42 protein-coding genes and 1 pseudogene (2 of these 43 cut by a window edge) are annotated in these 57671 nt (G+C 51.8%); 19 read left to right on the forward strand and 24 right to left on the reverse strand.

The genetic code is table 11. The features are described from left to right. On the reverse strand, positions 1–58 hold the 5' portion of the coding sequence (locus ACQZ45_RS23210; RefSeq protein WP_010891490.1) for a conjugal transfer ATPase VirC1. 638 nt of this gene lie to the left of the window's left edge; only the first 58 of its 696 coding nucleotides appear in the window; it begins with the start codon at positions 56–58; the stop codon falls past the left edge of the window. A 270-nt stretch (positions 59–328) separates the two neighbouring features. Between ACQZ45_RS23210 and virD1 the strand changes: the two genes are divergently transcribed. The 9 genes from virD1 (at position 329) to ACQZ45_RS23255 (ending at position 14428) form a co-directional block, all read left to right on the forward strand. Beyond that, positions 329–772, forward strand: coding sequence for a T-DNA border endonuclease subunit VirD1 (virD1, locus tag ACQZ45_RS23215; protein ID WP_010891489.1), 444 nt, complete (start codon positions 329–331; stop codon positions 770–772). Between the two features lie 33 nt (positions 773–805). Continuing rightward, positions 806–2149, forward strand: coding sequence for a T-DNA border endonuclease VirD2 (locus ACQZ45_RS23220; RefSeq protein WP_045231709.1), 1344 nt, complete (start codon positions 806–808; stop codon positions 2147–2149). 302 nt (positions 2150–2451) lie between these two features. Further along, positions 2452–4185 carry a protein virD3 gene (locus ACQZ45_RS23225; RefSeq protein WP_234903668.1) on the forward strand — a complete coding sequence of 578 codons (1734 nt, stop codon included), beginning with the start codon at positions 2452–2454 and terminating at the stop codon, positions 4183–4185. A 73-nt stretch (positions 4186–4258) separates the two neighbouring features. Beyond that, complete coding sequence (virD4, locus tag ACQZ45_RS23230) at positions 4259–6265, forward strand: type IV secretion system ATPase VirD4 (protein ID WP_045231707.1); 2007 nt, start codon at positions 4259–4261, stop codon at positions 6263–6265. A 111-nt stretch (positions 6266–6376) separates the two neighbouring features. Further along, on the forward strand, positions 6377–8902 hold the full coding sequence (locus ACQZ45_RS23235; protein WP_045024003.1) for a virA/G regulated protein: 2526 nt from the start codon (positions 6377–6379) through the stop codon (positions 8900–8902). Between the two features lie 1162 nt (positions 8903–10064). Next, a complete protein-coding gene (gene virE3, locus ACQZ45_RS23240; protein ID WP_010974776.1) occupies positions 10065–10316 on the forward strand; it encodes a type IV secretion system virulence effector VirE3 in 252 nt (83 codons plus the stop codon). Between the two features lie 115 nt (positions 10317–10431). Further along, on the forward strand, positions 10432–10623 hold the full coding sequence (gene virE1, locus ACQZ45_RS23245) for a type IV secretion system effector chaperone VirE1 (RefSeq protein WP_010891482.1): 192 nt from the start codon (positions 10432–10434) through the stop codon (positions 10621–10623). Between the two features lie 13 nt (positions 10624–10636). Further along, positions 10637–12307 (forward strand): type IV secretion system single-stranded DNA binding effector VirE2, encoded by a 1671-nt coding sequence (locus tag ACQZ45_RS23250; RefSeq protein WP_045024005.1) that lies wholly within the window; start codon positions 10637–10639, stop codon positions 12305–12307. A gap of 66 nt (positions 12308–12373) precedes the next feature. Continuing rightward, entirely contained in the window at positions 12374–14428 is a 2055-nt protein-coding gene (locus ACQZ45_RS23255) for a virA/G regulated protein (RefSeq protein WP_045231705.1), read from the forward strand. A 510-nt stretch (positions 14429–14938) separates the two neighbouring features. On the opposite strand, the gene ACQZ45_RS23260 is transcribed toward ACQZ45_RS23255, so the two are convergent. The 6 genes and pseudogenes from ACQZ45_RS23260 to ACQZ45_RS23285 form a co-directional block, all read right to left on the reverse strand. Then, positions 14939–15622 carry an autoinducer binding domain-containing protein gene (locus ACQZ45_RS23260; RefSeq protein WP_421721600.1) on the reverse strand — a complete coding sequence of 228 codons (684 nt, stop codon included), beginning with the start codon at positions 15620–15622 and terminating at the stop codon, positions 14939–14941. Positions 15623–15693: 71 nt separating this feature from the next. Continuing rightward, positions 15694–16329: pseudogene (locus ACQZ45_RS23265) on the reverse strand (sugar phosphate isomerase/epimerase family protein); the annotation flags it as partial. A gap of 23 nt (positions 16330–16352) precedes the next feature. After that, complete coding sequence (locus ACQZ45_RS23270; RefSeq protein ID WP_045231704.1) at positions 16353–16880, reverse strand: NUDIX hydrolase; 528 nt, start codon at positions 16878–16880, stop codon at positions 16353–16355. Positions 16881–16916: 36 nt separating this feature from the next. Continuing rightward, a complete protein-coding gene (locus ACQZ45_RS23275) occupies positions 16917–17372 on the reverse strand; it encodes an inositol monophosphatase family protein (RefSeq protein WP_045231761.1) in 456 nt (151 codons plus the stop codon). Continuing rightward, complete coding sequence (locus tag ACQZ45_RS23280) at positions 17365–17649, reverse strand: agrocinopine phosphodiesterase (protein WP_010974926.1); 285 nt, start codon at positions 17647–17649, stop codon at positions 17365–17367. The genes ACQZ45_RS23275 and ACQZ45_RS23280 overlap by 8 nt, the downstream gene beginning before the upstream one ends. Positions 17650–18513: 864 nt before the next feature. Continuing rightward, positions 18514–19779, reverse strand: coding sequence for a glycerophosphodiester phosphodiesterase family protein (locus tag ACQZ45_RS23285; RefSeq protein ID WP_045231703.1), 1266 nt, complete (start codon positions 19777–19779; stop codon positions 18514–18516). A 771-nt stretch (positions 19780–20550) separates the two neighbouring features. Here ACQZ45_RS23285 and ACQZ45_RS23290 point away from each other — a divergent pair. Beyond that, the gene (locus ACQZ45_RS23290) at positions 20551–21216 is read left to right on the forward strand and encodes a RolB family protein (RefSeq protein WP_233283094.1); all 666 of its coding nucleotides are present in this window, start codon (positions 20551–20553) and stop codon (positions 21214–21216) included. 455 nt (positions 21217–21671) lie between these two features. On the opposite strand, the gene ACQZ45_RS23295 is transcribed toward ACQZ45_RS23290, so the two are convergent. Further along, positions 21672–23243, reverse strand: a complete 1572-nt coding sequence (locus ACQZ45_RS23295) for a hypothetical protein (protein ID WP_045231702.1) — start codon at positions 23241–23243, stop codon at positions 21672–21674. Between the two features lie 1054 nt (positions 23244–24297). On the opposite strand from ACQZ45_RS23295, the gene ACQZ45_RS23300 reads away from it, so the two are divergent. The 3 genes from ACQZ45_RS23300 to ACQZ45_RS23310 all read left to right on the forward strand — a co-directional run bounded on the left by ACQZ45_RS23300 (position 24298) and on the right by ACQZ45_RS23310 (position 27839). Beyond that, positions 24298–25014 (forward strand): RolB family protein, encoded by a 717-nt coding sequence (locus tag ACQZ45_RS23300; protein WP_045231701.1) that lies wholly within the window; start codon positions 24298–24300, stop codon positions 25012–25014. A 706-nt stretch (positions 25015–25720) separates the two neighbouring features. Continuing rightward, entirely contained in the window at positions 25721–26416 is a 696-nt protein-coding gene (locus ACQZ45_RS23305; protein WP_010974818.1) for a RolB family protein, read from the forward strand. 481 nt (positions 26417–26897) lie between these two features. Continuing rightward, entirely contained in the window at positions 26898–27839 is a 942-nt protein-coding gene (locus ACQZ45_RS23310) for a RolB family protein (protein WP_256377721.1), read from the forward strand. An 814-nt stretch (positions 27840–28653) separates the two neighbouring features. Here ACQZ45_RS23310 and ACQZ45_RS23315 read toward each other — a convergent pair. Both ACQZ45_RS23315 and ACQZ45_RS23320 read right to left on the reverse strand, forming a co-directional pair. Then, positions 28654–29583 (reverse strand): SDR family NAD(P)-dependent oxidoreductase, encoded by a 930-nt coding sequence (locus tag ACQZ45_RS23315; protein WP_233278963.1) that lies wholly within the window; start codon positions 29581–29583, stop codon positions 28654–28656. Between the two features lie 237 nt (positions 29584–29820). Next, positions 29821–30927: a glycerophosphodiester phosphodiesterase family protein gene (locus ACQZ45_RS23320; RefSeq protein WP_045231699.1), complete on the reverse strand. Its 1107-nt coding sequence runs from the start codon at positions 30925–30927 to the stop codon at positions 29821–29823. Positions 30928–31691: 764 nt separating this feature from the next. On the opposite strand from ACQZ45_RS23320, the gene ACQZ45_RS23325 reads away from it, so the two are divergent. Further along, the gene (locus tag ACQZ45_RS23325; protein ID WP_081880123.1) at positions 31692–32375 is read left to right on the forward strand and encodes a RolB family protein; all 684 of its coding nucleotides are present in this window, start codon (positions 31692–31694) and stop codon (positions 32373–32375) included. Between the two features lie 508 nt (positions 32376–32883). Here the strand turns inward: ACQZ45_RS23325 and iaaH are convergent. Next, positions 32884–34287 carry an indoleacetamide hydrolase gene (gene iaaH / locus ACQZ45_RS23330; protein WP_045231698.1) on the reverse strand — a complete coding sequence of 468 codons (1404 nt, stop codon included), beginning with the start codon at positions 34285–34287 and terminating at the stop codon, positions 32884–32886. Between the two features lie 339 nt (positions 34288–34626). On the opposite strand from iaaH, the gene ACQZ45_RS23335 reads away from it, so the two are divergent. Together ACQZ45_RS23335 and ipt are read left to right on the forward strand one after the other, a co-directional pair. Further along, positions 34627–36894 (forward strand): FAD-dependent oxidoreductase, encoded by a 2268-nt coding sequence (locus tag ACQZ45_RS23335; RefSeq protein ID WP_045231697.1) that lies wholly within the window; start codon positions 34627–34629, stop codon positions 36892–36894. Between the two features lie 702 nt (positions 36895–37596). After that, entirely contained in the window at positions 37597–38316 is a 720-nt protein-coding gene (ipt, locus tag ACQZ45_RS23340) for an adenylate dimethylallyltransferase Ipt (protein WP_032489582.1), read from the forward strand. 499 nt (positions 38317–38815) lie between these two features. Here the strand turns inward: ipt and ACQZ45_RS23345 are convergent, their stop codons facing one another. Next, a complete protein-coding gene (locus ACQZ45_RS23345) occupies positions 38816–39448 on the reverse strand; it encodes a RolB family protein (RefSeq protein WP_045231696.1) in 633 nt (210 codons plus the stop codon). 455 nt (positions 39449–39903) lie between these two features. On the opposite strand from ACQZ45_RS23345, the gene ACQZ45_RS23350 reads away from it, so the two are divergent. Then, positions 39904–40581, forward strand: a complete 678-nt coding sequence (locus tag ACQZ45_RS23350; protein ID WP_369809636.1) for a RolB family protein — start codon at positions 39904–39906, stop codon at positions 40579–40581. A 424-nt stretch (positions 40582–41005) separates the two neighbouring features. On the opposite strand, the gene nos is transcribed toward ACQZ45_RS23350, so the two are convergent. The 7 genes from nos to ACQZ45_RS23385 form a co-directional block, all read right to left on the reverse strand. Next, positions 41006–42244 carry a D-nopaline dehydrogenase gene (gene nos / locus ACQZ45_RS23355; RefSeq protein WP_045231695.1) on the reverse strand — a complete coding sequence of 413 codons (1239 nt, stop codon included), beginning with the start codon at positions 42242–42244 and terminating at the stop codon, positions 41006–41008. A gap of 505 nt (positions 42245–42749) precedes the next feature. Beyond that, a complete protein-coding gene (locus tag ACQZ45_RS23360; RefSeq protein WP_045231694.1) occupies positions 42750–43814 on the reverse strand; it encodes an ornithine cyclodeaminase in 1065 nt (354 codons plus the stop codon). A gap of 47 nt (positions 43815–43861) precedes the next feature. Further along, positions 43862–44944, reverse strand: coding sequence for an NAD/NADP octopine/nopaline dehydrogenase family protein (locus tag ACQZ45_RS23365; RefSeq protein ID WP_045231693.1), 1083 nt, complete (start codon positions 44942–44944; stop codon positions 43862–43864). Between the two features lie 75 nt (positions 44945–45019). Further along, complete coding sequence (gene rocF, locus ACQZ45_RS23370; RefSeq protein ID WP_080803215.1) at positions 45020–45976, reverse strand: arginase; 957 nt, start codon at positions 45974–45976, stop codon at positions 45020–45022. A gap of 47 nt (positions 45977–46023) precedes the next feature. Beyond that, positions 46024–47442: an FAD/NAD(P)-dependent oxidoreductase gene (locus ACQZ45_RS23375; protein ID WP_045231692.1), complete on the reverse strand. Its 1419-nt coding sequence runs from the start codon at positions 47440–47442 to the stop codon at positions 46024–46026. Continuing rightward, on the reverse strand, positions 47439–47732 hold the full coding sequence (locus ACQZ45_RS23380) for a (2Fe-2S)-binding protein (RefSeq protein WP_045231691.1): 294 nt from the start codon (positions 47730–47732) through the stop codon (positions 47439–47441). The genes ACQZ45_RS23375 and ACQZ45_RS23380 overlap by 4 nt, the downstream gene beginning before the upstream one ends. Then, positions 47729–48847 carry an NAD(P)/FAD-dependent oxidoreductase gene (locus ACQZ45_RS23385; protein ID WP_045231690.1) on the reverse strand — a complete coding sequence of 373 codons (1119 nt, stop codon included), beginning with the start codon at positions 48845–48847 and terminating at the stop codon, positions 47729–47731. Before ACQZ45_RS23385 ends, ACQZ45_RS23380 begins: the two co-directional genes overlap by 4 nt. Before the next feature lie 602 nt (positions 48848–49449). Between ACQZ45_RS23385 and ACQZ45_RS23390 the strand changes: the two genes are divergently transcribed. Beyond that, positions 49450–51486, forward strand: coding sequence for a hydantoinase/oxoprolinase family protein (locus tag ACQZ45_RS23390; RefSeq protein WP_045231689.1), 2037 nt, complete (start codon positions 49450–49452; stop codon positions 51484–51486). A gap of 3 nt (positions 51487–51489) precedes the next feature. Then, entirely contained in the window at positions 51490–53445 is a 1956-nt protein-coding gene (locus ACQZ45_RS23395) for a hydantoinase B/oxoprolinase family protein (RefSeq protein ID WP_012654954.1), read from the forward strand. Positions 53446–53563: 118 nt separating this feature from the next. Here ACQZ45_RS23395 and ACQZ45_RS23400 read toward each other — a convergent pair whose 3' ends face one another. The 5 genes from ACQZ45_RS23400 to nocP all read right to left on the reverse strand — a co-directional run. Then, entirely contained in the window at positions 53564–54484 is a 921-nt protein-coding gene (locus ACQZ45_RS23400) for a LysR family transcriptional regulator (RefSeq protein WP_012654955.1), read from the reverse strand. A 114-nt stretch (positions 54485–54598) separates the two neighbouring features. Further along, positions 54599–55324, reverse strand: a complete 726-nt coding sequence (nocM, locus tag ACQZ45_RS23405; protein WP_012654956.1) for a nopaline ABC transporter permease NocM — start codon at positions 55322–55324, stop codon at positions 54599–54601. 1 nt (position 55325) lies between these two features. Continuing rightward, on the reverse strand, positions 55326–56036 hold the full coding sequence (gene nocQ / locus ACQZ45_RS23410) for a nopaline ABC transporter permease NocQ (protein ID WP_012654957.1): 711 nt from the start codon (positions 56034–56036) through the stop codon (positions 55326–55328). 72 nt (positions 56037–56108) lie between these two features. Next, positions 56109–56960 (reverse strand): nopaline ABC transporter substrate-binding protein NocT, encoded by an 852-nt coding sequence (nocT, locus tag ACQZ45_RS23415; protein WP_012654958.1) that lies wholly within the window; start codon positions 56958–56960, stop codon positions 56109–56111. A 65-nt stretch (positions 56961–57025) separates the two neighbouring features. Next, positions 57026–57671, reverse strand: the 3' portion of a protein-coding gene (nocP, locus tag ACQZ45_RS23420) for a nopaline ABC transporter ATP-binding protein NocP (RefSeq protein WP_012654959.1). It continues 128 nt past the right edge of the window; 646 of the gene's 774 nt are visible here — the last part of the coding sequence; its start codon lies beyond the right edge, outside the window; the stop codon is at positions 57026–57028.

The raw sequence follows: 57671 nt of genomic DNA on the forward strand, positions 1-57671 counted from the left end.
TGAGTGCCGTGGTTTTGCCGGCTCCTCCCTTGAAGGAGCAAAATGTCAGAAGTTTCATGTCCTTATCCTGTCGATTTTGTGAAGCGGAAGTGCGTCTGTACTTTTATTTGTGTGTATGATTTTGCGATCATTCATGAGTAATGTAGTAATTACCTGATTTTATATTTCAATTTTATTGTAAAATAATTTCAATTGTAATAATATAAAAATAAATATCCCTTATGTGTTCTTGATTTCGTTTTGTATATGGCTAGATTCCCATCTGCCACGACGAGGAAATGCTACGGCGGGGCAAGTTCAGATCTTTCCGTCTTCTATGGAGGAAGCTATGTCGCAAGGCAGTAGGCCCACCTCAAGTGACATTGCCGTCAACCAGCGCGAATGCGTGAAGGTTGAAGGCTTCAAGGTCGTCAGTACCCGATTAAGATCGGCCGAATATGAGAGTTTTTCTCATCAGGCACGCTTGCTGGGCCTCTCCGACAGCATGGCCATACGGGTTGCGGTGCGCCGCATTGGTGGCTTTCTTGAAATCGACGCAGAGACTCGTCATAGGATGGAGGCCATACTACAATCCATAGGAACACTCTCAAGCAACATTGCCGCGCTGCTATCTGCCTATGCCGAAAATCCGACAATGGATTTGGAGGCTTTGCGAGCTGAACGTATCGCCTTCGGTAAATCTTTCGCTGACCTCGACGGCTTGCTCCGTTCCATTTTGTCCGTATCACGGCGGCGGATCGACGGTTGCTCGCTGCTGAAAGACGCCTTGTAGCACTGACGTAGCACTTGGCGGGGAACATATTCGATGCCCGATCGAGCTCAAGTTATCATTCGCATTGTGCCGGGAGGTGGCACCAAGACCCTTCAACAAATTATCAATCAGTTGGAGTATCTATCCCGGAAGGGCAGGCTGGAGCTGCAGCGTTCAGCCCGACATCTCGATATTCCCCTGCCACCGGATCAAATCCACGAACTTGCCCGAAGCTGGGTTCAAGAGACTGGAACTTATGACGAAAGTCAGCCAGACGAGGAAAGGCAACAGGAGTTGACCACCCATATTATTGTAAGCTTCCCCGCGGGTACAAGCCAGGTAGCGGCTTATGCGGCGAGCCGGGAGTGGGCAGCCGAGATGTTTGGGTCAGGCGCAGGGGGGGGCCGATACAACTATCTTACGGCCTTCCACATCGATCGCGACCACCCACATCTGCATGTCGTCGTCAATCGGCGCGAACTTTTAGGACACGGCTGGCTGAAGATATCTCGGCGCCATCCCCAACTGAATTACGACGCCCTGCGCATAAAGATGGCCGAGATTTCACTTCGTCATGGCATTGCCCTCGATGCGAGCCGACGAGCAGAACGTGGCATCACCGAGCGGCCGATCACTTATGCCCAATATCGGCGCCTTGAGCGGGAGCAGGCTCGCCAAATCCGTTTCGAAGACGCGGATTTGGAACAGTCGTCGCCGCAAGGAGATCATCCAGAATTCAGCCAACCTTTCGATACATCCCCATTTGAAGCATCCGCGGGCGGACCGGAGGACATGCCTCGGCCCAACAATCGGCAGAATGAGTCGCAAGTTCATCTCCAGGAGCCAGCTGGTGTCAGCAACGAAGCCGGTGTCCTTGTGCGGGTTGCATTGGAGACGGAGCGCCTTGCTCAACCATTCGTTTCCGAAACCATTCTCGCGGACGACATAGGGAGCGGCTCTTCGCGTGTTGCCGAGGGCCGTGTGGAGAGCGCAAACCGCACTCCCGATATTCCTCGCGCAGCAACTGGAGCTGCCACGCACACGACACACGACCGGCAGCGGCGTGCAAAGCGTCCTCATGATGACGACGGAGGGCCGAGTGGAGCAAAACGTGTGACATTGGAAGGCATCGCGGTTGGGCCCCAGGCGAACGCCGGCGAACAGGATGGCAGTAGTGGCCCCTTAGTACGGCAAGCTGGAACGTCTCGGCCATCTCCACCGACGGCCACGACGCGGGCCAGCACCGCAACCGATTCATTGTCTGCTACAGCCCACCTCCAGCAACGGAGAGGTGTCTCTTCAAAGCGTCCGCGTGAAGATGATGATGGAGAACCGAGTGAACGCAAACGCGAGAGAGATGAGCGCAGCAAGGACGGGCGTGGGGGAAATAGGAGATAGAGAAGGACCGAGTGATGGCAAATGAAGAGTTCACCAGACACTATGCGTGGCCCGCTCCTGTGGCTTCGAATGATGAAGGGCGTGGGACCGCGCGGATCCCCATCCAGGCACAATCAATCGTTGCTGGAGAAGACGGTCGGGACACTTCGGTCCCAACGGCTTTGTCGCGACCGCCAATTGAAGATATGCCGCACGGCGTCCAAGAAACATCGGCGAGTGGCGGACGACTGGGAGCGGCCCGTCTGCGGGATCCCGTAATCCCGCCAGGAATATCCGAAGCCCGCACGGACCTATCCGCAATTTTGCGGAAAAAAAGCGGTTCTTTCCGCACCGGTATGCAGTATCTGCGTGAGCTTGAACGGGAAAATCTTGATAAACAAGACAGGGAAGCCAGTGCGTTGCCAGATTTAAGTGCAAGGGGCATAAAGCGACCGCGCGAAATTGAGTATCCCGGCAATGCAAGCGGATTAACCATAAAGAGGCAAGTCGGCTTAGGCATAGAGATCAATACTATCTCGGCATCTTCTCCCGTGAACCGGGCCGCGCATTCGTCGAACTGGCAAGGCGCGCCGGAACAGGGCGTGTACAATGTTCAGCCATCGGCAGATAGAGCACAGAAATCTGCGCAGGAAAGTTCGACGTTTCCCGATGGCACTCCTGTTTCCGCTCTCTATTCAGGCCCACTCGCAGAATGGTTCGAGAGGGATACTGGCAGCGAGACGACCAGGAATTCAGGCAACACCATTTCGTCACCGCTCCGAGGGCTGGAGGAGTTCGGCGATTCCGCGGACAGCCGGTATCTTGGGCGCGAAGCTCAGAGTCTTTCAGTTACCGTAACAACGCCTAATTCGAATGCTGAGGCAAGTTCTCATAGCGCACACACTGAAACTCTCGACGATGTCAGCAGTGACCACTCGAGCGAACAGGGGAGGGGTCCCCTTGGCGCCGCAATCCTTGGATCCCATCATGACCTTTCACCGCGTGCACAGAAGTTATCACAAACAAACCGCGATTCCCCTGAACTGACCGACGCCGAACTGGCAAAAGTCGATGCGGTGTTCGAATCTCTCTCCAAGGGGCCCCCGGCCGGGGAGTGCGCCGCACCGGACTTTCGTGAGCGCGGACCAGGCGGCGCTTTCCAGAAAGAAGGCGTGTCCGACAGGGCGAACGGGGTGCCCACTAACTGGGAGGTACCTTTTGGTCGCGGTGGCGGGCATTCACCGCAAGCGCTGAGGTCCTCAGGAGTGGAGCTCGATGACTTCCCTGATTTCACCGAGGCCGAACTGGCAAAAATCGACGCACTAGTCGAATCTCACTCCAACAGATCTTTATCAGTGCGAAATATAGTACCAGATTTGCGCGGAGCGGGAGCAGACAACGTCTTCCGGAAAGAAGGCGTTGTCGAACGCGCGGAGAAGATGCCGATCGATAGTGTGAGTCTTACCAGACTGAATGGCGAGCGTTCACGTTCACTGAAGACATCGCAAGCAAGCCTTGAGGATTTCCCCGATCTAACCGATGCCGATCTGGCCCATATCGAAGAGTCGGAGCGGATCGCAAGAACTGCTGTTGAAAAGGGGAAGCAAAAAATCTCGACCGAAGCCGATACGCGGTTTGATTTGGGCAACTCTTCTGCACCCCGGGTTAGCCCTCGATCGGTTACCCCGTTGGTTCCCAATGCCAATCAGCCGATTACATCGTGGTTCTACGAGGCACAAAAGACTTGTGACAAATTGGTAGAGAACACTTACGTGAAGCCGGCCGTTGACAGTTCTAGGGCGCGAAATGACGTCGAAAACACCGCTGCCAGGCTTGGTGACCCTGCTCCTGCTTTGGGGCATGACAATCTTGGTAGAACTCACGCGTTTACGCCCGTTCGCGACGTGATGTCTAGACCCAGCGCGGACCGACAACTGGCTAGTCATGCGGCAGAACATTCGGCAATAGACGACATTTGGAAACGGGATGACCGTGATCGCAGGACACACCCTTATAGAGGATTGGATTCGCGTTCACGTGAAGGTTACGGGCGGTAAAGGCTGTGTTGTTCGCAGCAACACCCAAATCAAAAGCCCAATTTGCGATCGATCGAAGAATCTCGGTGAAGTGATGAATTCGAGCAAGACTACGCCCCAGCGTTTAGCTGTCAGCATCGTATGTTCGCTGGCAGCCGGTTTTTGCGCGGCAAGTCTCTATGTAACATTTCGCCATGGTTTCAATGGCGAAGCGATGATGACGTTTAGCGTCTTCGCCTTTTGGTACGAGACCCCGCTCTATATGGGTCATGCGACCCCCGTCTTCTATTGCGGTTTAGCCATTGTCGTCTCGACGTCTATTGTTGTGCTGTTAAGCCAACTTATCATATCGTTTCGCAATCACGAGCATCATGGCACGGCTCGTTGGGCGGGATTTGGCGAAATGCGGCACGCCGGTTACCTGCAGCGCTATAATCGTATCAAGGGGCCGATCTTTGGAAAGACGTGTGGCCCTCGTTGGTTCGGCAGTTATCTGACCAATGGCGAACAGCCTCACAGTCTTGTTGTCGCGCCAACGCGCGCCGGCAAAGGCGTTGGCGTCGTTATTCCGACGCTCCTAACCTTCAAGGGTTCGGTGATAGCCCTCGACGTCAAAGGCGAGCTTTTTGAGCTGACTTCCAGAGCACGCAAAGCGGGCGGCGACGCCGTTTTCAAGTTCTCACCTCTGGATCCAGAGCGACGGACTCATTGTTACAATCCCGTCCTCGATATTGCAGCTTTACCGCTCGAGCGGCAGTTTACCGAGACGCGCCGCCTCGCCGCAAACCTCATCACGGCCAAAGGCAAGGGAGCGGAAGGCTTTATCGACGGCGCGCGGGACCTTTTCGTTGCGGGCATCCTTACCTGTATTGAGCGCGGTACGCCAACAATTGGTGCGGTCTACGACTTATTTGCTCAACCTGGAGAGAAGTACAAACTTTTTGCGCACCTCGCGGAAGAAAGCCGAAATAAAGAGGCTCAGCGTATTTTCGACAATATGGCGGGTAACGACACGAAAATTTTGACTTCTTATACATCAGTGCTCGGCGACGGCGGACTTAACCTGTGGGCTGATCCATTGGTTAAAGCAGCGACAAGTCGATCAGATTTTTCCGTCTATGATCTGCGTCGGAAGAGGACCTGCGTCTATCTTTGCGTCAGTCCCAACGACCTCGAGGTCGTGGCGCCATTGATGCGCCTCCTTTTTCAGCAGGTCGTGTCAATTCTGCAGCGATCACTGCCAGGTAAAGATGAGCGGCATGAAGTTTTGTTTCTCCTTGACGAATTTAAACACCTGGGGAAGCTTGAGGCAATCGAGACCGCGATTACAACCATCGCCGGTTACAAAGGCCGCTTCATGTTTATTATTCAGAGTCTCTCGGCCTTGACGGGCACCTACGATGACGCGGGCAAACAAAACTTTCTCAGTAACACTGGCGTGCAAGTATTTATGGCCACGGCCGACGACGAAACACCGACCTATATCTCAAAAGCTATCGGCGACTATACGTTCAAGGCGCGTTCGACCTCATACAGTCAAGCCCGAATGTTCGATCATAACATCCAGATTTCCGATCAGGGGGCACCGCTTTTGCGCCCCGAACAAGTGCGCTTGCTTGACGATAACAATGAAATCGTCCTTATTAAAGGGCATCCGCCTCTCAAACTACGAAAGGTGCGATATTATTCCGATCGTATGCTGAGGCGCCTTTTCGAATGCCAAATTGGCGCCCTCCCTGAGCCCGCATCTTTGATGCTTTCGGAAGGTGTCCATCGGGATGGGCAAGACCTCAGTCAACATGCCGCCGTCACGGAGGCGCAGGGCTTAGGTGACATCGATTCGATACCTAATAATATGGAAGCCGCTACACCGCAAAACAGTGAAATGGATGACGAGCAGGACAGCCTCCCAACTGGAATTGACGTCCCCCAGGGCCTTATTGAAAGCGATGAGGTGAAAGAAGACGCCGGTGGCGTGGTGCCAGATTTCGGTGTTTCAGCTGAAATGGCTCCAGCTATGATTGCACAACAGCAGCTGCTGGAGCAGATCATTGCGCTTCAGCAACGATATGGACCCGCGTCCTCGCACTCGGTGAAATGACTTCAAGCTGCCTTTCACATTGGAATCATTCGATGCGGGGCGTCGTCAGATATTCCGGTTGTATCGAATGCGGAGCTAGACCCCGAGGTTGCCGATTAAGCAGATATCGCCATGAGACCGTCAGGAAACCCAAACGTCGATCTTAGCGGTTCGACTGCATCGCTTGCCGAAGTTCCCGCCGGAGCTACCCCTGTCCTTAATCTAATCGAGCCCAGGAACCGTCCGGCTGACGACTCGCTTGAGGGCCAAACCGATCGCGGCGAGCATCCATCTGCATCATTTGACTATGATGGCATGAAGCTTGGCGCCGCGGAGCGTGAAGCATACGAGAACTGGTGTCCATCGAACCGGCCTACATGGAAAGATCTGGTACTCAGGGCGCGCCTTGATGCAATCGACAGTTCCGCTTGGCTCCCCGATTTGGGCGAGGAGTCGCCTTTGATCTTCAGATATGAAGGGATTCCGCTGGGTGAGGGGGAACGGCAAGCCTACAAAGAATGGCAAGAGGACGCTCAGCCCACATGGGAAGACCTCGTTGTCAACGCACGAATGGCGGAACCTGATCCTTGTGCTGACATCGCAGACGAGCACAATCCCCTCAAAGAAGGCGAGGAGTTTCGGTCTGAAGCGTCGAAACGCAAGCGGAAAAAACCGATCGACCAGGACGAGAATTCTTCTACATCGTTTTACCATGACGGGATGAGGCTCGGAGAACCCGAGCGCGAGGCATATGATAACTGGGGCAACGCGGAGCCGCCCACGTGGAAAGACCTGGTACTTAAGGCGCGCCTTGATGCAATTGACAGCTCCGCCTGGCTCTTTGCTTCAGAAGGGTCTTCCTCGACTTTTGAGTATGAGGGAATTCCACTGGGTGAGGGGGAACGGCAAGCCTACAAAGAATGGCAAGAGGACGCTCAGCCCACGTGGGAGGACCTCGTCGTTAATGCACGCATGGCAGAACTCGACCATTCTTCTTGGATTACAGACGAGCACAATTCCCTTGAAGAAAACTTAGAGTTTGGGCCCGATGCAAGACAGGCCAGCCTGAAGGACTCGACCGACCAGCGGAAGAGTTCTTCCGCGTCATTTATCTATGATGGAATGAAGCTCGGGGAACCCGAGCATGCTGCATACGAGAACTGGAGCAAACCGGAACGACCGTCATGGGAAGCCCTCATCCTAGATGCGCGCCAGGCTTCCATAGCAAGCTCTTCGGTTTCGAATTCGTTACTTGCAAAGACATCCTCGCCAGTCTTTCTATACGAGGGAATGTCGCTAGGGGATGCGGAACGTCAAGCGTATGGAAGGTGGAGGCAGCCTGCCCAACCGCGATGGCAAAATCTTGTGGTGAACGCGCGCCTTGCGGATCTTGATCCGTTGGCCTGGATTCCCGATGAACATGATCCGTTTGCGGAAGCCGAGGCGCTTAGCCCCACTTCGCAATCGAGTGGCGCCAACAAGTCCAACCGCGCTTTGGGTAATCAATCAGATTCAGGCCGGCCCGCCTTCGCATATCTGGCAGCACAAGAGGCGAGTCACCTGCAATCACCGGCATGCTCACAATTGGAAACGAGGCGTGCATTAAATTTCGGGTCGCCTGGACCGGATGCAAATCCAACGGAAAGCATCGCCAAATGTAATCGTTTGGATGGCGTCAGTAAAATTAAGCGATTAGGCACCAAAGGCCGCCGGGCAGTAAACGCGACTATTCACGGCGGCAAGTTCGGTGCGCAAGGACTGTTGTCCGAAGATTGCGGACAAGCGGCTGAGCCCTCTCCGTCGGAACAAACTACTCGGCCGCGAACCGATAATATTGGTACCTATGCAAGCCGGAAAAACGAACGAGCTCGGCTGGCTACAGAGACCGGGAAATACGAATCGGAGCACATTTTCGGATTTAAGGTCGTCCACGATACTTTGCGGGCGACCAAAGAAGGCCGTCGTCTCGAAAGGCCAATGCCGGCATACCTCGAATACAAGGAGCTTCATCGGCAACACGTAGGGACAGGAAGAGGACGGACTGGACTGGTCGGGCGCGGATGGCCGGATGATGCGAGCTATCGCGCAGATCAAAGGGCAACCCTGTCGGACCCTGTTGCGTCCGCGGAAGGTGCAACAGCTTCAAATGGGTACCAGTTGAACCAGCTGGGCTACGCGCACCAGCTCGCCACCCATGGTCTCCAAAGTGAAACGCCCGATGGGGTTACCATGCCAATTCAAGTTGCGACAATTAGCTACAACTATACAGTGAGCCGTGATCCGGTCCTTTCACCACCCAGCAAAGAACAAGCGCCCCCATTGCTACACCTTGGGCCTCGTGGGCAAACGGAAGCTGTGCTTGCCCGCGAGACCGCATTGACCGGAAAATGGCCAACTCTCGAGCGTGAGTGTCAAGTGTATCAGCGGTTTTTGGCCCTGTACGACGTAAAGAAGGATCTGGACGCCAAACAACTTGGTGTACGGCAGAAAAAGCAGGCACTCGTTGCGGCGTTGAACCGGACCGCCGGCTTAATTGGCGCGTCACCTTTGGAAGCTCAATCGTCGACCGCTGAGGTTGAATATACTACCGACGAGCCCGATGAACGACGGGTTTATGATCCGCGCGATCGAGGCAGAGACAAAGCGTTCAATCGCTGACAAAGTCGCCTAGACAATGATTGTTACGGCCTTCGCAATCGATTTCTTGACAGCAGTGCCATTCAACTTTTGATCCACCATCTGCTTGTCTCGTCCCTGGAAAATAATCGGCGGAGAAACGCTCGACAGCTTCTATTGCCAAGCCCCGTGCGATCGATCGTAAGCGCACAATTCACCGCACCTATTCACAGAACAGCGAATGAAGGAGTCTGTGTCCACAAGGGAGACTGTGGACACAATGACATTGGATATCTTGAATGGTTCAGGGGGTCTTCGGGCTGTGAAGGTTCTTCCCAACGGGAAGCGGCGTTTCGATCCGGTCGAGAAAGACCGGCTGATCGACGCTGCAATGAAGCCCGGGGTATCGGTTGAGCGAACGCGAACTTGACACTCAAAGATTACGCGCCGCGGAACGCGCCCTCGATAAACAAGTCTGGCAGAATCCTCCCGTTAACCCCTCCCGGTCGCAACGAGGAGATGCCAATAGTCATCTTCGAAACGAACGCGATGAGCGGCTAGAGTCGGAGATGACGATCGCGCATCAAGCCGCTTCCGTCTCCGTTGGCGAGGATCGCCAAGCTCTTGATGCCGCTCGATCGACCTTGAATGAACTGCACAATTCGCCATCGTCGGATGATAGGGCAAACTTGAGTTCGCCGAGAGCCGAAATTTGCGACCGTACAACGTATCCGCCGTCTCCATCCCATTGAATACGGATATTCCTGAGCATTGAGGTCCGTGCCAATACGTCTCCGGCAAGAGCTGGAGATTTGGCATGGCGGATGATGAGGGATTTGCTGGGCGCTTTGAGATTGTCGAGGCGCGTCGAGGAATACTATCCCCCTCGACAAGCGAAGAGTCTGATCCGTAGGGTCGAGGCCGTGCAGAACACCGTAAACGCTAACGGCGGGATCCCGAACGACCAGTCATTGTGGCATTCCGAAAGAATTACATTCACACGGCACCGGTTACTCGATCACTATCTCCTGCGGCCTTATTCGATAAAGTCGTGCTAACTCCGTGACTTGGCAAGAATTACATATGAAACGCGATATTCGTTTAATGACGGAGGCTCGGATGGTAGATTCACCGAAGGCTCAATTCTATTAGGAGTCTTGATTGTGTCCGAAGAGTGACTGCCGCTGCAGCAGCCTAGAAAGCAATGCACGGTGATGATGTTGATCGGACGGCTTTCGTCCCGCGCAGGCTACCGGCTGAAGCCGCTTACGTCGATAGTCAAGTTGACCTGGCGGCAAACCGACAACCTCACTGTGTGACTTGTTTTGAGCGACTTTTGGTTCAAGAGAAAGATGAAAACCGTCGACGATTGTGGGCTTCCGGCAAAGCATGCGCCACGTCTGAAGAGAGTTGTGCAGGAGGCCCTACACTCGCACCGGGCCATTCGGGGCCATGAAGATGGAGCAAACCTTAATTTGCACCGATAATTTTCCGTTCGATGGATTTGGGCTGGGCAGGATCGGAGCGGAAGGCACTAGGAAAATCGTAATTTCTGTAGGAGAAACAATGATATGGTGATCATCAAGCTAAATGCGAATAAAAACATGCCTGTCTTGGCGGTTGAGAAGCCGCAAGAAATTCACAAAGAGGAGTTGAGCGACCATCACCAGTCAAATGGCTTTACGAGTTTGGATCTCGAAATGATTGAACTGGAGAATTTTGTCCTTCACTGCCCGCTCCCCGAAGAAAACCTAGCCGGCTAAAAGGAGTTAGACGATGGATCCAAAGGCCGAAGGCAATGGTGAAAATATCACTGAGACCGCAGCAGGCAATGTCGAAACTTCTGATTTCGTGAATTTGAAGCGCCAGAAGAGGGAGGGCGTAAATTCCACCGGGATGTCCGAAATTGATATGACGGGTAGCCAAGAAACTCCCGAACACAACATGCACGGAAGCCCGACTCACACGGATGATCTCGGCCCGCGGTTGGATGCGGACATGCTCGATTCTCAGTCAAGTCATGTTTCTAGCAGCGCTCAAGGCAATCGGTCTGAGGTTGAAAATGAGCTATCCAACTTATTCGCGAAGATGGCTTTACCAGGCCATGATCGGCGTACCGACGAGTATATTCTTGTGCGGCAAACCGGACAAGACAAGTTCGCAGGTACTACTAAAGGTAACCTCGATCATCTGCCCACCAAGGCGGAATTCAATGCGAGCTGCCGGCTCTATAGGGATGGAGTCGGCAACTACTATCCCCCGCCCCTCGCATTCGAGAGGATCGATATCCCGGAGCAATTGGCTGCACAATTGCATAACCTGGAGCCAAGAGAACAGAGTAAACAGTGTTTTCAGTACAAGTTGGAAGTCTGGAATCGCGCTCACGCAGAGATGGGCATCACTGGCACCGACATCTTCTATCAAACAGACAAGAATATTAAGCTCGACCGAAATTATAAATTGAGGCCTGAGGATAGATATATACAAACAGAGAAATACGGGCGCAGAGAAATTCAAAAACGCTATGAGCACCAGTTTCAAGCTGGTTCACTGCTGCCGGATATCTTAATCAAGACCCCGCAAAATGATATACATTTCTCGTACAGGTTTGCGGGCGACGCTTACGCTAACAAGCGATTTGAGGAATTCGAACGCGCAATCAAAACTAAATACGGTAGCGATACCGAGATCAAGCTCAAATCCAAATCTGGGATTATGCATGACTCCAAATATTTGGAATCATGGGAGCGGGGCAGTGCGGATATCCGTTTCGCAGAGTTCGCCGGCGAGAATCGAGCTCACAACAAGCAGTTTCCGGCTGCGACTGTGAATATGGGAAGGCAGCCAGATGGCCAGGGAGGGATGACTCGCGATCGCCATGTAAGCGTTGACTACCTATTGCAAAACCTACCCAACTCCCCTTGGACGCAAGCTTTGAAAGAGGGAAAGTTGTGGGATCGAGTTCAGGTCCTTGCTCGCGACGGAAACCGTTACATGTCACCTTCAAGACTGGAATATTCCGACCCCGAACACTTTACCCAACTGATGGATCAAGTTGGTCTGCCCGTGTCGATGGGTCGGCAAAGTCATGCGAATAGTGTCAAGTTTGAGCAGTTTGACAGACAGGCAGCGGTTATTGTTGCGGATGGCCCGAACTTACGTGAGGTTCCAGATTTGTCCCCGGAAAAGTTGCAACAACTGTCTCAAAAAGATGTCCTGATAGCGGATCGCAATGAAAAGGGGCAAAGAACCGGCACTTACACTAATGTTGTGGAATATGAGCGCCTGATGATGAAATTACCGAGCGACGCAGCGCAGCTTCTCGCTGAACCGTCCGATAGATATTCACGTGCTTTTGTCCGGCCGGAGCCAGCATTGCCCCCCATCAGTGACAGCCGGCGGACTTATGAAAGCCGACCGCGCGGCCCAACCGTAAACAGTCTGTAGATTTCCTGATACCGCGTCAGTGACGAAGCCCTTTAGTTCAAAATATGCATTTGAAAGGATTCAACAATGGTCGACACGACGAAGAAGAGTGTCGCGAAGTCGCTTACGGCTGACATGCGCCGTTCTGCTAAGCGGCTTTCTAAGCAAATGCGTAAAACCTCGCTTACTGAAGAGGAGGCAACAAGGAATCTAGCCCGGCTCGAAACGCCGGACCAGAAGCGAAAATATGTCGCCGATATGCAGATAATCGACAAGCTGGAAGACGGCTTTCGAGGCGAAATAAGCTATAAAATGCTTGGAAATAAACAGCTTCGGGTCGACAGCCCAAAAGAATTAACGCGCGAGCATGGTATAATAAGAAAAACAAGAAAGGTTCTGAAGCGTAACGCAGAGACTGGCAATGTTTACTTGGGTCTCCACGAAAAGAAGACCTGGAGGAGCGTTAGCAGCCATCTTTATGCCGAGGACGGTACACTTCGCGCGAAGCATGTGAAATACAAAGACGGACGCTTTGAAGAAAAATGGGAACGAGACGAAAATGGCCTGCTGTTCCGCACGCAGTTTGTCAACCGAAATCGGCTATTTCAACCTATTTCCGAGAAGGTCAGCACACCCTACCGGAGCGGACCGGAAAACCGGCTTTTTCGTGAACTAACCCGTCGAAAAGGTTCCAAGCAGGAAACTTTTGAGCGGGACGAAAAAGGCAACCTCGAGCTCATCGGCAGCAAACGTCTCGGCTTTTCCAAGAATTCGACGAAAGCCGTGGATCGTCAGACCTCTCAGACGACGATTCGAAAACTTGGTGGCGCATTCAGCAAATCTTATAGATCCCTGCTAGACACAGAGGGCAACGAACTTGGCCGAGATATATCGAGTCATCGACGGCTCTTCAACAAGCGATCGGCTGTCTACGATGAGGCTAGCGGGCAATTGACGAGCACCAAGCATACGTTCGGTAAGATCTACAAGAGTGAAACAGCGTATTTGAACGCTGATATCAAAAAAGTCTCAAAAAAGATACTCGGCGTGACGGTTCGTCGGAAACTGACGACGCTAAGTGAACAAGAACACGACGCTCAGAAGCTGCGAAATTCGGAATCCATTGAGCATAGGAAGGCTTGGCAAGAGCGCGCAGTTATCCCTAGATCGCCTCCACGGGAGACGGCAAATGTGGATTCGGCGCCGCAGTCGCATCTGGTCAACTCTCTTAGAGACGGCCGTCGTGATGAGGCTGAGCCTAGGGTTGTGCCTGCAAAAGACCGACGATTTGATGGCGTTATACAAAATTCACCCTTGTTTCGGCAACCGAACTCCGAGCGACGGGTCGGTTCCCAAACACTACCTCCATCGTCAAATGTGCGTGCCTTAGATCCAGTTTTTCCAAGGGAAGGCGCTAAGTCGGAAAAAGGGCCAGTGGCGGTCAATCTCCAGCGTGATAATGAAAGGGAAAAGCAAGAGGAAAAAAACCTCAGTGAGAGGCGGGGAAATCTCTTCCGGTCAAGCCGGTCAATAACAGAGATGTCGTTTCCCGGATCGCCGGAAAGAATAACGATGTTAGGTTTGCGGCGGGCCTCGATAAACCCATCCGCCGATCCGCAATCGCCGGTCGGCAGAACGGATTCCCAAGCGCCGCCGATGTCCTTATTTCCGATCAATAATCATCAGTCGGATCCAAACGAGCAAGAGCTCTTGAGTTTCCTGCATAGCGTGCCAGTCCCGCCGCCTTTGGAAGTACATGGCGCACCAGGCGGGCGTGTTGAGGACAGCCTCCGTGGAGCTTCCGGAGACAGCCTGGTGCGAACGAGTTCAGTGTCGGAGAGTGTGTTCGATGAACATTCGCAAGGGCCTTTGGAACGCGATCACTCGACCAATGCGACAAGTGAGCGCTTTGATCCGCAGGCTTTGTTTGGCGAACCGGGCTTGTCGCGCGTCTCAGAAACACGACCAGAACTCTCGATGCAAGGCGACCATTTGACAAATTCGGAACAGCAAGCGTTACTGAATGAACTGCTTAGTGTGCCATTACCGGGTCCTTTGCCGAAGGCGGATCATGAGCGACCGAGGGTTTTGGAAAGCTCACGGAGCCGAGAGCGCTCCATGTCAGGAGGGCTTTCACTTTAGAATGAAATTACCGATTCAAGTGTCCACCCAGTGGCTTGATTGAAACAGGCCAAGATGTGCGGAACACACCACTTCGAGGTGATGCTCGAGGAATAGTTCAGAGTTGTGACATCCCGCTGCGCAGCCTCTACGCATATTAGATGACTCTGCGAGAACGTTTGTGTAGCTTGCAATGTAGCTATGTTGAACCGCCAGCCCATAGGAGCAATGCCGTGAGTGTCTCATCAAAGCCCACCTGCCGTGTCGTGCGGCCCCGCGATACCTATGCCGGAAAACAGGGCTTCAGCGTAACCGATGTCCTACCCCCCCCGTTGTTCTCGCCGCCCTAATCTGTGATCGGCTTTCCATGGACGAGCAACGGGAGTTTCTCCATGGAGAGTACATTGGAGTTTCTCACAACCAGGAAGTCTGGACGTGAGATTCACCGGCATTGGCCGGACGAGGTCAAGGCGCAGATCGTTTCGGAAAGCTTGAGACCTGGCGCGCGATGGTGAATGAGGGCGCCGAGCGCTATGGATTGCGGGCGAACCGCCTTTCGACTTGGCGAACGATGGCGCGGCAGGGCAAGCTTGTTCTACCTGCACCCGATGACCCAGTGGAGTTCGCAGCGGTAGTCATCGATCCACCCGTTGCGGAGCCGCTGATCAATAAAACTAGCCGCCCTGAGATCATCGTCGGCGCTGTCACCATCCGCCTGGAAGAAGGTGCGTCTGCCGCCCGCATTGCCGCTATTGCGCGTGCCTGCGCGGTTCCGGCATGATCTTTCCGTCGAACCGCGTACGGATCATGGTCGCGACCAAGCCGGTCGACTTCCGTAAAGGTCATGATGGATTGGCGGCATTGGTCAAGAATGAGCTGCGCAAAGATGCCGTAATCGGCCGCATGCGCATAGAAGGCGCGCTCTTCCTTCGACAGCCCCGGCCGTTCCTGCTCCCCCGACCATGCGAAGACATGCTTCCTGGATCTTGCGCGTTTGACGACCGGATCGAGGGCGTCGAATTTCTTGTCGAAATAGGTTGATTGCCACTCGCGGTGATAGTTGGTCACCGCGATGATATGCTTGTGCTGGATGTGAAGGTAGGCAAAACCGGTGAAGCCGAAATGCTCGGCGAAGTCCGCGAGCCCGGTCTTCAGGATGCATTCATCGCCCTCGATTGCGGCAAGATCGGTCAACTTGTCCAGCCAGTGCTGCATTCCATACCCCCATCTGTGATTACAACTATCCTTGTCGTCGCGGTCCGCCTCGACAGTCGGCGACCGGGAGCCCCAAGGACCGGGGCCATGGCGCGCAACTGATCGCGGAAATCGAGGCCGCGATAGTTGGATTCCAGGTAGGCGTGGCTGAAGTCGATCAGGGCTACGACATCCGGATGATTGACGGCTTTCACCGTTGCGGCAACTTCGGCCGGAGTCTGACGATACTGGCCCGGCTCCGTTGTGAAAATATTCTCAAAGGCGATGCGAATACCGTACGCTTTGGCATGCTCGCCCAATTCGAGCAGCGCTTCGCATTGACGCTCGTCAGCGCCGGCGCGTTGAGCGATCTGATCGGCGCGCAGAAAGCCCGCGTGCTGGACGAGAACGCGGGCGTCGATGCTGTCGCAAATCTCGACCAGTGCCTTTGCAGCATCGACCTGGTGCCGGCGCGTTGCCGGGTCCATGAAGTTCGAGGACACGAGGCCGTGCACGGTATAGCGGAAGGAAAACGTCTCAAGAAGGGTTCTGAGCCGATCGGCACGCTCTTTGACGATGCGGCCACCCGCGATCAGATCGAGGCTGGAAAGGGCGAGTTCGACCGTGTCGACGCCGATTGCCTCAAGGCGGCGCAGCTCTCTCTCGAGGCTGTCAAGCTCGCCGTCCGTCGATGCCGTATTGAAGCCCGTTGCGATAATATTGTTCATAATGATTTCCAGTTCTGAGGCGCTTAACCCGCTTTGGAGGCGACGGCGGCGGCCCGTTGGATTTCTCGTTCTTCGAGCCTCGCAAAGAGGCCGCGTAGCTCCGGCTCGCCGACCGCCGATGCCGCCAGACGGGGACTGAACCATTGAAGGTCGCGTTGATGGCGTTCCGGAAAGTCGTCTTCCATCCGCTGGACATCGAGAAGATGGACCTGGACCATTGCCGGAATGAACTCGCCGTCACCAAGCCTCTTCACGTAGGTGTAATGACCCCAAGCCTTTTTTCGGACGCGTCCCCGGACACCAGCCTCCTCCCAGGCTTCCTGGCTTGCGACCTCATGCGGCTTCTTTTTCGCCATTGGCCAACCTTTGGGTATGACCCAGCGCCCGGTACCCCGGCTGGTAATAAGGAGAACCTCGATTGGGCCTGAACTGTCATCGGTTCGCCGATAGCAAATAGCGGCGTACTGGGTCCTGATTTCGCCGGTCCAGAGCTTGTCAGCTACCATTGCCAGTCGTGCTAAAGCTGTTTGTCCTGCAGGTTCACCGGGCATGGCGTGATCCACCCTCGAATTGAGAAAGCGTAGCGGTCATCCCTGGCGCGGGTGACCGTTCAACCGTGTTGGAACGGTCTTGCCGCCGACCAGAATCAGATCTCGAACAGGTGCATAAATCACGCCGAATGACGGACGACGGTTCCCGTACAGACCAATCGAGATCGCCCAATTCTGGCCGCCGCGGACGAAGTTGAATGTTCCGTCGATCGGATCGATGACCCACACGCGCCCGGAGGCGCCAGGAATCTCGCCACTTTCTTCACCCATGATGCCATCATCGGGGAACGCCTCCCGCAAGCTGCCAATCAGGAATGCCTCAACGTCCTTGTCGGCCTCGGTAACGAGGTCGAGGTGTCCCTTTGTCTCGACGGGAAGGCTCGACAGGGAACGAAAGTGATCGAGGGCACGCTCGCCGGCTTTGCGGGCGATCTTCTCGACAATGGCAGCGGTATCCTGCTCGGCAGACTTTGGCATATTCTGATCAGCCATTTGCTTCTTCTTTCAGCCTTGCAACCTGTGCGACATCGTCTCCGAGAAACTGGTCGAGCTCCCCGTCGCGGATTCCCTGGATAACCTGAGCTTCGACATTGATGCCGTACTGCATCAGCTTTTCATGATGTCCGGCTGGCAGGTAGCAGAATGCCGCGAAGCCCTTGTCTCGAAGCTGGCGCGCCTCGCCGCTGGCGAAGTGGTATATCTCGATGTTCATCGCATCGAGGTCGGCCTGGCGGGCAATAGCGGCAGGGTCGATCAGCCGGGAATGCATCAGGCCGACAGTCGGAACTTCGGGTCCCCGACCTGTACCATTCGGTGAGCAATGGATAGGGGAGTTGATATCGTCAACCGTTCACTTCTAAAGAAATAGCGCCACTCAGCTTCCTCAGCGGCTTTATCCAGCGATTTCCTATTATGTCGGCATAGTTCTCAAGATCGACAGCCTGTCACGGTTAAGCGAGAAATGAATAAGAAGGCTGATAATTCGGATCTCTGCGAGGGAGATGATATTTGATCACAGGCAGCAACGCTCTGTCATCGTTACAATCAACATGCTACCCTCCGCGAGATCATCCGTGTTTCAAACCCGGCAGCTTGGTTGCCGTTCTTCCGAATAGCATCGGTAACATGAGCAAAGTCTGCCGCCTTACAACGGCTCTCCCGCTGACGCCGTCCCGGACTGATGGGCTGCCTGTATCGAGTGGTGATTTTGTGCCGAGCTGCCGGTCGGGGAGCTGTTGGCTGGCTGGTGGCAGGATATATTGTGGTGTAAACAAATTGACGCTTAGACAACTTAATAACACATTGCGGACGTTTTTAATGTACTGAATTCACATCCGTTTGATACTTGTCTAAAATTGGCTGATTTCGAGTGCATCTATGCATAAAAACAATCTAATGACAATTATTACCAAGCATCAATGAGATGATGTGTGTGTCTATGTGTAAATATTGCGCGGAGTCATTACAGTTATAATTATTTTACGAGTTATTTAAAGTTATAAATACATTTATATACCAAGATATATAGACTATTATAAAATATGAAAATTATATAAGTAATTCAATATTACAGAGAATAGATAGATAACATAATTTACTTCCTATGTCTGATATACGGGATTCTATAATAATATCACGGTACAGATTTTCCATCTTGCTCTATAACGTCGAGATGGGGGCAGTGGTGATCAACCCTGCGGGGAACGCCTTTGTTACGCCATTCCCAGAATGACATCTCATCCTCAGATCGGTCTGATATAACCCAGTCGGCAATCGCTGCTGCATTGCCGGGTATTCCATAGCCACGGCGAATGTACTTTCGTTCATCTGTCTCGCGTGGCATCGGTCTCCCTGTCCTGATGTTAATTGAAAATTCTGCTTTCTCGCCATTTTCCAGTTGAGCGGAGAAATCGTAGCATCTTGTTGCAGTTGCCAGCTTAAGGTGTGGACGCATCTTTCGCACTTCTGGATTGTCCTTCACATAATAGGCAAGGCGTACTGCGGCGTAATCTGCGTTGAAGGCTCTAACGATTTCCGGTTTGTCACAGAGGCCCAGCTGCTCAGGTTTTACCCTGGCCATCACAATGTGAACTGCGACCACTCTCATCGGCTGCCTGAGCATCGAATCGATCCAGATTTTGCCGCCTTCATAAAGGTCCTCGACGGCGATGTCGCTAAGATCGATCAGTTTTGCCAACCTCGGAAGTTCTTGAGGAAAAATCACCGGCATGAGCGCGACGGTTTCCCTCCAATCAGGCTCAGGGCTAACCTGTTTGACCGCGTCAAAGAACGCTTCGCCGCTGGAGTACTCGAAGGTGTAAAAGAGAAGGACCACACGTTGACGGTATTTCGGACGGCGGCTTAGCCAAGCAGTGATAATGTGGGCTTCAAAGTCGCGACCATCTAAAAAGAAGGTTGCGCCTGGATTGACGTCGAAAACCTTATCCAAAAGAGGCTCAAGAAAAGGGATGATGTCGTTTGTTACGGTGTATGATTCTGTGATCTCACCATTTGAAACCTCTCGAATGATCACCGGTATATTCTTAACATCTGCTGAATGGAGTTCTCGGATCAGTCTATCCGGTAACGTGGAAATCCGCCAGGTATTGAAGTCGTGAGACACAACGGGCAAATTGTCAGAAGTTAGTGTCGTATCCAATTCAGAAAGATTTCGCCGTTCCATCCCTCCGAGGGCAGTCAGTAATGAGGTTTCGGTACACTCCTGTACGCCCTTCCCCAAGTTGTACATGCCCCGGTGTTCTATGACTTGAAGGGGCAGTTGCTCTTCAAGGCGTTCAAGAAGGTGTGGTACCGAATGACGAGCAAGCACCTCGTCTGAAGTTACGCCTGCTGGGAGATCCCACTGGATTTCCCACCTGGGCCATCCTGTATCCTTCACTGGGAAGGGTTTGCGCTGACAGAGTACCTGAAAAAAACCGGTTAAAAACTCGGAATGAACCGGAAATCAAAAGAAAGAAAAAGATGAACCTACATCCATATTTCGAGAAAAGCGTGTGTTCGAAACGTCGGTTCGGGCTAGAGCAGGAGGGTACCGAATGATCGCAGCCGCACAGAAAGAGCGCGGTTTAGTTTGTTATAGCAAGCGCTACACAGGTCGTTTGCCCAGTTTAAATGTATAAGACAAGACTGCCAGCTGGAAGTTGAGGAATAGCGTCTTAAATTCATCATGATATAAGCATGCGCGGGAATCCCGCTCCTTTTTTGAAAGCTAAGGTCAGTGTCGGCCGCAATGGCAGTGGATACCAGAATTTTCAAATCGTACTGTTCGACGGGTCTGACTTCTTTCAATCTAGGCCGCCGAAAGTATTTCTTATATAGGAGCACGTTTATCATTTGATGTTAGTACAAACACGTTTTCGCTGTCGGCAGATGGAGGTGCATAATTATAAAAGGATGATGCCTATAAAGAAGAGACTAATATTATAATATCGGCTATTATGACTAAGGAAATTTCTTGAAATTATTGCGTTATGGTTGAATTATTATTCTAGAGGCCCTGTATTTTTGCCGACATTACTAATTTTTATTATCTGCGGCAGTGTATAGAAGCCTCATACTTTACGGACGCGCGCTCTGCAGTTAAAGTCGCTAGATTGGCAGGGGGACCTGGGAAGCACCTCCAAAGTGCAGAATGTACTACGAACGACCCGTGTTCGACATAGTCGATACCTGGGAGATAAGAGAACGGGAGGTACTTAAACCCGTCCTGAGCGTAGCTGAAGAAGATTACTGCTATTTCGTGCAGAACACGGTTGCCTCCGCGCAGCGCTCCTGGGTTGATTTAGTCGCCAATCTTTTTAACTCTCCAGATTCTGACATTGATGACGCGCTGAATCGCTTTGCAGACGCGCCCTGCTTGCATGGGCCGACACTCGAGCCGATGAACCTGATACTCAAAGGTTCTCCGATGTATGTTTATTGCTCGTTCGAAGAGATGAGAAGTTGTGCAACCAAACGATTCTATGAGGGCATTTCGAATCGCGGCGTGGTGATTTGCACAGTTCCACCCTATGCTGAGGGGGTAACGAGAGATGATATGAGTGTCTGGCAAAATCAGGCCTGTGTGAATACCTGCAGCGGGAAGAACGATTTGGATGCATACATCGCATTCTTGCCAACCAGTTCGCTTCAGGAGTCGAGCTATTGGCACACGAAGAATGGTATCTATAGTTTCTTGGCACCGTCGCAAACGGATGCCTTTTGCTGCGAAATACTTTGTGTGGGGCGGGCTCTTTTTGAAGATAGGAGCCGTAAAGAGAAACTCAGAAATTGTTTGTTGAAGCTTCTCAATTACCGTCTCAAGCTGTTATTTTGATGGCAAATGAGTTTACTGGCCCAATATCTGGGGCTGAAAGGGAGTGAAGTTAAAAGGTCCGAATATATCTAATGGCGCTTACGCTTGGTCGGCTTTTTGCCCGCGGATTCACTATAAATAAATTGTAATGTCAGATTTTCAATCTGCGTATTATGATCTGTACGCTGGGTGTTTATTTTATTGTATGTCTTTTGCATATGGATTTTTGTATTGCGTATAACGTTATGTAATCATAATGAGATGAGCAACGGCCCATAAACAAGACGCTTTTATGCTGATGCAATGACAGTTTCTCTTAGAGGAAGATGTAATGAGCTCCGTATATGTAAAGTAATAATAGAATCTTTTTAAAACGTGAATGACTGCCGTGATGCTTTTGTGTGAAGATACATTGTGCGGTGGTTTTTTTGGATCACGCGTTTTTCTCCCTCCAGGTGAAGTGGACCAACAAAATATTAAGCTCCTGAACGATCATTGAGGAGTCTCGAGCCAACGTGCATGAATAGTCTCCCCCAAAGTTTGGGAAAAAGGCTCAGGAAAAAGATCAGTACGAAGGCTATCCAGAAATGAATGTTGGCGAACCCAGCAAGAAAAGATTTTTTCGTCAGAAGCCAGTAACTCGAATTGCCCAGCACGAATAAAGTGCTTGGAAAACTTACGCCGGCGGTTGCGGTGAAAAGGCGCAACAGATCGTGCGAGCTTTGCGAATTATCCATAACGTCAACAGCGGCCCGCGCAGCTAACGGCACAAGATTGGCCGCCGCAATAAGGCCTGAATAGGCATCGGTTGGAAACGTAGAGAGGCATATCAGGCCAGCCATCGTCAGGATTGCTACTAGTATGCCTGCTTTGCCTCCCCGAGGATTGCGGTCTTTATCGTCGGCAATATGGCCGACCCACCGGAGAACCCTCAGGGCATCTTCATGGTCTTGTTTGTGGTAACCGATCTGAATACGGAGACGGTTACTCACCTCAAAGGTGTCGAGCCAGGAATAGATGATGGTGCTGGAATTCCTCAATCTTGTGTATTCAGAAGTGAAATCGGAACTCTGAGCTGTAGAAATCCTTTTCATCCGCAAGAAAGAGTATTTTAATAAATCCCGGATGTTCTTCCTGTTCTGCATCAGCATTTGCCACAGAATGCATAGTGACGCCTTCCATGCTACATCTTTGGCGGTGTGAAATGTGGTTCCCTCATGTTGGGGCATAGCAATGGCGAATAAGCCAAAAATTAAAACTGGCAATCCTCCGAGGAAGACTTCGCAAGCCAGGTGAGCGGCGAGCCTCGTGTCCGCCCAAGGATAATCAAAAATCGCAAGCACCATAAGCTGTGTTTGCAGAGTAATAGGCCCAGAGCGCAAGACGGCAACTTCCGCTCCAAGTGAGGCAGATACTATGTCGGGCAGGACAACCGCCAACTGCATTATGACCAACCAAAGCCAGAACAGACCCCTCTCCGAAAGGGGTAGGTGGCATTTTAGTTGCCACCTCATTTCTTGCGTTTGAATGGATTGCGCGCTGCGACGCAGGTACTTTTTAACTTCTTTGGGCAGGCTGGGGAGTTCAAGAATAACTCGAAAGGCGTCGTCTCTTTCCTTGCGCGCTTGAGTGGCCCAAGCGTTTCGCGTGGATAGGGGCATGCGCATGAGGATATCCGTCAAGCTGTTCTCCGAACTGGCGAATGGACGATAAGATTTGTCGGCAATATCTTCATCAGGAATGACGGCCGGTTCCGGTGCTGCTCTTAAAGCAAACGCATCTACATGGTCATGGGCCGCTGGCTGGTGCGTTGAACAAAAGACCTGCTGCATATGATGTGATACCATGCCTTCATCTTCTGGCAGTGGAGTGACGGAATGGCCTCGAATGCAGTCTGCTTCTTGGCCGACATCGGTTTCCTCAGTGATGTAAGAGTAAGGTCCTCCCAAGAAGGGTGAAGGGAGGATTTTTCTGACATGGAGGGAGTGAAGCCAGCTGCTTTTGAGCTTTCTTTCTATCGCCTCAACCGGAGTGTTCTGGTTCTCCATTGATAACTTGGCACAGCTTGAGGCATCCAGGGAATGCAAAAGCTCCTTTATTAATTGTGCTCGGATCCACCGAATAAAAATGCACCGCGTGGGTCTCGGTCCTGTTTTGGCCTATAAGTCAAAGCAGCGGCGTCGACTAGACGATAGTCAGTTGTTTTTTTAAAGGAAAACGAGTTTTCTATTCGAAAAGAAAATGTGCCGTTCGCCTAATAATGATGCCAATGACTTAATCTGTACGACGGATCGTGTAATATTATAGAGCCAAGTGCGATTCAATGAATTTCAATTGTTGGTATTTCAGCGAATTTGTATTTTTCCATTTGGAATGGTATAACAGCACGTTCATAACGTTAAAGGAAAGGGGAGGCATATACGCGGAATATTTAACTGTATCAATGAAATTGAAATATTCAATCTGGCACGCAGAACCCACATCAACAGTTTAACTCGACTCTCGGAAAGCCAGCTATCATTCGAAAATCTGTCGCTTCCTCTAGCGCCGCTGTGATTGTAGGGCGAAATGACAAACTGCGCGACGTTGCCTGAATGACTGGCTGTATGGCATGGGACGCGTTCTTGAAAGAGAGTCGCTAAGATAAACCTCTCCAACCCAACCGAAACATGGTTGCTTCCGTGTTTCGAACACAGCAGTTTCACCTCATTGGGAGACTTGTTGAGAGATTTTCAAATTTGTCGGCAGGTTCGATTGCTGACTATTGATTTACACGAAAGTGTGAAAAACAAGTCCTTATCGTGGCAGTTGGTATGATGTTCAGGAGCAACGCAATTCAAAAGTGGACCCAGGCTGTTTCACGGGTCCCATCGCGGTGCCCAAATATCTGAGTAGCATCAAAGCTCTGGTGACGGTCAAATGAATTCGTCGGTGTTCTGGGAACAAGCGTTTGAAAATGTTGATATGCTCCTTCCCACTTTGACAAGTGCGGCACGAGCGAAATAGTAACCTAATCTTTCATTATTGCGATGTTTGACAATCACTGGGCAGGTGAGTGTTATAATAGAGGGCCATTAGCCTTCGGCCATGCACACCTCACTAATGTCTTACAATCAAAATATGATACCCTCAGGGGATGATCGCCCCGTTTTTCCGACAATTGATTTGTTCGCAAACACCTCCCTGGAAGAACTTCAGCAGAGCCTATGCGCGGCGGTCGCAAATTATAGGGATTTCCTCACTCGAAAGATTCTCCCCTTCCAGCAATCGTGGGTTGTCCGAGTCCTTTCCGAATCCGGCCTAGACGAAGAGACTCTGCGCGCAATCAAAAGCTGTGTCTTCACGCCGTGTTGCAGCATTCCTGGCGCCGTCCAGCCAGATAGAATTTGCCAACATGACTCACCAATCTACATCTACACCTCCCTGAATTTATTATCGCAATACGTCGAAGGAAAAACCCTATTGCGGTGCTATCGCAAATTTGTGCTGGCTTCATCACTCCCACCATACCGAACGGATATTCCAGCAGAGGAGCTCAAGAACGTACTCAACAGTATCTTGCCAGGCGCCTATAGCATGCCGCATGCCGTAAGCTGCTTCGTGGCCATTTTGCCCAGTAAGAAATTCACGATCAGCATGTCCAAAATCACCACCCGTGGTGGCGCGGAGGAGCATTTTGTCGTTTTCAGTAGAGAAGAGAACGACATAATCCCATACGACATCGTCGCAGTGGGGAAGACGCTGTTCTCCCAGTCGGACGAGGAATTTGGTTTGCCAAATCTCAGCTTCGATGAACTACAGAACCTTATCAGCACTTAATCTGTTTTCTATTCATGGATAGAAAACAACCCTAGTGTATGGGATCAATATAACCATGCTAGTGCCACTGTGTATCTCCCGATGAGACATGTAATGATATGGATGCATGTTTCATGCAAGGATAAGAATGCGATAAAAATAATTTGATAAAAATAAGTCCGTGATGCTTTTCTGAAACATCTTTGAGGAAGTATTATTTATTGAACAGATTTTACACAAATTGAAAATTCATCCTGGTGAAACAGCGTATTTTTTTGACAGAATCGTAATGATTCGTGAGACAATGTGGGCCATCGTTTTCGGGCATCGAAAGCTGGCTTCGTCACGAGCCAAGCGAAGGCACAAGCCTCAATTTTGCGATGAGCCAGGGAGGCACGCTACGTGTCTGTCAGCAATTATAGGACTATGGTGGATGCTTTTTGACAATGTGGCGATAAGGATCACCTCGATAAGCTCGAAACCTGCTTTATGTCATTCACATGTCAATTATCGAAAAAACGGCCCTACGCTCATCCAATAGTTAAGTAACGGGTCCTGTTTGTAGTTTAACAGACAGAAATTCTGTTTCCAAAAGGTATTTCAACAGTAGAAATCCGTAAAATTACCATGATCACCTTCCCTGCACATGCGTTTTTCAGCTATAAAGCAAGATTCAATCTCTGGGGCTCCAAAGAGCTCCGGATGCTTACACCCCGCATAAAGCTTAATGATGGTATATCAGCGTCCTGTTTTCACGGTGATTAGCCTGCTGCGGATCCGGAACCGCGAAGAGGCCAAGCTCGTGCTGATCGGAGCAGTCGTGGTTTATCGCAATTTTGTGGAACAAACCTTGGCTGATGCCCAAAAAAATTGGGTCAAGTCACTCGTACTCTACGACGATCCGGGTGATGCTGTGACCGGAATCCTGACATGGTTCAGCAGGTATGCATGCTTGCACGGACCGAGGTTGGGGCCGTTGGACACAATCGCCGTGAATGATAATCCGCTCTACATTTACTGTCCTCGCAGGAAGCTTGAGGAATATGCAAAAGAACGTATTGTGTCTTTTCATTCAGAGATCGGCTCGGTCGTGTGCTCCATGTCACCCTTCGATGCAGGCGTGACGCGTGAGAAGGTCCGCTATGGGCATAACCTGATATCCCCAGGGTCTTGCCTCCTTCCGGATGCTTTGGAAGCCTATGTCGCCTTTCTCCCGAGCAAGTCGTTTCTGAAATTGCCATATAGCGTTTATGAGGTTCACAATGATCGTTATGTTCATAAGTTCTTTGCGCTGCTCCCAGGATCCCGCTTTCATTTTGAAGTCGTAGCGGTTGGTTTGGCCTATCCCGCTGCTAAAAAAAGGCCTTCTGGTCTTGGAATTCTGCGTTGTTGCTTCACCGGAAAGACAAACACCTGCCTGTAAGAAACTAAGCGTTGGAATGAAGCCAGAAGGTCCGCATCGCCGTTTACCGGTTTATTGTGAAATATCTTTTAAGTTATGATAATCTGCTGTTGCACATCGGCAGCAGATCGTGGGCTATTGCCAGTATGTACTACGTTCTGTTTTCAAGCACTGTAGCATCTTTCTAAGCGAAATAAATTATCTCGTTTGTTTGTGTTTTTGAAACAAATATTCATACAGAACAGTGCGATATGTCGTAAAATAGTAAACATGCTGTTCAAAGTTCTTATCCCCAGGCAATTGCCTCGGATACCTATAGTTTTAAAAGAATACAATACATATAACGACATATACGTTTTGATGCCACACAAAGTCAATGAATAGCGGGAAATAGTCGTAAGCGAAAGTTATCTTGTGTGTGACGAACTGTGTAATTGGATGCAGGGTCTATTTAAAGCCTTTTGAGCGGATGAGGTGAAGACCATTTCTGCAAATAGATATGATGGTTCCACCACGTCCAGGCTTCGCTCCGCTTACTCTTGAATCTATTAATGACAGAATGGAAATGCATCTATTTTTGACCAGTGCATGCATCCTATATCATATCTATATCCGCGATAATCTCCTGATTTATCAGGAGATTTGGACGAAATACTGGCGGGGACGATTGGCAGAGAGCGCGCTAAAAAACGAAATTTCCGCGTTATTTCTTCGTCTCCCATTTCCTCGTCCGCCGACGCTTCAGTCCATCGCAGAGCAGGAGGTGATCTGTAAAGACGCGGCGCCAATCTATGTTTATTGTTCCCGGGAAGCTATGCTGAGTCATGTGCAGTCTAAGGATCTTTGCCAATTCGGAAGGGCGAACCTTCTCGCATGCACGTTAGCTCCTTACCGAACCGGAGTTACAATCGAAATGGTGCGATGTTTGTTCAAGCGTTTACACGATGGAAATCGCGTCGAAGCTGGAACCGGCGAAGAAGACTTGAGTCATTTTGTGGCCTTCCTTCCCACCACGGCTTTCCGGCGAGGGCCGCGGTTTTACCTGGGTGGCGAAAGTGTCCAATTCTTTCTACGAGAAGGAGGGTTGGAACTCCCTTGCCACATCATCGCGTTCGGTAGAGCGTTGTTCAGCGAAATACTAGCTGATGGCTCGTCCTGGGACTGGAAAAGCGTCGGGGAGAGTTCTCGTTTGAATCATGTTCGGGCCAGTGTCGAATTGTCACGCAACGTTCCAACGGCGGAGACAACTGATAATTGGGCCGAAGCGGCTTTAGGAGCCGACGCCGTGTACCCCGTGCGGCCTCCAAATCTGACCCCGACGCAAGATCATCCTTGCAAACCCTTGCTTTCGGGAAATCGAGTGCCGAATGAACGTCATAGACCTTGGAAGCGCTTCTTCAAGAAGCTCCGATCTGTTTCAAAGCATTTCTACTTTAATCGCTGAATCTGTATTAATTTGCTGTCTGGTTGTGCTTTCGCTTAAATAATTATCTATGTTCGAGTGCGGTCCTTGTGATGTTGTTGAAACAAATGTTTTATTGGCTGATATGGCCACCAATAAAAATTTTAAAATAGCGATCATGCTATATTGATAGAACATGGTTGTTTGCTACAGGTAATCAGATAGGTATTTAACAGGTATTATTTGTCGAACACAAACCCGATAATTTCGCAGTTCAATTATTGAATATCGAGAATCCGAGCGACTAAGTTTGAAGTGATTTCCCGAAATTATCGCATTTTTGAAAAAATCGTAAAGACAAATGGACGTGGCCAAGGGTCACCGAGTGCGGCGTGCCGCAAAAATAGAAATCTGGTCTCCAATTATGCCACTGCAATTTTCATTCGGCACCCTGCTAGGGGAAATTATCAATCGAGTACCCCATAGTTGGTGATCAATCCCATTGACTTTTTCATCTTGGCAGATGGTGACTCTGTTCAATCATTATTTTAGCTTGTTTGATTTTCTATGAAAGGCCCTCGGAATAATTATTTCCATAAGGTTCTAGTCGTTAAAGCTGTAGACAAAACTTAGGTCATCAGGGTTTTGATTTTCCCAGAGGCCTTCATTTTAATTAACTAAAATCCGTACTGTCTCAATACAAAAGGAAAATGATTAAATCAATAAAAACACTGAGGAGTAAAGGTTTTATTCATCATAATATTTAAAATTACACGGGAACAGACATAAAGAAAACATCAAGAGTTAATCAAACAGAGCACGCGACCCGCGCAACCTATATCTCCTCCGATTTCGTTTAACGCGTGGCTTCTTTCATACACAGCACCTCAATCTTTGGGACAAAAGCGTTGTTAGGACGCTCGATAGCCTGTCGAACAAGTTCAGCTATGTGCTCGGGCTGGATCTTACCATCATCCTCAATCTCATCAGTCCAAGCACTCATTTTTGTCGCCACATAGCCTGGGCATATTTCCATTGTTCTAACGCCGGACTCCCACCCAACATGCTGGGCTGTTTTCGTGAGACCTGAGAGGGCGTGTTTTGTCATGTTGTAACCAACGAACGAGTTCAGAACCCGCTGGCCTGACATGGAGTTGATATTGACGATCCGGCCAGATCCACTTTTCGCGAGCTGAGGCAGGCACAGCATGATCATCCTCAGCGGAGCCCCAGCGTTGATCTTCCACTGTCTCTCAAGCTGCTCATAGTCAATTCCCTCCGCAAGCGCTACCCGTGTTCCATCCCCAGCATTGTTAACAAGGCCATCTATCCTCCCAAATTTTATCATGGCCGTCGATACCCACTCCTCCATCGTTTGGAGGTCCTCAGCTTCAAAACGTGCGAAGTGAAGAGATTCATTCTGAAACCCAAAAGTGGCTTCCAGTTTTTCCACGCTACGCGCTCCTAAGCTCAAACGAAAACCACGCCGCATCAGGTTGTCGACGATGGCCTTGCCTATGCCTCCAGATGCACCAGTGACCAGAAACACCCCGCTGTCTCTAGTGTGGACGTTCCAAGATGAACCATCGAATTTGAAGTGGAGAACACACGCGTTACATCTTTGCATCGCGGTCAGCTCAACCCCGAGCAGTGTAGCAACTACTGAGAGTACACCGCCATGAGAAACGAAAAGAATATTCGACCGGCGGGCATGAGTCAGTGCTCCCGCCTCTCGAGCGGAAAAGAGTTCAGTTTTTTCACAATCAGGGTAATTTTCAACAAACATTTTCCGTGGACCGAGACCACCCTCATGCATGCCAAAGTGGCGCTCGCCACCAATGAGAATTATTGTAAATCTGGCGCGAAATAACAGAGATTTAACACGTCTAAAGTTATCTTCGAAATGTAGAAAATTACATATTCATTATAATGGACAACATACATCTCGAATAAAAAGATAGAATACGCGTGAACACATTGATATATCGAAATTAATAAACATATTGTTTCAATTACGAGACTTTTATTTTGACGTTTCTATATTAAGATCCAAGTGTGGACTTAGATGAGAAACTTCACGATCGATTCCTTGATTTCGCCATTCCCAGATAGCCATTTCATCTTCAGGTCGATCTGAGATTACCCAGTCCGCAATTGTTGCCGAATTTCCTGGTGTTCCTTTTCTCCAACGTATGTGTTTCCGCTCGTCTGTCTCATGACGTCGGGCCCTGCCTGTTTTAATGTCGATGGAGAACTCACCCCGCTCGCCGGAATCCAGGAGGGCTGCGAAGTCATAGCATCTAGTGACCGCAGCAAACTTCAGGTGAGGGCGTTTAGCTCTAATCATCGTATCCTCCTTGAGGTAATACGCGAGTCTCACTGCGGCTTGATCTGAATCGAAAGCCAACAAGACATCTTTATCGACAACTTGGCCCAGCAAATTTCTGGTCACCCCGGAGAAAACAACATGTGCCGCCACGATCCTCATGTCTTGCATTAGCATGGAATCAAACCAGGCTTTGCCTGCCAAATACAAATCATCGACTGTGGGTTCAGTAACTTGACGCAGACGGGCCAGTCGGCACAGTTCTTCAGGAAAAAGAGCGGGCATCAGGGAGATTGATTTCCTCCAAGCAGATGCGGGCTGGGCATTTAAAACTGCATCAACGAAGGCACCGCCGTGTGGGTATTCAAATGTATAGAAAAGTACAACAACTCTTTGATGGTATTCCGGCCGGTGGCTAAGCCAAGCCACAATCACGTGAGCATCGTAGTTCCTACCGTCTAGGAAAATGGTGGCATCTGGATTAGCCAAAAATACCTTGCTGAATATTTCAGTTAACAAAGGAATATGATCAATGGTTTCAAGATACTTGTCTTGTATTATCCCATTTGATACCTCTCGGATAATAACAGGTACATCCTTGATTTTTGACGAGTGAATTTCATTGAAAAGCTTATCTCCCAACTTTTCAGACACTCGCCAAGTGTTAAGATCATGAGAAACGATAGCTACATTATCTGAAGTTAAACAGACGTCCAACTCGCTCAGATTGCGTCCTCCTTGCCCGAGCGCGGCCAACAATGAGCTCGCGGTGCATTCTTGAATTCGTTTCCCTAAATTGAACATTCCTCTGTGCTCAATGACCTGTAAGGGCAGGTCTTCCTCGAGCCGTTCTAGAAGCCTTGGGACAGAATGGCGTGCGAGAACCTCGGGGGGAGTAACGTTTTCTGGTAGATCCCAATGGAGTGTCCAAGCCGGCCAAACGGTTCCTTCCACCTTGAGTGGCTTACGTTGACAAAGGACCTGCGCAAAAAAAACGGGAGGTTACGAAACGACATGGTGAGTAAAATATAAAGTACTCTTACATTCACAGCCATTTGCGAGCTAAAGCGAATTGCCGGGTGCACGGCGGGAATTGCAGCGATTTCGATCTAAAAGTGACAAGCAAAATTTGTCGTGGAGTATATAGATATTGCCAAATGGAGTACTTAAATAATGCACAAATGCTGACAGTTTTAGCTAATATTTTATTGTGGGGCATAACTTAGCTGGAATCACTCCACGGATAATCAGTCATTGTTATTTTCGGCGTCAATTTGTCGGCCACTATCCGATTAGTTGCGCAAATCTTCAAATTTTCGACCTCACATCACACCTTTGTCGGTGTTTTCAGCGAAAGGCAGGTCCCATTTTTGAAAAATCCTCCATCAAGATAAATAGTTTAATAGGGTAAAAGGACGAAATACTTCGGTGTTGAGATTCGACTCAATTAATTTCAAACCAATCCCGTGATTGATGCTATAGAGTCACCCAATATAAGGGGCACTGAAGCGCGTTTAATTATTGACTGTGACTGAAATTTACATTCAAAAATAAGTAACTAGTTCGATATGTATCACAGTCGACCGATATTCAACATTATCGGTAGCTCGAATATACAAGATCGGCGTCAACTTAAACTCGTCCTACGTCACACAGAGATTGCTTATCGCAGCTTTGCACAAGAGGATCTCATACCTGTTCGACGTTCCTGGATGAATTCCATCATTAATACTGATGTTCCCATTGATCCAGCTATAGATGAAGTGGTCAAGCGCTTTTGCGAAGTTGCTTGCTTGCCAGGCCCAGCAGGTATACCCCTGAATATTATACTAAAAGATTCTCTAATGTACGTTTATTGTTCGTTTCAAGAAATGCGAAGGTATGCATGCGAGCGATTTTATGAGGGCTTTTCCGGCAAAGGCGTGGTCATCTCCACCGTTCCACCCTATGCCCAAGGATTAACAAAAGAAACTATGAGGTGGTGGCAGAACGAGGTCTGTCAAATTACAAACAATGAAAAAAATGACTTGGATGCTTATATTGCTTTCCTTCCGAATACTTCGCTTCAGAACACAAGTTTCTCGCACGTGAAGATCGGCGGCGATACCTTCCTGGCGCCATCCCGGGCTGACCCTTTCTGTGTTGAAATAGTCGCGGTCGGCAAAGCTCTCTTTCAGGATAACGGGCTGAAAAAGGCACCCAAGGCGGGGTGGACAATGGCTCTCACCTCCTTGTTGAAGCGCTTGGTCTAATACGCACATCTGTGTGTGAGCGGGAATGAAGCAACAGTGTCCGATCGTAACGAAATGTGTCAAGTCTATGTAATGATAATAAGATGATGTAGCCTGCATGCAGATAATCAGTGTATTTCCAATATGTACTTTAATTACCGATGTCGTATCGTTGTGTGCTTTATGAATAATAAATTATTTACCATAGATGTATCTGATTAATATTTTGGTCTCGAGTCGCAGTATAACTTTTGAGCCGTTCTATCAATCAAAGCAAATTAAAGGTGCAGCCTATGTAAATTGCTAATTTAATTTTGCTTTAGAATCTAATTTACCACTGAATTATAATATAATGCTTATTCTAAGCTGTGAGAAGGATTAACTAAAAATTTTATATATCGATTTTTATTATATCAAGCAGATGTTTCGATCTTGGTGGCGACACAGACGCGCTGAGTATTCTATGAATTTCAAGAATAATTATAAATGAAGCGCAGATTTATTAGACAATAATTGGCGTGGTAAACAGCTAGTTCGGCACATCTGAGAAAGAACGAAAATTTATGGCTTTTTCTAATGCTGCCCCGATTGCTAACAGACGGTGGTCTGAACCCGCTAATCCATCAATTTCCATTCCAACAGGCAAGCGATCAGGTGTAAGGCCAACAGGAAGGCTCAACCCAGGTAGGCCTGCGTTGCTGCTTGGATCCACGTTTCGCACGTAGATCTTGAAAGTGTTCACCATTGAGCCATTGTGGATGACTGAGGAATCCTGACCTATGGCTTTGGCCGCCAAGGGTGCAGTTGGGAAGAGAATTGCATCTAACCGATAGAGTCTGAAGTAGTTGCGATAAGCGGCTTGGAGCCTTGGCCTGAAGGAGTGACGCGCCAGTTCATATTCAGCGTTGGAAATTTGATGTCCCTCAATTTGTGCGTTGACAATGTCCGCTACATCGGGACTACGAATTTCTTTGATAACGTCAGAAAAAGAAACTGTTCCCACAAACTCGTCGAGATACTGTTTTAGAGCGTGTGGAAATTCATAAAGTGCAATTGGCAAGCTGGCCCCGTTGTTCAGATCCTCCAGGTGGGGAATATTGGCTTCAACGAAGGTTACGCCTCTGTTGGCTAGCAAGCGAATCGTCGTTTCAGCTGCCAAGGCCACATCAGCATCAAGGTCACCGTAAAAGTAGGTAGTGGGGAGGCCGATCCGAAGCCCCTTCAGTGGCACGGGCGGAATTCTCGCCGGCCTTCGGGATATCACCTGGTCGAGAATTACAACATCGGCTACGCACTGCGCTATGATTCCGGCGGTGTCTCGGGTCGGACTAACCGGTATTATCCGATCTCCCGGATATCGACCAAGTGTCGGTCGAAATCCTACTACGCCACACAGGGCTGCGGGTAGGCGAACAGATGCACCGGTATCGGTGCCTATGCCGCCCAACATCAATCGGCTTGCCACCGCAGCAGCCACACCACCGCTTGAGCCTCCTGGTATCAGACCTGGATTCCACGGGTTCCGCACCGCCCCGGTGGCATAGTTGTTGCTCGTAATTCCAAACGATAACTCATGCATGTTTCCCGAAGCACCCGGCAGGGCTCCAGCTGAAAAAAGTCTTTCTGCGACGCGGGATGGTATCTTTGGCAAGTGGTTTATCAGTGCCGGCGTAGCAGCGCTGGTAGGAAATATGCCGGTCGCGATGTTCGCCTTAAAACAGAGTGGAATGCCGCAAAGACCTACTCCGGCGTTTCCATGGCGATCAATTTTTTTGGCGCTTCGCCGCAAGCCATCCCAGTCTGTAGCCAGAAGGGCATTCAATGCTTTTGCAGCTTCACAACGCGCGATTAGAGTTTCTACTAGTTCTAAGCATGAGTAGTCTTTCCGTCTTAGGCGTTCTAGGGTTTGTGCTAACGAGGTAATGGGCACCATCTTTCTGGATTGGGGATTTTAAGCCCATTTCAGATCAAATAAATATACCGCGCTTGGGCCCAAATTGCGCGATTATTGGAGGGAATTTCCCAATCACGGCGTATGATCCGAATTATTGGAGGTATTAAGGGCACTTTTTCAAACGGAAACAGTATTGTATCAATCAATATTCAACCTGATTGAGCGGCGAGTTGGACCCGCGTGAATATTCTATTGAAAAACGCCAAAATTGTCGCTTTCCATTGGGATGTCAATGCACAGTATGTTCCCCGATTTTCAACTTAAATAGAAACGGTTGATGTCTTTAGTTATCTACACAAAGACCAATCTTCCCTAGCAATGTCAGCCTCATCTCTTTTTGATAAACAATGCGATCATTTCTCTACCAAAATTGTGGATCTGATAATGGTCGACAAGCCTGATGAATTGGACCGCCGCGTTGCCGCAGCCTTCTCAGAACGAGAAGCTTCGAGGGAAAGAAGAATTACTCAAATTTCCGGCGAGTGCCGCGCTGGGTTAGCTTGCAAAAGGCTGGCCGACGGTCGCTTTCCGGAGATCTCAGCCGGTCAGAGGGTCGCAGTCCTCTCCGCTTACATCTATGTTGGCGAGGAAATTCTGAGGTGGATACTCGAACCAGAAGCTTCGGTGCGAACAAGAGTGAGTGGTCTCGTTGCCATCGACCTTGCACCATCTTGCATGGATATCTCCAGAGCTCAACTTCTCCAAACCATGAATTTGCTGAGTGGTAAAAGATGTGCACCCAGCGACCTTAGTCATTTCGTGGCCATTTCAATCTCTGAGACTGCCCGCTCCCGAACCCTGCAAATGGCGCCGTACGAAGAAGGCTCGTTGAAAAGCGTTACCGGGTTTACCGTAATCATTGAAGAGGCAGTACCATTTGACATGGTAGCTTATGGTCGAAACCTGATGCTGAAGGCTTCGGCAGGGTCCTTTCCAACGATCGACTTGCTCTACGACTACAGATTGTTTCTCGACAAATGTTCAGATAGTGGGCGGATCGGCTTCTTTCCAGAAGATGTTCCCAGGCCAAAAGTAGCGGTCATTGGGGCTGGCATTTCCGGGCTCGTGGTGGCAAGCGAACTGCTTCATGCTGGCGTAGACGATGTTACAATATATGAAGCAGGTGATCGGGTTGGAGGCAAGCTTTGGTCACATGCTTTCAAGGACGCTCCGAGCGTCGTGGCCGAAATGGGGGCGATGCGATTTCCTCCTGCTGCATCGTGCTTGTTTTTCTTCCTCGAGCGGTACGGTCTGTCTTCGATGAGGCCGTTCCCAAATCCCGGCACAGTCGACACTGACTTGGTCTACGAGGGTTGCCGATACATGTGGAAAGCCGGGCAGCAGCCACCGAAGTTGTTCCATCGCGTTTATAGCGGGTGGCATGCGTTCTTGAAGGACGGTTTCCTTGAGGGAGATATTGTGTTGGCTTCGCCTGATGCTATCACTGAGGCCTTGAAATTAGGGGACATTAGGCGGGCTCATGACGCCTGGCAAATTTGGCTGAACCGTTTCGGGAGGGAGTCGTTCTCTTCAGCGATAGAGAGGATCTTTCTGGGCACGCATCCTCCCGGTGGTGAAACATGGAGTTTCCCTCATGATTGGGACCTATTCAAGCTAATGGGAATAGGATCTGGCGGGTTTGGTCCAGTTTTTGAAAGCGGGTTTATTGAGATCCTTCGCTTGGTCATAAACGGATATGAAGAAAATCAGCGGATGTGCTCTGAAGGAATCTCAGAACTTCCACGTCGGATCGCCTCTCAAGTGGTTAATGGCGTGTCTGTAAGCCAGCGTATACGCCATGTTCAAGTCAGGGCGGTTGAGAAGGAAAAGACAAAAATAAAGATAAGGCTTAAGAGCGGGATATCTGAACTTTATGATAAGGTGGTGGTTACATCTGGACTCGCAAATATCCAACTCAGGCATCGTCTGACATCCGATACCACCATTTTTCGTGCACCAGTGAACCAAGCCGTTGATAACAGCCACATGACGGGCTCTTCAAAATTGTTCCTGCTGACTGAACGTAAATTTTGGTTTGACCATATGCTCCCGTCCTGTGTCCTCATGGACGGGGTCGCAAAAGCAGTGTATTGTCTGGACTATGAGCCGCAGGATCCGAACGGTAAAGGTGTGGTGCTCATCAGTTATACATGGGAGGACGACTCCCACAAGCTATTGGCGATCCCCGACAAAAAAGAGCGATTATGTCTGCTACGGGACGCAATTTCGAAATCGTTCCCGGCGTTTGCCCGGCATTTAGTTCCCGCTTGCGCTGATTACGACCAAAATGTTGTTCAACATGATTGGCTTACAGACGAGAATGCCGGCGGAGCTTTCAAACTCAACCGGCGTGGCGAGGATTTTTATTCTGAAGAACTTTTCTTTCAAGCGCTGGACATGACTAATGATACTGGAGTTTACTTGGCGGGTTGCAGTTGTTCCTTTACCGGTGGATGGGTGGAGGGCGCTATTCAGACCGCGTGTAATGCCGTCTGTGCAATTATCCACAATTGTGGAGGTGTTTTAGCAAAGGACAATCCTCTCGAACACTCTTGGAGGAGATATAACTACCGCAATAGAAATTAATCTGCGTATCCTGTTACAAGTATTGCACGTTTTATAAATTGCTATTAATGAATATTGATGTTTAACAACGAATATGATGGTGTAAATAAAATTTCTGTAATTCTATTAACCTCCATTATGTTGAGGTGCGCAGTAATATGTTGAGGTATAGTTAAAATATCAACTGTCGCGTTTATTGAATGGTAATATTATTCCAACGGTAGAATATCTTTGATTTTGTCACAATGACAACGACTGCAAGAAGTAAATAATAGACACCGTTGTTAAGGAATTGCTATCACATGTGCCTAACAATATGGACATATTTAAGTCAAATATGAAATAGTCGCCCTTATTTTGACGTCTCACCTAATCAACTATTACAAACGATTTCACTCTCTCGCCAGCAATGATGATAATCAGCGCAGACAAGTGGCAGTAAAGCGCGGAAAAACGTCCTCAAGTGGCATGAATAGCTGCCTCTATAGTGCTGATTTAGTCAGCCTTATTTTGACTTAAAGGCGCCTTCGTTGGTGACAAATTGCTTTCAAGGAAACAGCCGTGCCCCACACTTTGTTGAAAAACAAGTTGCCCTTTGGAGAGACGCTAAAGCCATTTGCTCTTCAATAAGGAATCTCGAGGAAGACAATATAACAGCCTGTGATGATACACTTCTCGAACCCAAAAAATATCAATTTGTATTCAAGATATCGCAAAACACTTATGGATCTCCGTCTAATTTTCGGTCCAACTTGTACAGGAAAGACATCGACCGCGATAGCTCTTGCCCAGCAAACCGGGCAGCCAGTCCTTTCTCTCGACCGGGTCCAATGCTGTCCTCAACTGTCAACCGGAAGCGGACGACCAACAGTGGAAGAACTGAAGGGCACGACCCGTCTATACCTTGATGAACAGCCTCTTGTGAAGGGTATCATCTCAGCCAAGCAAGCTCACGAGAGGCTGATCGCGGAGGTTTATAATAATGAGGCTCACGGTGGGCTTATTCTTGAGGGAGGATCTATCTCGTTGCTCAAGTGCATGGTGCAGAGCAGTTATTGGAGCAACGATTTTCGTTGGCGTATTATTCGCCACAAGTTAGCAGACGAGGAGACCTTCATGAAAGCGGCCAAGGCCAGAGTTAAGCAGATGTTGCACCCCGCTGCAGGCCTTTCTATCATCGAAGAGTTGGTTCATCTTTGGAATCAGCCTCAGCTGAGGCCCATACTGGAAGGGATTGATGGGTATCGATACGCCATGTTGTTTGCTAGCCAAAACCAGATCACACCCGATATGCTATTGCAGCTTGGCGCAGACATGGAGGATAAGTTGGCTCATGGGATCGCTCAGGAGTATCTCATCCATGCGCGCCGACAGGAACAGGAATTCCCTTCAATTAACGCAGTCGCTTTCGAAGGATTCGAGGGTCATCCGTTCGGAATGTAATAGGATCTCCTGGCGCCCTGGGGATTCGCTATGTTTGCGATTGGCAACGACGAACAGCCCTATCCGATGAAGACAAAAATCGCAGGACGAGTTGGTGGAAGGTATAGCCCAGGAGTATCTCAGCTATGCTCGCCTGCAGCATCGCCGCTACGCAATGCCAAAGATAGATCTATCTTTGCATAATAAAATACGATTAAGTATATTATGGAATGTTCGATTGGTATTTGTAGATGTTTTATTTTTCATGGGCGTGTTTCATTTTGTATTGTATTTTCATAGTTTTGAAACGAGACGTTTCATAAATAAAATTACGCACGACTAATAATAGTAATAATAATATGTGTTTGGGCCACAATTGCTGTATTTAGACCATATTAATTGCATTGCGAGAGACGAAAATGACGAATTTTATTTCGGTACTGGATGATATTAGAAACATGAAAAATAACAAGATTCAAAGCACGCGTTGATAGATCAAGTTTTCTGGTAACCGCGACACCTAACGTGTGAGATGGCACGATCCCAATGCGACAATGGGATAATGAATGAGATCGGATAATTGGAACTCTCTCGTTTCCTCTTCCTCTTCCTCTTCCTCTTCCTCTTCCTCGTTTTCGATACCTTCGTTATCCTCTCCTTCCTCAACATAATTACCTAGCCTGGCGTACCAACCATAACCTTGACCGCGGATTACATCAGTCCTGATCCGTATGAACAACTGGCTCATCAGGATCGCCAAAAAAAAGCTGTTTGTACTCGGACCGTGGTGGTAATTAACGAAGCCTCCTTGACCGCAACTCTGTTGCAAGATTGCGTTCATTTCTTGTGGATCCAATAGCCATGGGGGCATTGCGGTAGCTACTGTCCCGAAGGCCGGAGAGTTGGACGGTAATAGGCGATTGAGACCACACAATTGCGCTGTTACTTCATCGACGTAAACATAGGTGAGCCTCTGGTCTGAAAGGAGATACTCGTCATCGTACGCATTTGGGTTAACAACGGAGCGGTTAAAGTATACGAATTGTGACAGGGTGGATCTGAAATCGGTACGAGCCTGGCGCAAGTGTTGCCTCAACTCACTAACTCGTAGGATGCGTCTAAGATCGCGAACCTGCCAAGTAGGAACCGTCATTTCGTATATTGCCGATTTGCCGAGGGGCTGTGACAGAAATGGAGTGATGGTTCGTGTTCTTATAGTGAATGGGCAAGCGATTGTGGCCGACTCGATAGCATTTTCGTGAGTGCACTTGGTAGCCTCGTCAGGCAATCAGCGCGCAACAGTCGCCGCATGTGGAAATATTTCTCCAATCAGGAGCATTTTTCGCTAAATGTGTCATATTTTTTGTCTTTTTTGTCCCAAAAGTCGTGGATTGGGTAATTAGATCGCAGAATGTGGCAATTCTGCGCCGAACTGCTTTTTGACATTTACGCCCCAACTTTTTCTTCGGTGGGCCACCGTCGGCACGAATTTTTGTCTTTTTTAAAGAGCGCTTGGTGCAAATTTCAGATTTCAGAGAAGATATCTGTTCCGTCTGAGGCAAGTTTCTACTTCTCAATTACAAGTTGGAAATGGAATACAATCGTCCAATGTTCCGACCGAGATACGTCAAATTTGTATCTGATTCATCGTTGGGAGATTTCCGTCTTAGGGAATCTAGGGACGCATATGTAGGGTTTATCAATAGTACATTAGCTAGTGCTCAGAAAGTGTTGGAGGAATCAATTCTAAAAACTAAGGTTTGCGCAGCCGACGGGAGGTTAGCGCATTTTTCTGAAGCGCCGTGTCTGCGGGGTCCTTCTTTTGACACCTTGTATTCAGTGCTTCCCGGCACTGATTTGTGGTACGTCTACGGTAGTTCCGACGAAATTCATCGGTTTGTGGAGTGCGGAAAATTTTTGTGCACTACGGCTTCCAGATTTGTCGCCTGTACTGAATCGCCTTACACCGACGGAGTGACATCCCAGACGATATGGAAATGGCACAACCAGATCTCACCTGGCTCTCGGCTTTCCCTGAAGGATGTGGAGGCGTTTTTCGCTTTCCTGCCGAATGTATCGTTTTTCAAGACGAACTATTCACTTCTCGAAATCCATGGCATGCATCAGCGCAAGTTTCTTGCCCCAATCCCAAGTTCACGGTTTAGATGCGAAGTTGTCGCGTTTGGTGAGGCCTTTCCGCCGTCGCCTAAGCTCGTACCAGATGCGAAGATTGTCAGCGTTGAGAGGCTTTCTAAGTGGTCCTACGGTAGTTGTTTCCGGTGTTAGATTAGCGCAGAGTGTTGATTGTGGATGTGTATTGCTTTTCAAATATTAATGTTAACTGAATCTTGAGTGTGTTTTTAACGTTATATTATATCATGGGGTTTTTGTATTGTAATATAAAGTAATTCCGGATTGTGATAATTAGTAGTTAAGAATGTCTGTGTGAGGGGATTTCCTCTAGGAAAAATTTGATTTTATACGAAATTAACATCCTTTATTTTGTTGCTAGATTAATATAGAAAACATAAAAATAACAAAGTCGAAAGCACAAAAAACACACTTGATAAGAAAAATACGCGTTACATTTTACATAAATATGATAATTCAACAGAAATTATATTAGATGCATCGCAATACGGTGATAGGGGTGCGGACTTATGAACTTTATTACAAGAGGTTGGAACGAACTGCGTGGCGCACGTCTTCTTTACTTCATCATCTCATCCTTAACAAGTATGGTGGCACCAAAGCGGATCAAGTCTCCTGACCTGAAGTTACCAATCACGCTGGATGTTTTGTCAGTTGGCGGAAAGTTTGCCTTTCCCGCATGAATAATATTGATGAACGCGCGGGTGAGGGGCATCTCGATTTTGGTAATAGTTGCAATTGCCGCGATATCCTCCAATGAGCATAATTCCTCAGAAAAATAACGATGTTCCATGTTGTCAGGGCATGCATAATGCACGTTATGAGGTGATGGTGCGAGGCAATATTCCCTTAGGGTCGCATAATTAGTGCCATATTCATCATTGCATTCCTGCAAGAGAGAATTGAGATGCAACCCACACGCTTTGGCAACCTTCCGGCGCTCTTGGTCTACCTGCTCTTGAACATTGCAAACGTAAGTGTTGGATCCTTCACCATAAAAGAAAAAGTCCGTCTCGGCTCGTGGGGTTCGCTCGTCTAGTTCAAGAAGCCACTGCTCAGCTCTTTTGGTAAGGGAATTGACAGGGTCGCGCAATCTTCCGATGTTCATAACAGCGGCAATCGCATGAGTGATATAGTTGGAAAAGAACAGCACCTGCAATGGTGGGATGGGGATGATCCTAGCCGTAAATAGCTGGGCGAAGATGATCTTGATATCTTCGGGTAAATCGATGACGCCAACATCATTTCGATGAATTGGGAAACACGACAGTCCGAAAGAAGCTTTCATTTCCTTGATGTTGACCTTACATTTTTTTTTATCCGATAGCTTAGACGTTGTGGGCGAATTATCCGTCTCGAGTATTCGCTTGCATTGCAGCTGCCTCTCGTACTTCATGGAAAACCCATGGCCGCAGACGACGAGAATATCCTTTTCTGCGAGTTCACCGTTGAAGTTGGCTAGTTCACTGACGAAGCTGTCGTGAACGTCCGCACGGGTGACAATAATCAGTAGATGGCTGGAGCGAATAACTGCGAGCAGATCATCAGAGGCTGAGACCGTAAATGAACCGTTGATCACTCCCTCGGTGGTGACGACTCCTTCGTTGGCTTTGATTGCTGAGATCGATCCTGGATGATCCGCTGGTGCCCACAGAGCCGTGGAAACGTGCCGAGAGGCGAACCAAGCCGCTAATGCAGTCCCAGCGTGACCAGAACCGAGGACACCTACAGTCAAGGGAAGCGGATGATGACCTGCGGCTGGGACAGGTAGAGAAGTTGAGGATGAAGCGAGAGCCATTATCGAATATTTTGGTTGAGAGAGAATATGAGATATCTGATTGAGTTCCGAAAGGAATTTATGTCAAACGTCAGTTGCGTTGTGGCAAGAAACTCTTGCTGGCTGACAGTGACCTGAGGCGACTTTTGTACGCCCAACAGTGGTTTCTGACGTACGTGCTTAGCTCATTAAAACTCTAGCAGCCGGCGGCTGAGTGGCTCCTTCAACTTTAAAGTTCAATCCATCCCAAAATTAAAACGGCTTGTCCAACGTCATCGCCCCGGTCAATAGCGTGGCTGCCTTAAATTTTGCGCTCCTGATCGGTTTGTCATTTTCCGTAATCAATTGTAAATATCCAGTGTTTGACAGGATATATTGGCGGGTAAACCTAAGAGAAAAGAGCATTTATTAGAATATTTGTATGTTTGTAAGAGCGTGAAAGACTCATTCGATCGTTCGTTTGTATGTGCAAGCCCCATAGAGCCCGTTCTAGATGCTCGACGGTCCACGCGCTATTGGCATCTCTTCAACTTCCCAAAGTTCGGAAAGCCTGACGACGCAGCAACATTCCAAAGAGATCTCGAGGCTCGTCCGGATCGGCTATTAGGTCGAGTGGGCTGCTGTGGCTTGATCCCTCAACGCGGTCGCGGACGTAGCGCAGCGCCGAAAAATCCTCGATCGCAAATCCGACGCTGTCGAAAAGCGTGATTTGCTTGTCGCTCTTTCGGCCGACGTCCTGGCCAGTCATTACGCGCCAAAGTTCCGTCACAGGATGATCTGGCGCGAGTTGCTGGATCTCGCCTTCAATCCGGGTCTGTGGCGGAAACTCCACGAAAATATCCGAACGCAGCAAGATATCGCGGTGCATCTCGGTCTTGCCTGGGCAGTCGCCGCCGACGCCGTTGATGTGGACGCCGGGCCCGATCATATTGTCGCTCAGGATCGTGGCGTTGTGCTTGTCGGCCGTCGCTGTCGTAATGATATCGGCACCTTCGACCGCCTGTTCCGCAGAGGTGCACGCCTCGATCTGAAACCCGAACCGCTGGAGATTGCGGCTGCAGCGAGCTGTTGCCTCCGGGTCGATATCGTAAAGCCGTATCCGATCGATATGGAGCAGCGCCTTGAAGGCGAGCGCCTGGAACTCGCTCTGGGCACCGTTGCCGATCAGCGCCATCGTGCGCGCATCTTTACGCGCCAGATATTTTGCCGCGATCGCGGAGGTTGCGGCCGTTCGCAAGGCCGTCAGGATTGTCATTTCCGACAGCAGCAGCGGATAGCCGCTATCGACATCGGAGAGCACGCCGAACGCGGTCACCGTCTGGCGTCCCGACTTCGTGTTTTTCGGGTGGCCGTTGACGTATTTAAAGCCGTAGAGGGTGCCGTCGCTCGTCGGCATGAGTTCAATCACGCCGTCCCGCGAATGCGAGGCGATGCGTGGAATCTTGTCGAAGCTTTCCCAGCGCCGGAAATCTTCTTCAATGTAGCCGGCCAGTTGAACAAGGAAGTTCTCGACCCCGGTGCTGACCACCAGGTCCATCATGTTCTCAACACTGATGAACGGAACGATGTTGAGGTTGGCAATTGCGGGCATCTTTTGGCCCCCTTCATTGGTTTGATAGACTGTCGGACGAGCCCGGATCACACGGGTTCGTCCGTGATCGCGTACCCGGCGATTACCCGTTTCCTGAGCGTGGGCAGATCGAGCGGGCCGAGGTCTGGAAGCAGGTCGTTTTCTTCGGAGAAGTCGCGTCCGTAGCAGGCGCTTAAGATCTGCACGCCGCTTTCATGCAAGGGTGCAGACAGGCCGGCTGCTTTTGCCAGATGCAGGGTCGGGATCAGACCGAAGGGAACGTCCTCGAGCACGTAGCGAGTATCAACGCTCTTTGGGCCTGCCGGGTCGCTTCCGCGCTCGACCAGGATCGACGATATTTCCGAAACGGATTGGCCGGATATGTCGAACGACAATCGGAAGTGATCGAAGGTGGATCGGACCGTCTTGCCGAAGGCGGAAGCGATTGCCAGCCTCTCCAGATCGAGCGCCTCAAGGAAGCGGCCGACGGCAGGCGTGACGTTGGTGTTCTGACCCCATTCCTCAGCTCGCTCGATACGTGACAGATTGCACAGCGCGATGCCCATATGGTCCTGGGGATTGAGATTGCTCAATGCGATCGTGAGGATATCGTCCTTCACGTCGAAGCGATCACCGAACAGAGCGACACAGGTTTCGTGCGCCCGTCCTGCGAAACGTGCCGGCACGGTCGCCATATCGACCTTTGCCCGGATGGCGCCGATGTTGAACGTATCCGCCTCCCGCAGCTTGCATGTCAGCACAGTTGTGCTCCATGCCGTGATTGGGATCTCGATTCCACGCTCGGCCAACCCTTTGGCGAGGTAGAGCGCCGCAAAGGAAAGATGGGCGCTGATGATCACCGAATGACGTGCGCTGAGGTGCGGCAGAAGAGCGTCGAGAACAAAGCGGTGACCATAGGCGGGCAGCGCCAGCACGATCACATCGGCTTCGGCCAATTCCTGGGCGTTCGTGCAGATATGCGGGTGGAACTCCGTGATGATCGCACCCGTGATCTTCACCGGTGCGCCGGCAGAGAAAGCAGCAGTTCTTTCGCGTGAACGCGACCAGATCAATGGCTCATGTCCATTCTGCAAGAGGAACGCCGCATACCCAATGCCGATCGATCCTGCTCCGGCGATTCCAACCTTCATCTTCTTCCTCCTGGTTTCGAAGGGTTGTCTCAATGCGAGAGGCAAACCTCGATCGCACCGGGCCACACCCGGTGGTCAAAATGCTGTTGTCACCCTGTCGAACACGCGCCGGCCGAACAGGCTCGCGGCAAGATCGGTCATCAGTCGGGCCGTGCGCCCTCGCTCGTCCAGAAACGGATTGAGCTCCGCAAGGTCGAGCGAGGTGACGAGACCGCTGTCATGGAGCATCTCCATGATGAGGTGTGCCTCTCGGAAAGTCGCCCCGCCCGGAACCGTGGTGCCCACCGCCGGCGCAATCCCGGGATCGAGGAAGTCGACGTCGAGGCTGACGTGCAATCTGCCCTTGGCCTTGCTCACGCGGTCAAGAAAGACGCCCAGCGGGCGTATGACCCCTTGCTCGTCCAGAACCCGCGTGTCGGAGACTTCGATACCGATCTCGGCAACCCGGCGCCTTTCTTCCGGGTCGACCGAGCGAATTCCCATCATGGATACGTTGCGGGGATCCACACGCGCGGCCAGCGGCGGTAGTCCTTCGAAGCCAGGCTGGCCCGTATAGTAGGCGACCGGCGTGCCATGAAGATTGCCGCTTGCAGTCGTGTGTAGGGTATGCAGGTCTGGGTGCGCGTCCAGCCAGAGGACGAATTGCTCCCTGCCGAGTTCGGCCGCTCGTTCGGCCTCCCCGGAAACGGTACCGGCAGACATTGAGTGATCGCCGCCGAGAAAAACCGGAAGATCGCAGCTGCGGGCCATCTCCAGCGCCTTTTTGGAGAGACTGCGCGTCCATCCCACCAGAGCATCGAGGTTCTTCACCGCGGAATTGGTGTGACTGATTTCGGGCTCCGCCGTCGGCGTCGCATCTCCGAGATCAGTGACGGCCCAGCCCAGTTCCGTCAAAGCTCGCGACAAGCCGGCAGTCCGAAACGCATCAGGCCCCATCAGGCATCCGGGTTGGGATGCGCCGCTTTGAACGGGGGCTCCCGGGATTTGGCACGTCTTCAACTCATTCTCCTTGCGACGCCGTGAGGCGTTCATTTCTTGACTGCAAATCTGGTCACCACGCTGTGGCGATGTCAGAACGATCACTCATGTATCGACGCTGAAACGACTTCCTCGGCCTGCTGAGCTGCAAGCATCGATACCGTTAAGGGAACGAAGGGAGGCCGCGGATTGAACAGGCCGACCTCGCCAGCGGTCAGACCGGCGACGGACTTCACCAGTTCGTGCACCGGGTAGCCGCACTGCCTTCCCTGACAGGGACCCATGCCCGCGCGTGTAAAACTCTTCAGCTGGTTAGGGCCTCGGCAAGCGCCACGGACAGCAGCTTCCCTCAACACGCCCGCGCTCAACTCCTCGCACCGGCAGACGATCGTTTCGTCGTCCGGCTGGGTCCGCGCAATATTCGGCGGGTAGGCCCCATCCAGAAATCGCCGGAACGACTTTTGCCGGCCATGCTGTGCTCTCAGCGGTTTTGTCTCGGTATTCGCCTGAGCGGCCGTCAGGGCGCCGTCACGAAGAAGGATACCGGTCGCGGCGATCTCTCCTTCGATCTCGGCATTGACGGCGCCGCCGATCCGAGCACCGTCCCCGGCTATGTACAGTCCGTCCGGACCTGCGTTCATCCACTCGTCGCGCTCAAGCCGGAACGCTGACTGGCCGACATCCCACATCAGTTGCGCGCCGACCGACACGGCCAACTGATGGCTTGGCACCAGCCCCTCGTGTACAAGAAGGGATTTGACCTCCAATCGGTCGGACCTGCCGTTTGAAGTTTCGAACCGTACAGTTTCCAGTCGTCCGCTTCCTTCGGCGCTGATTTTGACCACGTTGCGTACGTGCCGAACGCCACTGAACTGCGGTAACCAGGCAATCCCTTTCAGGATTTGGCCGGGCTCCTTTAGCGCCCCGCGAAAACCGCGCAGCGAACGGCTGATGAGACCCCGAGGGGTCGTATCGAGATAAGCGACGGGCTTTGTCCCGGCGAGCCGCATCTGCTGCATGTATAGTAGGGGAAGAGGTCCGCTCCCGACCACGGCAACTGGCCCCCGTGGCAGTTGGCCCGCCGTCTTAAGGAGAATCTGTGCGGCGCCGACCGTCATGATGCCGGGTAGCGTCCAGCCGGTGAACGGAACCGGGCGTTCCTGTGCGCCCATAGCGAGCAAGAGATGCCGTCCCATGACAGAACGAATTTCTCCACCCTTTACATATTCCACCGTCCAACCCTGGCTGAGCCTGCTTACCTGAGCCTCCGGAATGTAGTCGGCGCCGCTGGCCAGGAATGCTTCGATTTGCCGGATGCCGCGTCGATATTCCGCCCCCAGAACGTTTATGACCGGGCTCGTCGCGTTGCTGCCGGCATTACGCCAGATCTGACCTCCGGGCTGTGATTGCGAATCCAGCAAGACGACGGATAGGCCGCCGCGCACAGCTCGCCTCGCGGCGGCCATGCCAGCGGGGCCAGCTCCGACGATTAACAGGTCGGCGCTCGAATTCGGGTTCATTTCAGCCTCTTCGGATGGTCATGGCGTTCGACCCTCATGCCGGCTTGAACCGTTTGCTGACAGCTTCGGATCGTGCCGATGTCTTCGATGTACACGATACATTCGAAACAGACGCCCATCATGCAGTAGGGCGCCCTGGGCTGGGCGGAAGGAAAGGAGGTCCGCGTATGGATGTCGTCCAGACGCAGAAAGACGGCGGCCAGAGGCTCCCCATCACGAGCGGTCACAGTTCGACCGTCGATGGTGATTTCCACGCTTGGGCCGGAGGGAAAGAGAACTTCACTCGTCACGCCGCGATCCCCATCTTGAATCTGCTGCCGCGGAAAGCGTCGTAGGATGGCTCCCTTCCATCGGCTGCCAACCAATCGGCAAAAGGACCCGCATGCAGAGCGGCAAGGGTGACGCCGGAATGGCATGCGACGACATGGATGCCGGGGTATCGCCGCGACCGATCGTAGACCGGCACCCCATCCGGGGTCAGCACGCGGAGTCCCGCCCATTGCCTTATGACACGCAACGCGCCGACGTCAGGCATCACACTGATCGCGCGATTGGCGATATGACGTGCGCCGCCAGCTGTCACATCGGTAGACCGGCCCACACGTTCATTCGTAACGCCGAGCTGAAACGTGCCCGTCATAGTCTGACGAATACCGCTGGCGGCGTAAGGAAATACCGGGGCGACCCGTTCCGTGATGAGAAGCTGCCCCTTTTCCGGAACGAGCAGAAGTGGAAGGTCCAGGCTCTTGGCAAAAGCCATGGAGTCATTTCCCGCTGCAATAATCACCCGCTCCGCTTCTATCGTGAGGCCATCCGTTGCCAGTCGGAAGCCACCAAGCGTGGGCGCGATGCTGTCGACGTGTTCGCCCGTCACCAAGGTTCCACCGAGGCGCACAAATCCCTCCAGCAAAGCGCGAAGGACCAGGAGAGGATTGACGTCACCGTCCATATGACTGAACGACGCTGAACACACCTTCGGCCCGAGACGGATGTCGGGAAGCATGCGCTCAAGGCGCGAGCGCTCCAGCATCTCGAAACGATAGTCAGGATGAATGGCAGCCATCTTTTCGCCGATGGCTTTTTCTTCTTCCGCCTGAGCTTCCGACACACAAAAGAGCAAACCACCGTTGCGGCGGTACTCTACGTCGACACCGGTCAGCTCTTTCAACTCGGAGGCAAAACCTGGCCACAGCTCAGCGCTTTGCCGCGTGATGCGATGATATTCAGGATATTCGTCGCCCTTGCCTTGAACCCAGATCAGGCCGAAATTTGTTCGGGACGCACGCAGCGCATCGTCCGCGCCATCGATGATGATCACCCGGCGCCCCAACTTGGCTAACCCGTATCCAATTGCGGCGCCCACTACGCCGCCGCCAACAATGGCCGTCTCGAACTCGTGATCCATTTAACCTTCTCACAATACGAAGGCTTCCGTGCCCGGGCGAAACGTTCGATCCGTGGCCATTAGCCCCCAGTGAGCCAGACGCATCCTTCAATCCTCGTGCGGTCGGCTATACAGTGTGTCCAGCTGTCGCCGTTTGACGGCCAAGTTTTGAGGACCTTCTTTGCTTCGGTTTCATCAGTCTTGAACAGATGATCACCATGTGAAGCGGGTCGATTGCAGATCTGGCTATCTTGGAATTCTTGCCTTCCAGCTTAGGGATAAGGCGTTGCCGTCCATGCTACAAGGGTAGTAATAGGCATACGGCGATGTTCAAATGTTATGAAGGCGGCATGGTCCTAGGGCCGTCGCGAGCGACAGGACGCGATCTCAGTCACCTTCGTCGCCCTCAGTTTCTATAAAGCAGGCGAGTCTCATCCGTTCCGATTGATTGCCGTTGCCAATCAATCGGTGGGATATGCAAATTCTCCAAGCGGAGTGAGCAGCGTATTCATCGCTGAAATATCGCGATGATCATTCCAGAACGGAGACAGGTTTCATGCAGATCAGAATAGATCGAAATACCCCGCAGGCCGACCAACTGAAGAAGCGAGGGTGAGCGGCAGATGCTTAGAATCGGCGTTGATATCGGTGGGACGTTCACAGATTTTTGCGGGTGGCGTGAAGGAGAGGACAGGATCGTCACTCTGAAGGTTCCTTCGACTCCTCCCGCTTTCGAAAACGGTTTCCGCGAGGGATTTGAAAAACTACTGGAACGGCTCGCGCCCGAGCCGGGCGAGGCGGCCTTCGTCATGCACGGCACCACGGTCAGCACGAATGCCGTAATCGAGCGAAAAGGCCCGAAGATCGCGTTCTTCGTAACGAAGGGATATAGGGATCTGCTCGAACTGCAGCGGATCGGCGTCCGCAACCCTCTGAACCTGTTCGAGACCCGAACCAGGCCGCTGATCGATCGCGAGATGGTTTTCGAGGTTGAGGAACGACTGCTGCGCGGCGGCTTGGTTCGAACCTCGATCGACGAGGCAGCAGTCGAGGCACTTGCCCGTCGTGTAGCCGACGCAGGTGCTGCCGGCTATGCGGTCGCGCTGCTTCACAGCTACGCCAACCCGCAGCATGAACAAGCGGTCGCGCGGGCTATCCGTAAAGCGGTCGGCGAAGATGCCGAGGTCAGCCTGTCCAGCGAGATCTGGCCGCGGATCGGAGAATACGAAAGAGCGATCGTCAGTGTGCTCAACGCTTTCGTGAAGCGCCGGATGAACGAGTATATCGGCGCGGTCGAAACTTATGTGGCTGAACGGTTGCCAGGGTCGCAACTTTTCGTCACACGCTCGAACGGTGGTGCGATGGCCGCCAGTGAGGCGCGCAACTTCCCCATCCATACACTTCTGTCGGGTCCGGCGTCTGGCGTGACGGCTGTGCAATATCTCGGCCGCGCCTTGCGCGAACACAACATCCTCACCATGGACATGGGTGGCACCAGCACTGACATCTCGCTCGTGCGCGATGGCGAAGCTCTCACCTCGACTTCGGCCGAGGTGGGTGAGTTTCCGGTTGTCATGCCAGTTACCAGCATCGAGGCGATCGGCGCAGGCGGCGGTTCGGTCGTCACGATTGATGGCGGGGTGTTGCGTATCGGCCCGCGCAGTGCTGGGTCCTATCCTGGCCCTGCCTGCTTCAGCCGAGGCGGCACGGAACCCACGCTGACCGATGCCTTTTTACTTGCGGGCTATTTGCCTGAAGCCCTTCTTGGCGGCGATATGCAGCTCGATCGTCATGCCGCCGAACGCGCTATGGCGCCGATTGCGGAGACTCTCAAGACGGACGTGCTCAGCGCCGCGGAAATGTGCGTCACCGTCGCAAGCTCCAACATGGTGGCCGGTGTCTTGCCTTATCTCGCACGCCAGGGCGTCGATCCCGAAGATCTGACGGTGCTCGTTTACGGCGGAGCTGGCGCGATCCAGGGGCCGCTCCTTGCGGCCGAGATCGGCGTGAACCGCGTTCTTGTGCCGGCGACACCTTCCGTATTCTGTGCCCTCGGGGGCCTTGTCTCTGATTTGAGCAATGACGCGCTCGAAACCGTCCACGGCCTTGATATCGATGGTTCTCTCATCGCGAAGAAGTTTCAGGTCCTTCGCGAGCAGGGAGCCGAATGGTTATCGCGGCAGGCACCGCCGGAGCGTCTCGTGTCGAAAACGTTCGAGTGCTGGGCTGAGATGCGCTACGTCGGGCAGTCCTTCCAGGTTGACGTGCGGCTGCCGGATACGGCGATCGAAGCGCACGACATTGCCGCAATGCATGCCGCCTTCCACCAAGAGCACGAACGGATCTACAGCCATGCCGACAAAGCGGCGCCAGTCGAATTCGTCGACCTGCGCATGCGCGTGCGTGGATCGATGTCGATACCTCAGCCCACAACACCTGAAACGTTCGGGGCTGGCGGTGCGCTCAAAACGGTTCGTTCGATGCGCTTCCACAACAAACTCATTCCCGAGGTACGCGTCTTCGATCGCGCATCTCTCACCCCCAACGATGCGATCCAGGGGCCGGCCGTCATCGAGCAGCGTGATGCGACGATCGTCGTTCCGCCAGAGTTCGTTGCCCGCGTTGGAGCCTTTGGCGCAATTCTCATGACCCGGAGCTGATCAATGGATGCCGTTCGTACTGCCGTCATGAACAATCGATTCAACGCGATTGTCGAAGAAGCCTCTGCCGCGATCTACCGCACCGCCCACACGACTTTCGTTAAGATCGTGCAGGATTATCAGTGTGCGATTGCGACTGCCGAAGGCGAAATGTTCGCTTATCCGATGTTGTCTGGCGTCAATGTCTTCGTCGGCTCCCCGTTGAAGCCGACGCTGGATGCCATCGGCCGGGAGAACCTGAAGCAAGGCGATATCATCATCACCAACGATCCCTTTGCCACGGACGGTCTGGTGACGCACCTGATGGACGTTACGCTGCTTTATCCGATCTTCTACGACGAGAAGCTGATCGCGATCGGCTGGGCATTTGTCCATGCGTCCGATATCGGCGGCGCCGTTCCAGGAAGTATCTCGCCAGCCTTCACGGAAGTATTCCAGGAGGGCCTCCGTGTCAGGCCAATGAAGCTCTACGAAGGAGGGGTGTTGAACGAAGCGATCAAGTCGATCTTCCAGGACAACAGCCGAATTCCGACCGAGTTGTGGGGCGACATTCAGGCCATGATCTCGGGCCTGAAGAGCATGGACCGGCGCGTCAGCGAGCTTTGCGAGCGATATGATCGTGAGAGTGTCGAGGAGGGGATGCAGGACGTCATCAACTACGCGGAGACCAAGGCCCGCGCGGTGATCAGGACGATTCGGGACGGTGTATATACCTTCTCGGACTATCTTGAAGGGATCCATGATGGTCAGCTGGCCTATTTCAGCGTGACCATGACGGTGAAGGACAGCGAGATCGAGGTTGATTTTACCGGCACGGATCCGCAATTGGCGGCCGCCTACAACCTGGTAACGGGGGCAACCACCCACCCCTACATTATCCAGTGCCTTTACGCCTACATCCTGACCGTTGATCCGCTGACGCCGCGCAACTCCGGTATCTTGCGGGCGATCCACGGCCATGCTCCGCGCGGCACGGTTCTCAACGCGGTCTATCCCGCATCCGGCGGGTCTCGTGCTGCATCAGCGACACGCGCCTACGACGTTATCCTGGGGTGCCTCAATCAGGCACTACCGGAGGGCCTTGCCGCAGCCGGTGGCGGTATGAGCGGGGTTATCGTCGTTTCGGCTCCCGATCCTCGTACAGGCCGTGACCGTGTCAACGTGGTGGGTACGATCGACGGCGGCGGCGGTGCCCGCCGTGGCGTTGACGGCCTGGACGGATCGGAAGTACGCTACTCACAGCGCAGCGTGCCAGTCGAAGTCATCGAGATCGAAACGGTGCTGGTCATGCGGGCGCTCCGCCTCGTGCCGGACAGTCGCCGCGCGGGAAGATTCGCCAGCGGCGCCGCGCTCGAAATCGAAATGGAAAACACGTCAAATCGCGCGGTCATAACGGTCAGAAACCTGAACCGGTTTGTGTTCGCGCCGTGGGGCTTCAAGGGGGGAGAGATCGGTCTTCTGGGTAAGGCAATCGTCAATCCTGGCCGACCCGATGAGCGATCGGTCGGCAAGATCTCGGTGCTGGAGCTCGGACAGGGCGATATTCTCAGGATCACCAGTTCCACAGGCGGGGCGTTCGGCGAACCTCTTGAGCGGGATGTGGCGGCGATCGCGCGCGAGATCGAAAACGGCATGATTTCCCCGGAGCGGGCCGCCGACGTCTATGCTGTCGTCTTCGACCGGGACGGTAAGATCGACGAGGCGGCGACCGCGGAACAACGCCGCGAACGCGGGAACCGAAAGTCAGACGACTTCAATTTCTGCATCGAACGCCAGCGTCAGGACCAGGTGTGGTCGCAGCAGACACGCAGGGAACTGGCATCGCGGGCATTGACCTATGAACAGCGCATCCGCAGCCAGCTCGTCGATCGCGTTCATCACCGCCTGTTGGCGAAAGGTGAACGGGTTGATGCCGGGAAACTGGATCAAGTCATCGCCGAAGAAGCCGGCCGGTTGTAGCGGCAATGGTCCTGTGATGGTAATCAGTTAGTATGAACGGTCGTCTGAAAGTGCGGCTATTGGAAGGGATGCCTCCTCCAGGGGCTCCCTTTGTTCATTCAGAATTTCACAAGCGCCGCTATTTTCGTGCTGAAATCAGGTTTTGCGCAGCCAACGTCGCAAACTCGACGAAAGGCAGTATCCCTGGAACCGGGCAATCTGGATTCCAGCCCACGGCCATCGAAATCTCGACGGACATATCGTCCACAACTCGGGTAACAACGCCGTCGGGGGCCATCGCAGACACCCACTCCGGCAGGAACGTGATCCCGACGCCGGCAGTCACCAGGGCCAGAGCTGTATTGGTGTCGGAGACCGCTATGTCGTTCTCGATCAGCAGGCCGGCGCCGACAAGTTGTTCGTATACAGTCTCAAAACACGATAGCTCGAAGCGCTTGAGCGCGAAAACACCGTGTCCGGCGAAATCTGATAATTTCAACGCGGTTTTTCTCGCAAGTACCGATTGGCGGGGCATGACGGCAACAAATCGTTCCGACAACAGGTGCTGAAACCGTACCAGATTGCTGTTGGATGGCGGTCGCATCAACCCGACATGGAAGTCACCGCGCTCGATCCCTCGCAGAAGCTCTATGGAATCGACCTCTTTGATGACAAGCCTAGTCCTGGGAAACCTTTGCCGGAAACGGCTCAAGATCAAGGGGAGCAATTGACTGGTGGCCGGGCTGATCGCTCCGATGATCAGCTCTTCTCCGCCGGGACTGAGACCGCCGGCTTCCAGCTTGGCATTGAGGATCGCCTCGTCGATTTTCAAAAGGATCTCGCGCGCGTGATCAAGGAATGATGCTCCCGCACGCGTCAGCTCCACGCGCCGCGTAGAGCGGATGAACAGTTGCACCCCCATAAGCTCTTCAAGCCGCTTGATCTGCTGGCTGAGCGTTGGCTGCGACATGTTCAGTCGGATCGCGGCTCTGCGGAAATGTAGTTCTTCAGCGGCAACGACAAAACAGCGGATGCTTCCAATTTCTATTTGATACGACATCTCCGCTCACCAATACAAAGCGACGTAACATTCAAACCCTAAGATTTGAATGTTACGTCGACATTCGCCCGAGCGCACTCTTTCGATCGGTAATCCAACGGGGATTTCCAAGTTCTAATGCGTCTCCACGGCCTTCGGAGCCGTTCCGCCCACCCGGGCGCGCATGTGCGGATTGAGCCACCACTCCGCCAGAATGACCAGGCGGCTGACAATGAACGTGATGAACAGGTAGATCGCACCGGCGACGATGAACACTTCGACCGGGCTGTAGGTGGCCGAGATGATCTGCTTCGCCAGACCGGTCACTTCGACGATAGTGATTGTCGAAGCAAGCGACGTCGATTTGATGATGAGCATGACTTCGTTGCCATAGGCCGGCAACGCTTGCCGGATGGCGATCGGGAACACGATTCTCCTAAACTGGAGAACTGTGGACATGCCGACAGCGCGCGCCGCTTCGATCTGCCCGAGAGGAACCGCCTGTATGCCGCCCCGGATGATTTCGCTGGTATAGGCCGCGGTATTGAGGGCCAGAGCGAGGATCGCACAAAACCACGGTTCGCGGAACGACGACCACAGACCAATTTCCGTGAGAAACCCTCTGAACTGAGCCGACCCGTAGTAAATCAGGAACATCTGCACCAGAAGTGGGGTCGATCGGATCAGGTAGACGTAGCCGTATGCTACCGAAGAAACGATGCGGTTTTTCGAAAGCCGCATAAGCGCGACAGGTACCGAAACAACAAATCCGATGAGGAGCGATATGAACGCGAGCGCCAGCGTCGTGGGGACGGCAGCAATGAGTTTGGGGAACGACTCGATGATGAGTTGAATATCCATATTATTGGCTCCTCACACCGCGGTTCGCCCACTTTTCAGCTTTAAGAAAGCCCCGATTTGACACGGAGGAAAGAACAAGGAAGATCACGAAGGCGGTGATATAGAAGGTAAAGGGCTGCTTCGTCGAACCTGCCCCCATCGCCGCTGTCCGCATGATTTCGACCAGGCCGACAACGGAAATTAGCGACGTGTCCTTGAGCGTGAACTGCCAGACATTTCCAAGGCCTGGGAGGGCGAACCTAGCCGCTTGTGGGATCAGCACCCGCCGCAGCCGCAGCCACGGACCCATCCCAATGGACTTCGCCGCTTCGATCTGGCCGGGGGGAACAGCGAGAACGGCAGCGCGAATGACCTCGGTGGCATATGCTCCGGCACTCACACTGATGCAGAGTACGCCGATCACGAAGATTTGAGGCTCGATGTACCCCTCGTATCCGAACAGTCCATTGGCGATGGTGCGCAGGAGTGTGCCGCCACCGAAGAATACCAAAAAGATGATGAGCAGTTCAGGGACGCCGCGAACGACCGTCGTATAGACGTCACCGAGCAGGCGTAGTGACCAGAAACGGGATAGTTTTGCCGCAGCGAAAATCGAACCAAAGATGATTCCGAAAAGGTACGAACAGGCTGCGACGACAACAGTCATCATCGCCCCGCGCACCAATTCATCGCCCCAGCCGGCATCTCCCCATTGCAATAGTGTCAAGTCCATCGACCACGCCTCAAGCTTGCTAAACAGATAGAGCGCCGGCCACACGAGTGCCGACGCTCCTATTGAAAGTAATTACTGCTTGGGAGACGCGTCGTAACCGAACCACTGTTGAGACAGCTTCTGAACGGTCCCATCGGCAATCGCGGAATCAATTGCTTTGTCGAACAAGGCTTTGAGATCGGTATCCTCTTTGCGGATGCCAACGCCGACACCCTTGCCGAACACTCCCCCCGTCATCCTCGGACCAAACATCTTCAGGTCCTTGTTGTCAGGCTTGTCCGTTAGCGGCTTCAGGAAGCTGACCGAAGCCAGGCTCGCGTCGATACGGCCGGCCTTCAGATCCATTACGACATTGTCGATGGTGTCATAGGTGGAAATCTGCACGCTCGGCATCATTTGTTTCATGAACGCTTCATGAGATGTACCGGCTTGAACGCCAAACTTCATGCCTTCGAAAACCTTGGTGAACTTATCCAACTCGGTTTTCTGCTCGGGGGTGATATTGTCGAGCGGAAGGTTCTCGAGTGCCACCGGGGTCTTCAGAAGTGGACTGTCCGCTGTCGTCAGGAACGTCATCGGCGTGAGGAGATACGGGCGGGAGAACGAAATGACCTTTTCGCGCGCCGGCTGAATTCCCATCGCCGCCATAATGGCATCGTAACGACCCGCCGTGAGAGAAGGAATGATCCCGTCCCAAGCCTGCTCGACGAATTTACATTCGATGTTCATGCGCTTGCAAAGGTCGTTTCCGAGATCGATGTCGAAGCCGATCAGTTTTCCGCCCGCATCCTTGAAGTTGTACGGCGCATAGGATCCTTCGGTTGCAATCGTAATGCTCTTGTAGTCCTTGGCCTGTGAGGGGCCTGCCGCGACGAGGACGCCGGTCACAACTGCCGCAAGCGCATTTAAGTTGAAGAATTTCATAACGTTCACCTCTGTTGCTGTTATTTTTTTATTTCGAGTGTTGACTCTTCTGCGCGCTTGCGCGCTCACAGAACGCTGGAGAGAAAGGCCCGACACCTTGGTGACGTCGGGTTCTGGAACACTTCTTGCGGCGTTCCCTGCTCTTCGATTTGCCCCTTTTCGAGAAAGAGAACCTTGCTCGATACGTCGCGAGCAAAACCCATTTCGTGCGTCACCACGACCATCGTCCGCCCCTCCTCGGCGAGCTTCCTGATCACCTTCAGGACTTCACCCACCAATTCCGGATCGAGGGCAGAGGTTGGTTCGTCGAAGAGAAGCGCGCTCGGCTGCATAGCCAGTGCGCGTGCGATGCTGACGCGCTGTTGTTGCCCACCTGACAATTGAGACGGGTAGGCGTCGTGCTTGTCGGCAATACCGACCTTGTCCAGGAAATCCATTGCACGGTCGCGCACGTCGCCCTTGGGCTGCTTGAGAACGTGTACGGGGCCTTCCATGACGTTCTGCAGGACAGTCATATGTCCCCACAGATTGAAGCTCTGAAACACCATGCCGAGTTGCATCCGCATGCGTTCGATCTTTTTGCGATCGACGCCGATCAATCGGCCAGCCGCATCCGTTTTGACGACGACCTCTTCCTGCCCGACAGCGATACGGCCCTTGTTCGGGGTTTCGAGGAAATTCATACAGCGCAGGAAAGTACTCTTACCGGAC

This window comes from Agrobacterium sp. 16-2014-1-2a, from assembly GCF_053522705.1.

Excerpts from the sequence above, each read along its gene's own strand:
- ACQZ45_RS23360 (WP_045231694.1), bottom strand. The coding sequence starts at position 43,814 with ATGCCCGCAATTGCCAACCTCAACATCGTTCCGTTCATCAGTGTTGAG.
- ACQZ45_RS23260 (WP_421721600.1), bottom strand. The coding sequence starts at position 15,622 with ATGCAGCACTGGCTGGACAAGTTGACCGATCTTGCCGCAATCGAGGGC.
- ACQZ45_RS23270 (WP_045231704.1), bottom strand. The coding sequence starts at position 16,880 with ATGCCCGGTGAACCTGCAGGACAAACAGCTTTAGCACGACTGGCAATG.
- iaaH (WP_045231698.1), bottom strand. The coding sequence starts at position 34,287 with ATGGTGCCCATTACCTCGTTAGCACAAACCCTAGAACGCCTAAGACGG.
- ipt (WP_032489582.1), top strand. The coding sequence starts at position 37,597 with ATGGATCTCCGTCTAATTTTCGGTCCAACTTGTACAGGAAAGACATCG.
- ACQZ45_RS23310 (WP_256377721.1), top strand. The coding sequence starts at position 26,898 with ATGGTTCCACCACGTCCAGGCTTCGCTCCGCTTACTCTTGAATCTATT.
- ACQZ45_RS23335 (WP_045231697.1), top strand. The coding sequence starts at position 34,627 with ATGTCAGCCTCATCTCTTTTTGATAAACAATGCGATCATTTCTCTACC.
- ACQZ45_RS23375 (WP_045231692.1), bottom strand. The coding sequence starts at position 47,442 with ATGAACCCGAATTCGAGCGCCGACCTGTTAATCGTCGGAGCTGGCCCC.
- ACQZ45_RS23365 (WP_045231693.1), bottom strand. The coding sequence starts at position 44,944 with ATGAAGGTTGGAATCGCCGGAGCAGGATCGATCGGCATTGGGTATGCG.
- ACQZ45_RS23350 (WP_369809636.1), top strand. The coding sequence starts at position 39,904 with ATGTTCCGACCGAGATACGTCAAATTTGTATCTGATTCATCGTTGGGA.
- rocF (WP_080803215.1), bottom strand. The coding sequence starts at position 45,976 with ATGAACGCCTCACGGCGTCGCAAGGAGAATGAGTTGAAGACGTGCCAA.
- ACQZ45_RS23250 (WP_045024005.1), top strand. The coding sequence starts at position 10,637 with ATGGATCCAAAGGCCGAAGGCAATGGTGAAAATATCACTGAGACCGCA.
- ACQZ45_RS23295 (WP_045231702.1), bottom strand. The coding sequence starts at position 23,243 with ATGGAGAACCAGAACACTCCGGTTGAGGCGATAGAAAGAAAGCTCAAA.
- ACQZ45_RS23320 (WP_045231699.1), bottom strand. The coding sequence starts at position 30,927 with ATGTTCAATTTAGGGAAACGAATTCAAGAATGCACCGCGAGCTCATTG.
- ACQZ45_RS23395 (WP_012654954.1), top strand. The coding sequence starts at position 51,490 with ATGGATGCCGTTCGTACTGCCGTCATGAACAATCGATTCAACGCGATT.
- nocQ (WP_012654957.1), bottom strand. The coding sequence starts at position 56,036 with ATGGACTTGACACTATTGCAATGGGGAGATGCCGGCTGGGGCGATGAA.
- ACQZ45_RS23280 (WP_010974926.1), bottom strand. The coding sequence starts at position 17,649 with ATGCATTCCCGGCTGATCGACCCTGCCGCTATTGCCCGCCAGGCCGAC.
- ACQZ45_RS23255 (WP_045231705.1), top strand. The coding sequence starts at position 12,374 with ATGGTCGACACGACGAAGAAGAGTGTCGCGAAGTCGCTTACGGCTGAC.
- virD1 (WP_010891489.1), top strand. The coding sequence starts at position 329 with ATGTCGCAAGGCAGTAGGCCCACCTCAAGTGACATTGCCGTCAACCAG.
- ACQZ45_RS23315 (WP_233278963.1), bottom strand. The coding sequence starts at position 29,583 with ATGTTTGTTGAAAATTACCCTGATTGTGAAAAAACTGAACTCTTTTCC.
- ACQZ45_RS23220 (WP_045231709.1), top strand. The coding sequence starts at position 806 with ATGCCCGATCGAGCTCAAGTTATCATTCGCATTGTGCCGGGAGGTGGC.
- nocT (WP_012654958.1), bottom strand. The coding sequence starts at position 56,960 with ATGAAATTCTTCAACTTAAATGCGCTTGCGGCAGTTGTGACCGGCGTC.
- ACQZ45_RS23390 (WP_045231689.1), top strand. The coding sequence starts at position 49,450 with ATGCTTAGAATCGGCGTTGATATCGGTGGGACGTTCACAGATTTTTGC.
- ACQZ45_RS23235 (WP_045024003.1), top strand. The coding sequence starts at position 6,377 with ATGAGACCGTCAGGAAACCCAAACGTCGATCTTAGCGGTTCGACTGCA.
- ACQZ45_RS23275 (WP_045231761.1), bottom strand. The coding sequence starts at position 17,372 with ATGGCTGATCAGAATATGCCAAAGTCTGCCGAGCAGGATACCGCTGCC.
- ACQZ45_RS23385 (WP_045231690.1), bottom strand. The coding sequence starts at position 48,847 with ATGGATCACGAGTTCGAGACGGCCATTGTTGGCGGCGGCGTAGTGGGC.
- virD4 (WP_045231707.1), top strand. The coding sequence starts at position 4,259 with ATGAATTCGAGCAAGACTACGCCCCAGCGTTTAGCTGTCAGCATCGTA.
- ACQZ45_RS23300 (WP_045231701.1), top strand. The coding sequence starts at position 24,298 with ATGTCTTACAATCAAAATATGATACCCTCAGGGGATGATCGCCCCGTT.
- ACQZ45_RS23345 (WP_045231696.1), bottom strand. The coding sequence starts at position 39,448 with ATGACGGTTCCTACTTGGCAGGTTCGCGATCTTAGACGCATCCTACGA.
- ACQZ45_RS23325 (WP_081880123.1), top strand. The coding sequence starts at position 31,692 with ATGTATCACAGTCGACCGATATTCAACATTATCGGTAGCTCGAATATA.
- nos (WP_045231695.1), bottom strand. The coding sequence starts at position 42,244 with ATGGCTCTCGCTTCATCCTCAACTTCTCTACCTGTCCCAGCCGCAGGT.
- nocM (WP_012654956.1), bottom strand. The coding sequence starts at position 55,324 with ATGGATATTCAACTCATCATCGAGTCGTTCCCCAAACTCATTGCTGCC.
- virE1 (WP_010891482.1), top strand. The coding sequence starts at position 10,432 with ATGGTGATCATCAAGCTAAATGCGAATAAAAACATGCCTGTCTTGGCG.
- ACQZ45_RS23305 (WP_010974818.1), top strand. The coding sequence starts at position 25,721 with ATGATGGTATATCAGCGTCCTGTTTTCACGGTGATTAGCCTGCTGCGG.
- ACQZ45_RS23400 (WP_012654955.1), bottom strand. The coding sequence starts at position 54,484 with ATGTCGTATCAAATAGAAATTGGAAGCATCCGCTGTTTTGTCGTTGCC.
- virE3 (WP_010974776.1), top strand. The coding sequence starts at position 10,065 with ATGCACGGTGATGATGTTGATCGGACGGCTTTCGTCCCGCGCAGGCTA.